The 57,671-nt window shown below is 45.3% G+C and carries 43 protein-coding genes and 1 riboswitch; of the genes, 17 read left to right on the top strand and 26 right to left on the bottom strand.

From position 1 onward, the window contains the following. The first annotated feature begins 81 nt into the window (after positions 1-81). From ACY2RR_RS21190 to thiC, 5 genes are all read left to right on the top strand, one after another. Entirely contained in the window at positions 82-1,185 is a 1,104-nt protein-coding gene (locus tag ACY2RR_RS21190) for a hypothetical protein (protein WP_490110186.1), read from the top strand. Between the two features lie 167 nt (positions 1,186-1,352). Next, positions 1,353-1,868 (top strand): hypothetical protein, encoded by a 516-nt coding sequence (locus ACY2RR_RS21185; protein ID WP_490110185.1) that lies wholly within the window; start codon positions 1,353-1,355, stop codon positions 1,866-1,868. Further along, positions 1,861-2,928, top strand: coding sequence for a hypothetical protein (locus ACY2RR_RS21180; RefSeq protein ID WP_490110184.1), 1,068 nt, complete (start codon positions 1,861-1,863; stop codon positions 2,926-2,928). Before ACY2RR_RS21185 ends, ACY2RR_RS21180 begins: the two co-directional genes overlap by 8 nt. Before the next feature lie 141 nt (positions 2,929-3,069). Continuing rightward, entirely contained in the window at positions 3,070-4,785 is a 1,716-nt protein-coding gene (locus ACY2RR_RS21175) for a hypothetical protein (protein ID WP_490110183.1), read from the top strand. A gap of 70 nt (positions 4,786-4,855) precedes the next feature. After that, a riboswitch (TPP riboswitch) is annotated at positions 4,856-4,973 on the top strand. A gap of 133 nt (positions 4,974-5,106) precedes the next feature. Then, a complete protein-coding gene (gene thiC, locus ACY2RR_RS21170) occupies positions 5,107-6,828 on the top strand; it encodes a phosphomethylpyrimidine synthase ThiC (protein ID WP_490110182.1) in 1,722 nt (573 codons plus the stop codon). Between the two features lie 36 nt (positions 6,829-6,864). On the opposite strand, the gene ACY2RR_RS21165 is transcribed toward thiC, so the two are convergent. Beyond that, positions 6,865-7,413, bottom strand: coding sequence for a DUF4269 domain-containing protein (locus ACY2RR_RS21165; RefSeq protein WP_490110181.1), 549 nt, complete (start codon positions 7,411-7,413; stop codon positions 6,865-6,867). 21 nt (positions 7,414-7,434) lie between these two features. Next, complete coding sequence (locus ACY2RR_RS21160; RefSeq protein ID WP_490110180.1) at positions 7,435-7,932, bottom strand: GNAT family N-acetyltransferase; 498 nt, start codon at positions 7,930-7,932, stop codon at positions 7,435-7,437. Positions 7,933-8,252: 320 nt separating this feature from the next. Between ACY2RR_RS21160 and fdhF the strand changes: the two genes are divergently transcribed. Then, complete coding sequence (gene fdhF, locus ACY2RR_RS21155; protein WP_490110179.1) at positions 8,253-10,943, top strand: formate dehydrogenase subunit alpha; 2,691 nt, start codon at positions 8,253-8,255, stop codon at positions 10,941-10,943. 12 nt (positions 10,944-10,955) lie between these two features. Further along, entirely contained in the window at positions 10,956-12,911 is a 1,956-nt protein-coding gene (locus ACY2RR_RS21150) for an FAD-dependent oxidoreductase (RefSeq protein WP_490110178.1), read from the top strand. Between the two features lie 489 nt (positions 12,912-13,400). On the opposite strand, the gene ACY2RR_RS21145 is transcribed toward ACY2RR_RS21150, so the two are convergent. The 3 genes from ACY2RR_RS21145 to ACY2RR_RS21135 all read right to left on the bottom strand — a co-directional run bounded on the left by ACY2RR_RS21145 (position 13,401) and on the right by ACY2RR_RS21135 (position 18,604). Then, positions 13,401-15,326, bottom strand: a complete 1,926-nt coding sequence (locus ACY2RR_RS21145) for an acyltransferase family protein (protein WP_490110177.1) — start codon at positions 15,324-15,326, stop codon at positions 13,401-13,403. A gap of 430 nt (positions 15,327-15,756) precedes the next feature. After that, positions 15,757-17,136 carry a hypothetical protein gene (locus tag ACY2RR_RS21140; protein WP_490110176.1) on the bottom strand — a complete coding sequence of 460 codons (1,380 nt, stop codon included), beginning with the start codon at positions 17,134-17,136 and terminating at the stop codon, positions 15,757-15,759. A gap of 403 nt (positions 17,137-17,539) precedes the next feature. Continuing rightward, positions 17,540-18,604, bottom strand: a complete 1,065-nt coding sequence (locus tag ACY2RR_RS21135; RefSeq protein ID WP_490110175.1) for an AraC family transcriptional regulator — start codon at positions 18,602-18,604, stop codon at positions 17,540-17,542. Positions 18,605-18,708: 104 nt separating this feature from the next. Here ACY2RR_RS21135 and ACY2RR_RS21130 point away from each other — a divergent pair, with 104 nt between their 5' ends. Continuing rightward, complete coding sequence (locus tag ACY2RR_RS21130; protein WP_490110174.1) at positions 18,709-19,698, top strand: carbon-nitrogen hydrolase family protein; 990 nt, start codon at positions 18,709-18,711, stop codon at positions 19,696-19,698. Here the strand turns inward: ACY2RR_RS21130 and ACY2RR_RS21125 are convergent. From ACY2RR_RS21125 to fdhD, 3 genes are all read right to left on the bottom strand, one after another. Further along, positions 19,695-20,417, bottom strand: coding sequence for a class II aldolase/adducin family protein (locus ACY2RR_RS21125; protein WP_490110173.1), 723 nt, complete (start codon positions 20,415-20,417; stop codon positions 19,695-19,697). The two genes, ACY2RR_RS21130 and ACY2RR_RS21125, sit on opposite strands and share 4 nt — an antisense overlap. Before the next feature lie 56 nt (positions 20,418-20,473). Continuing rightward, complete coding sequence (locus ACY2RR_RS21120) at positions 20,474-21,970, bottom strand: hypothetical protein (RefSeq protein ID WP_490110172.1); 1,497 nt, start codon at positions 21,968-21,970, stop codon at positions 20,474-20,476. 172 nt (positions 21,971-22,142) lie between these two features. After that, positions 22,143-22,955 carry a formate dehydrogenase accessory sulfurtransferase FdhD gene (fdhD, locus tag ACY2RR_RS21115; protein ID WP_490110171.1) on the bottom strand — a complete coding sequence of 271 codons (813 nt, stop codon included), beginning with the start codon at positions 22,953-22,955 and terminating at the stop codon, positions 22,143-22,145. Between the two features lie 216 nt (positions 22,956-23,171). Between fdhD and ACY2RR_RS21110 the strand changes: the two genes are divergently transcribed. After that, positions 23,172-23,720, top strand: coding sequence for a hypothetical protein (locus ACY2RR_RS21110; RefSeq protein ID WP_490110170.1), 549 nt, complete (start codon positions 23,172-23,174; stop codon positions 23,718-23,720). A 52-nt stretch (positions 23,721-23,772) separates the two neighbouring features. Here the strand turns inward: ACY2RR_RS21110 and ACY2RR_RS21105 are convergent, their stop codons facing one another. Further along, positions 23,773-25,089, bottom strand: coding sequence for a hypothetical protein (locus ACY2RR_RS21105; RefSeq protein WP_490110169.1), 1,317 nt, complete (start codon positions 25,087-25,089; stop codon positions 23,773-23,775). 235 nt (positions 25,090-25,324) lie between these two features. On the opposite strand from ACY2RR_RS21105, the gene ACY2RR_RS21100 reads away from it, so the two are divergent. Next, positions 25,325-26,221, top strand: a complete 897-nt coding sequence (locus tag ACY2RR_RS21100) for a LysO family transporter (RefSeq protein ID WP_490110168.1) — start codon at positions 25,325-25,327, stop codon at positions 26,219-26,221. 22 nt (positions 26,222-26,243) lie between these two features. Here the strand turns inward: ACY2RR_RS21100 and ACY2RR_RS21095 are convergent, their stop codons facing one another. From ACY2RR_RS21095 to ACY2RR_RS21085, 3 genes are all read right to left on the bottom strand, one after another. Next, positions 26,244-27,497, bottom strand: a complete 1,254-nt coding sequence (locus ACY2RR_RS21095) for a multidrug effflux MFS transporter (RefSeq protein ID WP_490110167.1) — start codon at positions 27,495-27,497, stop codon at positions 26,244-26,246. 125 nt (positions 27,498-27,622) lie between these two features. Then, on the bottom strand, positions 27,623-28,132 hold the full coding sequence (locus ACY2RR_RS21090) for a M48 metallopeptidase family protein (protein ID WP_490110166.1): 510 nt from the start codon (positions 28,130-28,132) through the stop codon (positions 27,623-27,625). A 59-nt stretch (positions 28,133-28,191) separates the two neighbouring features. Next, positions 28,192-28,752, bottom strand: a complete 561-nt coding sequence (locus ACY2RR_RS21085; protein ID WP_490110165.1) for a hypothetical protein — start codon at positions 28,750-28,752, stop codon at positions 28,192-28,194. A 153-nt stretch (positions 28,753-28,905) separates the two neighbouring features. Between ACY2RR_RS21085 and sbcD the strand changes: the two genes are divergently transcribed. The 3 genes from sbcD to ACY2RR_RS21070 all read left to right on the top strand — a co-directional run bounded on the left by sbcD (position 28,906) and on the right by ACY2RR_RS21070 (position 35,462). Beyond that, entirely contained in the window at positions 28,906-30,171 is a 1,266-nt protein-coding gene (gene sbcD / locus ACY2RR_RS21080; protein ID WP_490110164.1) for an exonuclease subunit SbcD, read from the top strand. Further along, positions 30,168-33,848 carry an SbcC/MukB-like Walker B domain-containing protein gene (locus ACY2RR_RS21075; protein WP_490110163.1) on the top strand — a complete coding sequence of 1,227 codons (3,681 nt, stop codon included), beginning with the start codon at positions 30,168-30,170 and terminating at the stop codon, positions 33,846-33,848. Before sbcD ends, ACY2RR_RS21075 begins: the two co-directional genes overlap by 4 nt. A gap of 132 nt (positions 33,849-33,980) precedes the next feature. Continuing rightward, positions 33,981-35,462, top strand: coding sequence for a hypothetical protein (locus ACY2RR_RS21070; RefSeq protein WP_490110162.1), 1,482 nt, complete (start codon positions 33,981-33,983; stop codon positions 35,460-35,462). Positions 35,463-35,501: 39 nt separating this feature from the next. On the opposite strand, the gene ACY2RR_RS21065 is transcribed toward ACY2RR_RS21070, so the two are convergent. Beyond that, positions 35,502-38,918: a hypothetical protein gene (locus tag ACY2RR_RS21065; RefSeq protein ID WP_490110161.1), complete on the bottom strand. Its 3,417-nt coding sequence runs from the start codon at positions 38,916-38,918 to the stop codon at positions 35,502-35,504. Between the two features lie 109 nt (positions 38,919-39,027). Then, positions 39,028-40,518 (bottom strand): MocR-like pyridoxine biosynthesis transcription factor PdxR, encoded by a 1,491-nt coding sequence (gene pdxR / locus ACY2RR_RS21060; RefSeq protein WP_490110160.1) that lies wholly within the window; start codon positions 40,516-40,518, stop codon positions 39,028-39,030. Positions 40,519-40,622: 104 nt separating this feature from the next. On the opposite strand from pdxR, the gene ACY2RR_RS21055 reads away from it, so the two are divergent. From ACY2RR_RS21055 to ACY2RR_RS21040, 4 genes are all read left to right on the top strand, one after another. Then, positions 40,623-41,285, top strand: a complete 663-nt coding sequence (locus ACY2RR_RS21055) for a pyridoxamine 5'-phosphate oxidase family protein (protein ID WP_490110159.1) — start codon at positions 40,623-40,625, stop codon at positions 41,283-41,285. Between the two features lie 41 nt (positions 41,286-41,326). Continuing rightward, positions 41,327-43,054: a phytoene desaturase family protein gene (locus ACY2RR_RS21050; protein ID WP_490110158.1), complete on the top strand. Its 1,728-nt coding sequence runs from the start codon at positions 41,327-41,329 to the stop codon at positions 43,052-43,054. 97 nt (positions 43,055-43,151) lie between these two features. Further along, positions 43,152-44,915: a hypothetical protein gene (locus tag ACY2RR_RS21045; RefSeq protein WP_490110157.1), complete on the top strand. Its 1,764-nt coding sequence runs from the start codon at positions 43,152-43,154 to the stop codon at positions 44,913-44,915. A 119-nt stretch (positions 44,916-45,034) separates the two neighbouring features. Then, complete coding sequence (locus ACY2RR_RS21040; protein WP_490110156.1) at positions 45,035-46,456, top strand: sulfurtransferase; 1,422 nt, start codon at positions 45,035-45,037, stop codon at positions 46,454-46,456. Positions 46,457-46,776: 320 nt separating this feature from the next. Here the strand turns inward: ACY2RR_RS21040 and ACY2RR_RS21035 are convergent, their stop codons facing one another. The 12 genes from ACY2RR_RS21035 to ACY2RR_RS20980 form a co-directional block, all read right to left on the bottom strand. Then, positions 46,777-47,187: a DUF5412 family protein gene (locus tag ACY2RR_RS21035; protein ID WP_490110155.1), complete on the bottom strand. Its 411-nt coding sequence runs from the start codon at positions 47,185-47,187 to the stop codon at positions 46,777-46,779. 119 nt (positions 47,188-47,306) lie between these two features. Continuing rightward, positions 47,307-47,915, bottom strand: coding sequence for a hypothetical protein (locus tag ACY2RR_RS21030; protein WP_490110154.1), 609 nt, complete (start codon positions 47,913-47,915; stop codon positions 47,307-47,309). Between the two features lie 123 nt (positions 47,916-48,038). Continuing rightward, positions 48,039-48,716, bottom strand: a complete 678-nt coding sequence (locus ACY2RR_RS21025) for a hypothetical protein (protein ID WP_490110153.1) — start codon at positions 48,714-48,716, stop codon at positions 48,039-48,041. Between the two features lie 325 nt (positions 48,717-49,041). Continuing rightward, on the bottom strand, positions 49,042-49,500 hold the full coding sequence (locus tag ACY2RR_RS21020) for an RDD family protein (RefSeq protein WP_490110152.1): 459 nt from the start codon (positions 49,498-49,500) through the stop codon (positions 49,042-49,044). Between the two features lie 1,222 nt (positions 49,501-50,722). After that, positions 50,723-51,289 (bottom strand): hypothetical protein, encoded by a 567-nt coding sequence (locus tag ACY2RR_RS21015; protein ID WP_490110151.1) that lies wholly within the window; start codon positions 51,287-51,289, stop codon positions 50,723-50,725. 198 nt (positions 51,290-51,487) lie between these two features. Then, positions 51,488-52,117, bottom strand: coding sequence for a DUF1294 domain-containing protein (locus tag ACY2RR_RS21010; protein WP_490110150.1), 630 nt, complete (start codon positions 52,115-52,117; stop codon positions 51,488-51,490). A 1,046-nt stretch (positions 52,118-53,163) separates the two neighbouring features. Further along, positions 53,164-53,841: a hypothetical protein gene (locus ACY2RR_RS21005; RefSeq protein WP_490110149.1), complete on the bottom strand. Its 678-nt coding sequence runs from the start codon at positions 53,839-53,841 to the stop codon at positions 53,164-53,166. A gap of 110 nt (positions 53,842-53,951) precedes the next feature. Then, the gene (locus ACY2RR_RS21000; protein WP_490110148.1) at positions 53,952-54,497 is read right to left on the bottom strand and encodes a hypothetical protein; all 546 of its coding nucleotides are present in this window, start codon (positions 54,495-54,497) and stop codon (positions 53,952-53,954) included. Positions 54,498-54,581: 84 nt separating this feature from the next. Continuing rightward, positions 54,582-55,448, bottom strand: coding sequence for a DUF1444 family protein (locus ACY2RR_RS20995; protein WP_490110147.1), 867 nt, complete (start codon positions 55,446-55,448; stop codon positions 54,582-54,584). Between the two features lie 100 nt (positions 55,449-55,548). Further along, a complete protein-coding gene (locus tag ACY2RR_RS20990; RefSeq protein WP_490110146.1) occupies positions 55,549-56,022 on the bottom strand; it encodes a GNAT family N-acetyltransferase in 474 nt (157 codons plus the stop codon). Between the two features lie 187 nt (positions 56,023-56,209). Then, positions 56,210-56,464, bottom strand: coding sequence for a hypothetical protein (locus tag ACY2RR_RS20985; RefSeq protein ID WP_490110145.1), 255 nt, complete (start codon positions 56,462-56,464; stop codon positions 56,210-56,212). Between the two features lie 82 nt (positions 56,465-56,546). Continuing rightward, on the bottom strand, positions 56,547-57,560 hold the full coding sequence (locus tag ACY2RR_RS20980) for a hypothetical protein (RefSeq protein ID WP_490110144.1): 1,014 nt from the start codon (positions 57,558-57,560) through the stop codon (positions 56,547-56,549). Positions 57,561-57,671 lie beyond the last annotated feature (111 nt).

Genomic DNA, 57,671 nt, shown 5'->3' with positions numbered 1-57,671 from the left:
AGATAGATACGGCTAAATGTCGAAGAGACGCTAAGTTGATGCTCCTGATATTCAAACCTCTGCAAAGGTAACTACTCTATCTTGATTAGAAGTGTCCTGACTCGAGTACCTCTTTTAGCCTTTCTGACAGTTGTAGCCCCAAGCTGGGCTGATACTCAGACTGAGTATCTAAATGCGAAAGCGATTTTTCACTATCTCCATTTTAACGATGATAACTGTGCAAAATTCGCAAGAGTTGAAGAGAGAGGGTATGTGAAACTGTTCAGAACTTGCGAGCCAGAAAAAGTTTGTGAGAGTGATGAATGCTCGCTGTCAGCCGAAGAGCTTGGATCCTTCTATCTAGGAGGGCAATTTTCGGAAGAGAGGGCAAAGGGAAAGGTTCTGATGCTTTATCAGGATCAGGAGCCACTGTGGTTGCTGGAGCCTTCTAGACTGAGTTTTACGCCTGGTGCACAACCTGTTCCCATTTATCCGTATAACAACCTCAATATTCCTGAACTCATTAAATTTCTAGATACAGCTGGTGGGGATCAGTTAGTGCAAATGTCGGTTAACTGGCTCGCAACTGAACCACCTAAAACGTCCTCTGCATTTGTAAATGCTGTGGGGGCGGGATTGATTGCTGGTAGTGTTTACAGTGCATTTGGCTTTTTTGGGCAATTAGCTTTCAGGGATTTCTTTATTAATCAGGAGACTGCGTGGATTGTTAGTAGCACATACATTGACTCACCAAGGCGGCTTTATGGTGGAATATACGGAGCATTGTTTCGTAAAGATATGTTTGCGTATGGCGTTGTATTTCCTTTTGTATTTGAATTTTTAATCAAATATGCGAGCGAAAACATAGCTCTTGCCATGTTTTCTGAAAATGGACAGGCCTTAAGTAAGGTAAGGTTTCCTGTGCTTTATCGCAGAGTCCGCACTGGTATTGATTTATACAATACACTGGTGAGGATATGCCTTCATATCCCCTTACAGTCGCACCGTCATGATGGCAATTACCTCTACAGTATGTTTGAAGGTCTTGGGCAGATTACCACTTACTACGGTATGAGTGCTCCTTTACATAAAAAATACGGCTGGGGAGCCGCTTTTATTGCTAACTCTATTATGGGAATGATGTCAGTTTATGGCTATAAAAACATGCCTAGCCATTATGACTATATCCCTTTTAGGCGGAATTGATTTTTGATAAGAAATTTTTAAGCAGGTGTTGTTGATTTATCAGCCTGATTATTTGGCCCTCATTGTTTAGATTTTCTTTTGGTTAGTGGGCTTTGCAGGCTTGTTACACAGAAAATGCTTTTTCCTTGTCTATGTCCCTTATAGAAGAGGGATTAAGGGATAAGAAAATGCAGATGCAAATTAGCCAACATCAAAGACAACCAGTGCCAGTGAAATCCGATACTTTGGATTCATCCGGGAACTCAGCTCTGTCCAGTTCTGGTGGTGTAACAGCTTTGCCAAAGGCTAAAAAACATATGCCGCGGCCAACATTCAAACAGTGTGAAAAAGAGCTGAAAGATCTATTCGGCATGCACACTTATAATACGGATGAGTTGGTCAGGTTTTTCCCTTCAACAGAAAAGGCTCATGGTGAAGTAATAATAGCTTTTGAGGCCTTTCTTAAGAGTTATGGCTCTAAGCTAAAAAATACCGATCCAGGCTATGATTCCGCTGTTCTCAATGCAATAAATCCTGACCTTTACCACAAACTTCAAGTGTACAGTAAGCACTCCAAAAATTTTGTCATAGGGCCTCATCTGGGCAGTGCTCTTGACTTGATGGCAGCTCATTATCTGTGTGACAAACCAACTGGAATTATGCCTGAAGGGGCTTTGAACTGGAGATCTGGAGGCATTGCCTGAGCTTCAAGAATTGCCCGACCCTGTTCCTCCTTCTCCCTCAGAAGTTGACTCCTCGTCAGTGTCTGTAAGTGAAGCCTCATGCTCTCGAAAGAGGAAGAAGCCACTGGATAAAGAGGCCAAAAAAGCGTTTGGTATCCCCCCTGAAAAGAAGAAGCCAGGGAAAGTATCTACCTTGTTTGCCAAGGGGGATGTCCCCACAGTTAACGAAATTCTGGAAATGGGAAAGAAATTAGATATTCCAGAGTCTTTGCTCGATACGACAGATGAAAATGATGTTTATGCCGCTGGAATAAGTGATGCAGACTGGAAGCTTGCCTCTGCCTTTGCAATGAATTTTGTCAGGGAATACCGCAATATCTTCTTTAGGGAAGGTGGAGCTCTGGTGGCCAGGGATATGTTAAGAAATACGTTTCCTAAATTGGCACGATGGCTTGTTAATATCTGCCAAAGACAGAAAGAAGACCCTTCTGACCGGGTCCTGCAGATTTTATGTCTCTGGCAGCATTGGGAGGTGGCCAATGTGTATGATCAGCTTCCTGCTGGCAAGCATGAACCTTTAAGCAGCTTTTGCTGGCAAACGCTTGCTGAGCAAGCCACTAAGTCACTGGAGAAAAAGGGTAAAAAAAGAAAAGGAGAAACCACTGATTCCATGGGGTGGGGGGACGTTTGTGCTTTACAGGCCAAGGTTCTGCGTCTTGAACGGCAAATGGAAGATCTTAAAAAAGCTAATGCAGGGCTTAAAAAAGCTAATGAAGAACTTAGTGAGAATCTGGAAAGTACAATAGATGAAAGTGTTAGCCGTTTTCATTCAGCGATTGATTATATTGAAGCCGGTGCTAGGAAGGTGGGAACAGTCCAAAATGTGCTGGATCCTGAGACTGCGCCAGGGAGAAATGATTCGTCTGCGATGGAAACTCTACCCCTGACAAATAAAGGTATGGCAGAGGTTCTTGGTGATGCTTTGGAAGAATTTACATCAGCCAGAACTGAGCTTGATGTGGATGTTGATGCAGGTGATGTAGAAGATGATGATTCTGAAGAAGAGTCAGTTCAAGACTGAAATTTTAAAGTCATTCAAACTACGGAAGTTATGTTGACGGACAATGGTGTTATAAACACTGACATCTCTAAGCTGGTTCTGAATTAAGTTTCAGCCAGAAGCTCTAAAAACTGGTCTTCAACAAAATTAAAGGATGTTGTCATGGCCAGTAATGCCCCAGCTCACATGTATTCTTTTCCTGCAAAAAGTGCACGGTCTCGGTGTCTTGCCGGTGATGCGGAAGAACGATATCAGGGCAAACCCACCGGTAGTTTCAGTTATCTAGGCTATGCGGTTGATCCGGTTGACGCCGGTGCTTTCATGACCGCACTTGAAGGCAGGAAGTGCCCACTCTGTTTGGAAATTCTTTATCGACCAGTCACTGTTTGCGGTCAAGATGCCCATCGATTGTGTGAACCGTGCATGGATAATTATCTAAAGGCCAAACCAAAAGTGTGTCTTTCCCGCTGCAAACTGCCAGGAGAGCCTGAAAAGCAATACTTACGGGGAGATAGTGAATTGTTCTCCAGTATAAAAATTCACTGTCCCTTACATGAGAGCTGTACCGAGAATGTGTCTTTGGGTCAGCTTCAGAGTTATGAAGAAAAGCGCCGTGCAGAAGCCAAAAAAGAATACCCCACTGATAACCTAACCGAGAGTGACGTTAAAACTTACGCAGTAGATTTTTACTGGGAAGAAATGGGATTGAATGTATTGGAGGGAGCTTCCAAGGCTGTTCCTAATGCTGATCCAGATAATCATCTTAATGTTTGCCCATATCGCCCTATTGTTTGCCGGGGTTGTAAGAAAGCTGTTCCTGCGAATACCTATAACGACCATAAAAAAGCCGGTAATTGCTCGAAAGGAAGAACGTGTACAAGCTGTAGTAAAGGGCGTCTGGAAGGTGAAAGTGGTTTCCATGATGACCAGTGCATACCCGAAATGCTGAAAGGTGCAACAACATCAAAAGAGATTGACTATATGCACGATGTCATGTCGTTTGCGGCAGAATCCTATGAGCAGCAGAGCAAATGGCAGCGAGAGCTTACATCGGAATTACTGAGAGCCAAGTTAAAAGCTAAAGCAAAAGAGGAAGAGTTAAGAAGCACTATCTCTGAGTTGCAAGAGAAAAACCAAACACATGTGATGCTTCAGCGAGAGTACGAAGCTCAGGCAAGAACTCTGCAGGAACAGAACGAAAAATCTGCTCGTACAGCGCCACCTATGCGAAAGCGAAGTGGAATTCCTGTTTTTAATGCCGCTAGAGAAGCGATTAGTGGTGCAATGAAGCAGGCTGCGAAAGCTACCAAAAACGCGGGTGATAACACTCCAATGAAAGAGCTTTCTCAAAGTTTGAGTAATTCAAATGTTGGAAACTGTTTCAGAACGGTTAGCGGCATGAACTATCTCTCCAGTCAGAGTAAGTCCAATGAGGTTTTCCTCCACATTCACAATGCGGATGTTTTACCAAGAACCGGGGAAGAAGATGTTTCCTGGCGTAGTCTCTGCGGCGTGAGTTGTCATACATCTGTGTACCGGGATGATGACAATATCTATGTAGAATTTGGCTGGCAGGCCAATGATCAGCAGAAAGTCGGGCAGGCCCCGGATGCCGATATTATTGTTGAGGCGTTTCATGATGATCCTGCTCATTGCCGCAGAAGTTCTACTGAATTCAAATCGACCGACTCACAAACCCATATCCGTTCTAATGGTCATGGAAGGCGTTTTCTGGTTGCGACAATTCCTGTTCCCCGTGAAGGTGCAGTTGCTGCAGCTGAAAAAGAGCCAGAAGAGTTTATTGTGCGCTTGAAGGTTAAAAACTTTAAGGCAGTGGGTAGTGCCAGCCCCTCAACATCGAAAAGCAGCAAAAAGTAACAATCTGGTTTTGTTGACTTTTCATGAGGATCAATTGCTGTAAAGCAGCATAGGCACTTATACTGAGATCCGTTACTTGTCGGAGTGCCTGCAACTTTGTGTTTGCAGGCTGAGATTCCATTTTTAATGGGAAATCCGTAGAACCTGATCAGGTTAGAACCTGCGAAGGGAACAAGGATCGGCAGACACGACTCTTCTGCATATGGCTATTTACGTTAGCTGTTTTGCTTTTGAGTTATGTTTTTTAGTTTTGAGTCTGCCGTCTTCTACAATCCGGCAAGCAGTGTCCATTTTTCAAGAATATAAACAGGAACTGCTTCCATGGCTTGCAACCCGGATCACCTTCTTAAAGACGCCTGTCGTCCGTTTCCCTCTTCAAAGAAAGTTCATGTCACTGGCAGTCGGCCAGATATTCGTGTCGGAATGCGGGAAATTTCTCTATCCAATAGCCCGGAACGGTTTGGCGGCCAGCCTAATGAACCGGTCAGGGTTTACGATACGTCGGGGCCTTATACTGAGCCCGATTTTAACCATAACCTGAGAGAAGGTCTGGCACCTTTTCGCAAGCAATGGATTGAGGAGCGGGGTGATACTGAATTACTGGATAATCGCTCATCTTCTTTTGCCCGTTCCCGTGAGAATGACCTTCGTCTTGAGGAAGTACGTTTCACCAACCTGAAAACACCTCGAAAGGCCAAGTCTGGTAAAAATGTTTCGCAGATGTATTACGCCCGTCAGGGAATTATTACTCCTGAAATGGAATATATCGCAATACGGGAGAGTATGGGGCGAACTGATGGTGATGCCATCACCCCTGAGTTCGTTCGCAAAGAAGTGGCGGAAGGGCGAGCCATTATTCCTGCCAACATCAATCACCCGGAATCTGAACCGATGATTATTGGCCGGAATTTTCTGGTGAAGATCAACGCTAATATCGGCAACTCTCCAATCACTTCTTCGATTGAGGAAGAGGTGGAAAAGCTGCTGTGGTCGACCCGTTGGGGAGGCGACACGGTGATGGATCTATCTACCGGTAACAATATCCATGAAACCCGGGAGTGGATTATCCGCAACTCTCCGGTACCAATTGGTACCGTTCCTATCTATCAGGCTCTGGAAAAAGTGAAGGGCAAAATCAAAGACCTGAGCTGGGAAGTGATGCGGGATACCTTGATAGAACAGGCGGAGCAGGGCGTGGATTATTTTACTATTCACGCCGGTGTACTTCGGGAGCATGCTGCCAAAACCGCTAACCGGGTAACCGGTATTGTGTCCCGTGGTGGAGGCATACTGGCTCAGTGGTGTGAGATTCATAATCAAGAGAATTTCCTTTACACCCATTTTCGGGAAATCTGCGAAATTATGCAGGCCTATGATGTCAGTTTCTCTTTAGGTGATGGCTTACGTCCGGGTTGTACAGCGGATGCTAACGACGAAGCTCAGTTTGGTGAGCTGAGAACTTTAGGAGAGCTGACAAAAGTTGCCTGGGAATACGATGTGCAGGTAATGATTGAAGGCCCCGGTCATGTGCCAATGCATATGATTAAAGAAAATATGGAATTGCAGCTTGAATGCTGCCATGAAGCGCCTTTTTATACCTTGGGTCCGCTGATTACGGATATTGCTCCTGGTTATGATCACATCACTTCTGGCGTGGGTGCGGCAATGATTGGCTGGTATGGCTGCGCTTTGCTCTGTTACGTAACCCCCAAAGAGCATTTGGGGCTGCCAAACCGGGATGATGTTAAAGAAGGGTTGATCACCTACAAAATTGCTGCTCATGGTGCAGACCTGGCCAAAGGACACCCAGGTGCAAGAGTTCGTGATGATGCGCTATCAAAAGCGCGTTTTGAATTTCGCTGGGAAGATCAGTTTAACCTTGCTCTTGATCCGGAAACGGCCAAAGCCTACCACGATGAAACCCTGCCGCAGGATGGTGCCAAAGAGTCCGAGTTTTGCTCTATGTGTGGCCCGGATTTCTGCCCGATGCGGATGACCCGGGAGGTAAGGGAGTTGAGTGAAAAGGAAAGTGCTGAAAGCTGATGCTAAGGCGTTTTGTCATTTACAACAGGCGGTGTATTACACCTCCTGTTGTTTGGAAAGGTGATTGAAAACATGGTTTGCTAGTTTTTCCTTGGGCCAGCTTTCTAACTGAAGAATTTCTATATAAGGGTTGCCGCTGATAGATAACAACTCGCAAATTGCTGGCTCAGTTTTCAATCCGCTTCGTTTTAATGCTGTAATGCATTGTTGGAATTGTGTACCACCAACCTCAACTAATCGCTCCATAATTTTGTAATGGCGATATCCTGCCTGAGATTTTATTGCCAGAGACGTGCCGTAGATTTCAAATTCAAAATCTTTGAAGTAGAAGTTAGCAACTGTTCGCTCATTATTTGAACAAATGTAGGGAGCTTCGAATTCTGAAATCAGTTCCTTCAGATGCTTGGAGAACTCCACAGCATTTGTGTAGGAACAAATGATATCAATGTCACTTGTATCGGTGTCCAGACCAACCAGTATGGTGCTTACAACTTCCGGAGTGTAAGTCGAGAGTTTCTCCAGAATGCCACTATCAGTAATGGCCTTTTTGGCGCGCTCACTCTTTGAACTGTTCTCAATCATCATCAAAACTACTAAAGCAGAGCCTCAAACCCGATATTGCGCCATCATAATGATGTCCTGATATTTGCCATCAATATAGCGGGCATACTTCTTTACCCCTTCAATTTCGTAACCATGCTTTTTGTAGAGGTGAATGGCGCGTTCATTATCGGCAAAGACATCAAGTTCCAGCCGAGTCATTCTCTGTGCCCAGGCAGCTTCGATTACTTTATAGAGCAGGGTGTCACCAATCCCCTTGCCTCGGTAACCATCAATAATACCCATACCCAAAGTGCCAACATGGGCGGTAGAGGAATAACCACACCGGGGCAGAATATCGGCCCAGCCAACTATTTTATTGTCAGCCTCAACAACATATTGCGGGTAGTTATTCTCGATGTTCTTTTTAATAAACTCAGTTGCACTTTCCAGTGATGGTGCTTCGGTGGTGCACAGAAACTTCCGTTCATCCGCGACAGAAGAAAGAGCCTGATGAAAGCCCGGGATATCACTGATTTGTATTTTTCTTATGGCGTAATTCATGGCAATGGCAGTAAAAGGTTAATCAATCACTGGATAGTAAATGTTTCCCCAATCCTGATCACTGCTGAACATCATAATCTGAATAATCACTGGCAATTCAATCATGAGTGGGCATGGGGAGTAAGTTTTTCTTGGTTAGCGTGTTCTAAAAGAGTGAACATCCGTTGATTTAACGCATAGTCTTGTGACGTGTTGCAGTTAGTCTCTGAAGTCCTACCAGCGTTCAGCCATCCGATGGCAGAGTCAGTCGAGCAGAGGCAAGACTGATACGGCAGTTGTCCGACCTGCAAGGGCAGAATCAGAAACGAACAGGTCGCCTGATGATCACCATAAATAATCAACACTATACCTTTAGTGAGGGAGACACCGTGCTGGATGTCGCCCGCGCTAATGACATAAATATACCTACCCTTTGTCATTTAAAAGACGCCACCCCTACAGGTGCATGCCGCATTTGTCTGGTGGAGGCCGAGGGGGCCAACATGTTGGTCACTTCATGCAACACCCCAGCCAGTGAAGGCATGGTTATTCAAACCCATTCTGAGCGGGTAGTCGCTGCCCGGAAGGGGATTCTGGAACTTCTGCTCTCCTCCGGAGATCACCACTGCATTTTGTGTAACAGCAACGGCAGCTGTGAACTCCAGGATCTGGCGGTAGAATATAAGGCAGACAGCCGTCTTCTACCGCAAACCGGTAAGCGTTCTGAAGTTGAAGACGACAATGCTTTGATACTGCGGGACTCCTCCAAATGTATTCATTGTGGCCGTTGTGTGAAAGCCTGTAATGAAATTCAGGCAAACGGTGTGCTTCGCTTTGGTCATGAAGATGGTCGCCCGAAAATCTTTGCTGGTGACAACCAGACTTTGCAGGATTCCGACTGTGTATTCTGCGGTGAATGTGTGCAGTCCTGCCCAACGGGTGCTTTGGAAGAACGTAAAGCCCAGTTCATCGGTAAAGTGCGGGATGAAAAGAAAGTGCGTACAACCTGCCCTTACTGTGGTGTAGGTTGCCAACTCTGGCTCCATGTTCGGGATGATAAAATCGTTCGGGTCACCGGTGTCGAAGAAGGTGCTCCCAACAAAGGCAGGACTTGTGTGAAAGGCCGTTTCGGTTACGACTTTATTTATCACAAAGATCGTTTAACCACGCCTTTGATTAAGGAAAACGGTGAATTCCGGGAAGCAGGCTGGGATGAAGCTCTGGATTTGATTGCCGAAAAATTTGGGCAGTTTATTACCGAATCTGGTTCCGATTCCGTTGCAGGTATCAGCTGCGCACGCAGTGTGAACGAAGATAACTACCAGATGCAGAAGTTGTTCCGCAGTGTGTTCCGAACGAACAACATAGACCACTGCGCACGAACATGACACGCCCCCACCGTTGCCGGTCTGGCAACTTCATTTGGTTCTGGCGCCATGACCAACTCCTTCGAGGAGTTTGAAAAAGCCAGCATGTTCCTGGTTATCGGTTCAAACATGACCGAGGCTCACCCTGTAGCCGCCACTTTCCTGAAAAATGCGGTAATGAAAGGTGCCAAGCTGGTGGTGATTGATCCCCGCCGCCATAAGCTGGTGGAATTCGCCGATATGCATTTGCAGCTTAAGCCGGGTACGGATGTTGTCTTGCTCAACGCACTGATGAATGTATTGATTCGGGAAAATCTTTACGACCGCAAGTTTGTTGAACAGCATTGCGAAAACTTTGATGCCCTGTGGGACAAGGCTCGTGAATACTCACCTGAGTGGGCTGCTGAAATCTGTGGCATCAACAGTACAGATATAGAAAAGCTGGCTCATATGCTGGTTGAGCATGGCCCGGCCATGCTTTGCTACACCCTTGGTTTGACCGAGCACGTGAGTGGTACCGACAACGTTATGTCGGTTGCGAACCTGCAGATGCTGCTGGGCAATATGGGTAAATCCTCTGGTGGTGTGAATCCACTGAGAGGCCAGAACAATGTGCAGGGTGCCTGTGATATGGCGGCATCCCCTAATGTCCTGCCCGGTTATGCCAAAGTTACTAACCCGGATGTCCGTCGCCGGTTCGCCGAGTTCTGGAATGTTGAAAGTCTGCCAGAACATGAAGGCCTGAAAATGCCGGAAATGTTCCATGGCCTGCCAGAAAAGAAAGTGCGTGGTTTGTGGGTATTTGGTGAGAACGTCGCCAATACCGAGCCTGATATCAACAAGATTGAGCATGAACTGTCGTCTGCGGAATTCCTGGTAGTTCAAGATATTTTCCCCAACGAAACCACCCGCTTTGCCGATGTGATTCTTCCTGCTACGGCCTGGAGTGAGAAAGAGGGCACTTACACCAGCAGTGAGCGCCGGGTAAACCGGGTACGTGCGGTATCTCCTGCACCGGGTGTAGCCAGAGATGACTGGTGGATTTTCAAAGAAGTAGCCTGTCGTTTTGGTCATGAGTGGGCTTCCAGCAGCCCTCGGGAAATCTGGGACAATGAAATCTCCTATCTCAGCCCGAATCTGGCCGGCATTAAGTACGCACGCATTGAAAATGATGGCCTGCAATGGCCTTGCTTGACTGAAGATCACCCCGGTACAGGCTATCTGCACAAAGATGGCAACTTTGCCCGTGGCAAAGGCCTGTTCAAGGCAATTGACTGGCGGCCACCGGCAGAGGTGACTGATGAAGAGTATCCGTTGGTATTAAGCACTGGCCGTCGTCTGTATCACTACCACACCCGTACCCAGACCGGGAACAGTGAAGGTATTAACTCTCTGATGAACGAAGAGACTGCGGATATTTCCCTGCACGATGCCCGCAGTATGGGTATTGCAGATGGGGAATATATTGAAGTGGCCTCCCGCCGGGGCAGGGTGAAGGTTAAGGCTCGGGTGACCCATGAAGTGCCAGCGGGCATGGTGTGGATGTCGTTCCACTTCCGTGAGTCTAATGCGAACTGGCTGACTAACGGTGTATTTGATCCGGTTACCATGACGGCGGAATACAAGGTTTGTGCCGTACGTGTTGATCGAATGGCTGCCCAGTAACAGGAGACGATGATGACGAATATAATTTTCAGCTCCTGGGGTGAAGAGGTTTTTGATAACCGCTCAGGTAAAGCTACAGCGGCAGATATGCCGCAACTGCGCGATCATTTCCACAGCGATGCGCCTCTTAAGGCAATGATCGGCTGGGATGGTTTGGTTGTTCTCGATCGAAAAGCGAATGTTGTTGGCCTGTGCCACAGCTATATGGCCGCACTGGCGGAACAGTCTTGTGGTAAGTGTTCGCCCTGTCCAGGTGGAACCCGGGCTATGACCGAACTGCTGGATAAAATCTGCCGGGGCAAAGGTGAGCAGGCTGATATTGAACACCTGAAGACCATTGCTGAAACAGTGATTGAAACGTCTCGCTGCGGCATTGGTAAAAAAGGTCCAGTCGCACTGCTTCATGCGCTGGAACACTACCATGACGCCTTCCGTGATGCGGTGAAGTATGGGGTGAGTGATCGCCTTGAGTATCAATCCAAAACCACGGCGCCCTGCATGGATGCCTGCCCTCTGCATCTGGATGTGCCTCAGTATATTGACCACATTCGGGAAGGGGCGTTTGATAAATCCCTGGAGCTGATTCGCTCCCGTCTGCCTCTTCCAGGAGTGCTTGGGCGCACCTGTTTCCGCCCTTGTGAGAAGAGTTGTCGCCGGGCCAATATGGATGAAGCAGTTTCCATTAAATCCCTAAAGCGCTTTGTGGCCGACGAAGCTTTGAAAAAAGGTGTTGAACCAGCCTGTTCCTGCCTGAGCAGCTCCGTTCCTGCGGTAGAGAAAACCGGTCGTGTTGCCATTATCGGTGCAGGCCCAGCGGGTTTGAGCTGTGCCTATCATCTGCGGCAATTAGGCCACGAGGTTTGTATCTATGAAATGATGTCTGAGCCTGGTGGTATGGCGGCTGTGGGTATTCCCGACTATCGCTTGCCACGTGATGTTCTGCGTCATGAAGCCGAGCTGATTCAGGAGCTAGGGGTTGAGATTCGTTATGGTGTGCGCATTGGACGTGATGTTCTGCTCACTGACCTGATGAATAATAACGACGCTGTCTTTGTATCGGTTGGTGCCCGGCACAGCAGCCCGGTGCGTGTGGAAGGCGAAGACCAGGACTACCAGGGCTATATCCCCGGTGTTCAGTACCTGCGGGCGATTAATGAAAACTACGATCCTTACCCGGAAGGCAAACGTGTCGCGGTGATTGGTGGTGGAAACGTCGCTATCGATTGTGTGCGTACAGCACTGCGTATGGGTAAAGATGAAGTGAGTATTCTTTACCGCCGTACCCGCAAGGAAATGCCTGCGGATATTGTCGAGATTGAGGAAGCCGAGGAAGAAAGCGTGAACTTCCACTTCCTGATCAGTCCGCTGCGCATGGTTGCCGAAGAGGGCAGGGTTGTTGGTCTGGAATGTCAGCGCATGAAACTTGGTAAGCCGGATAACAGCGGCCGCCGTCGTCCGGAAGCGATTCCTGGTTCAGAGTTTATCTTTGAGTGCGACACTATTGTTTCCGCTATTGGGCAGCGGGTTGATCTCTCATTCCTGATGGGCGTAGACGATGTGAAGACCACGGACTGGAACACTCTGGCAGTAGACCCTGTTACCCGACAAAGCAGTATTGCCAAGATTTTCTCTGCAGGTGACTGTGAAACTGGCCCGGATGCACTGGTAACAGCTGCCGCTGGTGGTTTACGTGCCGCGCAAAGCATCAACGACTTTATCCATGGCGAGAAACCAAAGCTCACCCTTGATGATTATTTCGATGGGTTTATGAAAAACCTGAAGCTTTATGATCAGAGTGAAACTATGGATAAGGTGGTTCAACTGTCTCGTGAAACTCTTGATACCTTGCCTGTTGATGTACGTACTCAGTCGTACGAAGAGGTAGAGAAAGGATTTACCCGAGCTGAAGCAATGGCGGAAGCTTCTCGCTGTTTGCATTGTTATCGAGTATTGACTGTTGCTTTGTAGTTGTTAATGCAGCATTACAGTCGGAGGAATTCACTAGTGTAGTGATTGTACTTAGAGAGTAACTGATATATAGGTCGTGCTATCATATGCAGTGCAGTTACTGTATGTGGTAGCTATGTCTTATTTTTAAGCTATGAGCGTACTTTTCTTCAGCTTACTCTATGGAAACTTATATGCTCGGTCAAAAGATTCTACTTCTGAATTTAGGGGGCACGTTATCACATGAAGCTAACCACGAGTTATGGGGGGATTTAGTTCTCTAAGTTTTATTAAATGTGACGAGAAACGACTATTTGACTATTTACTCTCCTAAGTGGTAGATGGGGTTTTCTTATATAGGTTGAGAGTGCTTGAATGAATTAACACTTTATTTCTGCTAGGAAAAGCAGAAATAAAGTGTGTGTTGTATTTCTCTTGTTTCATGATACTGAGTCGAAAAATCAACCCGGGTGATAACCAGTTACATGCTTTTAAGATAGTAAAACTGGATCAGTCTTTAATACTCGGTATACCTGTTGTTTTGGAGAAAAGTTCATAGCTTGGGTATGCATTCTTAATATAATCACCGAGAGCATGCGCTGCCGGTACTGATAGGTGGTGGTGGTCATAAGTCATTAAGTGGCTTTTATAGATGACCTTGCATTGATCAAGGTTGCAAAATGCTTTTCTTTTACTTAGGAATATAATGTTTTTATTCAAATTGGTTTTGTGTGTGTCATCGTAATCACCTTCTACTACAAGTTTAAAACGATCATCGATTTTATTTTTTTGTGATGAAATGATTTCAGTTAGGGGCTTTGGCCAAAAAACTAGGCTGTCTCCAAATAATATAGTAGGCAAGCCCGTCTCTTCATGTATTTTGTTTGCTGTTTCTACAACCTTAGGTGCGCCGTCTTTACCTGAGTAGTTAGATATGAAAACTGAGTGGATGTTTTTTTTGTTATTTTTAATGAAATCAAAAGCATTTTTGTTGTGCTCAACACAACGGCTCTTTTTCATGTAGCCTGTTTCTTCTATATGTTTCGGGTTGTAAAATGCATGGCATCCCCCCAGGCCCAGCTGAATGATATTTGCGTTTTTATAGGTGTAGCTAAGAGCATTGAATGCATCTAAGGCATGACTATTACCAATAACAACAATGTTTGCCTTTGTTGTACTTAATTTTGCACACCTAATTGGATAGTTTACATCTTCGCATTTTGAACGAATTAGATCGAATCTTTCTTTTTGTGCGTCTTTTGAAATGTTTAATAGGTTTGATATTTCTTTTTCAAATCTCCAGTCCCATCCGTTATTTTGGGCAACATTGAGGGATGCAAATAGTAGGGTTAAAAAAACAGCTGCAAAGATTACGCGGAACTTGTTGAGTTTGAATAGGCCGTTTTTGTGTCTAAATTTAGATTCGATAAAAGAATGGAGAAAGGTTGACAACAGTAAACACACAATGATGATATATGCTGCTGAATAGAGGTTGATATCGGAACTTACTATGTGTTTATAAAATACAATGACTGGCCAATGTACTAAATATAAAGAGTAAGACATTAAGCCAAGGCGGACCATTATGCGGTTGCTGTAAAGATAAGAAACAGCATTTCCTTTATCTCCACTGAAAATTAACAAAGCTGTGCCTATAGTTGGCAGTAAAGAAGATATGCCTGGAAACAGTGTTTCTGAAGAAAAGTAGATGGCTGATGCAATAATCATAGTAAGTCCGAGAAGACTCATGATTAACGATGGGTTTTTTTTGAGACTGTATTGATAAGTGGTAATTAATGCACCTATCGCGAATTCCCCTACACGGAAAGGAGTTAATAAATATGAACCACTTTGATCAATTCTGACATAAATCTCAGATAGTATGGTGAAAAATATTACTACAAATAAAAAAATGGTTCTCTTTGATGTACCAGTCTTATATATGAGTAAAAGGAAGAATGGCCATATGATATAGAATTGCTCCTCTACAGAGAGAGACCAAGTATGTAACAAAGGCTTTAGGGTTGATGAAGTGTCAAAGTACCCTGATTCAAACCAAAAGAAAAAATTTGAGACTGAAAATAAGGATGATAAGCTGGAGTAGCCCACTCTTTCAAAAAGTTCTGGAGAAAAATAAAAATAAGATAAAATAAAAACAGTTGCTGTAACATACAAAAAGGCTGGATATAATCTTCGAAAACGCCCTATATAAAAGCTTTTTATTGAAAAAGTATTGCTCTTTAGTTGTTCATTTATTTTTGATGTTATTAAATATCCAGAAATAACAAAGAAAACATCGACTCCAATAAAACCACCCGAAAATATACCTATGTCCAAGTGGAATATTATTACTAGCAACACTGCAATAGCTCGCAGCCCATCTATGTCTGAACGATATTTTGTTTCTAAATTTTTTGGAAAGTATGCGGATGTCATTAAATTTACTGATTATTTTCAATGTAAAAAATTTCCAATTGTACAGTGTTTAATGAAATAAAGAAGGTGTCAGAGTCTATTCCTTATCGGACTTGCAGCTTATTACGGCAGAAACCTTGCAAATATGAGTGACTATGAATTTCGACTGTTTGGCATAGCAGTCCAAATGACAAAGTTATGGCTGTATATAACTTTATTGGGATGTTTACGTTAAAGGCGCAGGGGACGGGTTCAGTTGAATCTGCCTTTTTTATTTGGAGGGCGGCAAGTCCGGCTCTGGACTCAGCTCTCTTTGTGGTGATGTGCTACCAATACTACTGGAAGCTTTGCTGTGTGTTGGCGATGGCGAAATAACCCTCAGGCCTGAAATAAAGACACCTTCCGGTACAGACAGTTCTGGACATGAGCTTGTCCGACTGGTCTGTTTAGACTAAACCATCGGTAGAGGTTTCACAGTCTGTATTTCACTTTGTCTTCGTGTCAGCCATCGGTGATGGTTGAGGAGAAGCACCATTTTTTGCCTTTTGTCTCTCAACAGAGCTGTCAGCTTTTCATTGGCTGCAGAGAGGCTCTTCTGTGGTTCCTTCAGAATTTTTATAAGAACTTTCCCACCCTCCAATAATGAAGGTGGAGTGTAGTAAACCTGATCCATGATCTCCAGCAGGGATGGGACAAACCTTGTCCAGCGCTGCATGTTTGTAGCCAGCGATGAAATGCAGGAAGAGATTTCATTTACATGTTCAGGTGTCAGGTCTCTGCCATTCATTGATGACAACTTTATTCTGTGTACTTGTCTGGTAAGGTTGCTGAGTTCGTTAAGTGCCCCAGTACAATTGGAGCTGTAGGCATTTGTCACCACAGGTTGAAAGGAAAAGTGCCGGGTGGACCTTGGTTCTACAACGCCCATTCGAAGAACCGGGATTGTTAAATCAGCACCACAACTGTGATCAAACTCTGCCTGCTCTCTTATTTCCAGCTGTCGAGCACGCATCTGTGCTCGTTTCTCTGTTTCAAAGTATTCACTTTCGGAGCTCTCTTCAGCCTTATGTGGAGACTTGGGTATCCAGGCACTCTCCTTTCTGGCTGGAAGGGATTCATCACCCTGAAGCAGAAAACTTGTTAAGTCGTGAGTGGAAAGAAGTGGTTTTGTCTCATGGGGAAGGTAGACCGAATGTTGCACATAAGGGGCCGTTGGCCAGAATGCCGGTATGGCTTTTTGGGGGAGGAGTTCTTTTATAGCAAGCCACACCTCTTTTATCTTTTTTTTGTCGCTTGAAAGCTGTTCCAGTTTCTGAGTTGGCTCCATTGCAGGTTTAGCGCTGTATCGGCTAAGGTCCGGTTGTTCGAGCTTTTTTACTTGCTCAAAACTTTCGAGCAGCACTGCCATTGACGGCACAACAATTCTCCACTCTTCCATGGATCTGAGCAGTTTGTTCCAGTGTTCAATTAATGTAATCCGTTTATCCCGAGTTGTGACTCTCAATTCAAAAGGCAGAGCTTCCTCGCCAATTCTTTTACTGACAGTTCGAGTGATGTGGAGATGTTTGCCTTGTTGAAAATATCCCAGGCAATCCTTAAAAGGTTCTTCAAACCATCGGTAGGCTTTGAGTTGGCCCTGTAACTTTTCATCTTCAATGCTCCAGTATTCTTCGCCAATTTTGCCTAGCTTTTTCAAAGCTTTTAATGCCCGAACCCTCATATAATTCAGGTCAAAAAGAGCTTGTTGTGTGAACCGGTAAAAGGTCTCTATCGGTATATCTTCGAATTTTTCGTCAGAAAACCGATCGTACAGAAGATGACAAAGAATCATATATTCATTCTCCTCCAGAAGAGTTGGAGGTTGAATTCTTGCCTGTCCTGGCGATGCCTCTTTTACTTTTCTTCGGGAGATTCGAAAACTGCCTCTTCAGCCAAGTGATGGGGGTTGAGAGGGTTCCTGGAGCGCTTCAGCCGAAAGGTAATTAAATGAGCTTGAGCGGGACATAGAATCAGTTGTTGAGGTTGTGCTGACATCTCTTGCCTCCATTCTGTGGGAGCCAACAGAGGTTCTTTCCTGAGATGGTTTCCAGGAAAGACTCAAGTGTGACTGAGATCTACTGTCAGCGGCTTCAGTCATCTACATATACCATTGGCCCTAAAAATGTTAAGACTGAAAAAAGGGCGTGAAGTTTTTATGCTGGATTGATTCGCTAACTGAATGGTTAGATGGGGAGCTAGATAAAGGAAAGTTTTTTCTTATGATGAATGTTCTTTCGAAAGCTCGACGGGCTTTCACCGGTCCAGCGTTTGAAAGCCCGGCTGAAACTGGCCGAATCAGAAAAGCCCAGGTCATGAGCGATTTCCGTCGCAGAAGTGGCTGTTTGGCTGAGAATGTTTATCGCCTGTTCTTTTTTTATATCATCAAGAATTCGTCTGTATGATGAGTTCACAGAAACCAGTTTTCGTTGAAGACTTCTGGTGCTGACACCAAGTGCTAGCGCCAGGGATTCCTGAGACTCCTTGCCGCTCAAACACAACTCATGCAACTTATTCTTAACTTTACCAACAAAGCATTGATTCAATTGCTTGAGGTATTTGTCTAATAGCTCTCTGTTGGTATTCGCAATAACCTGGTTTGCCGTTGCTATCGGCTTATTTATAGCGTTAGCTTTAAGGCCGAGTTCAAGGTTCTTTGATTCGAAGTAAAGCGGGCAGGGAAATGCCTGATGCCAGATTTCAGGATCTTTGGGTGTTGGGCGCGGTAACCGGATTTGTAGAATATCTGTGTAAGCAAGACCAAGGTTATTGGTTATGACCTGGAATGTAATGGCTGCGACAGCATCCATAGATTCTGCACAAGGGACGGGATAGTGGTCTCGCACCTTAAAGATCATATCCATCTGAGTTGCACCCTCATACAGCGCAATCTCCAAACCTGTACCAATCACTGCTGAGAATCGAGCCATAAGTTCAAGGGACTCTTTCACACTGTTACAGGCTTGCACTGTAAAAGTGTATGTGTGGAAATGGTTAAGGTGAAAATTCCCAGCTGCCAGCAGGCCTATCTCTTGAGAGTCGGTTACCCGCACTGCAGCTTCCCATAATGTATTTACTTTCTTTACCGGAATGCGATGTTCCATCTGGTGAAAGAATTCAGGGTTTATTTTAGCTTCAACAAGAAGCGGTTCAACCGGAATATTAAGATGCTGAAGGGTTTTAATAAGAGGTAAAATAGCAGAGCTTAGAATCGTAGATTCGTCATCAACTGTAATCGCTTGCGCTATATTTCTTTTTGTCATTTCAGATCAAAGTTCTGTCTGTTTTTATCAAGCTTTCCCTGCGTTTGCGGTTATACCATGACCATATTCCAACAACAAAAATATTATAAGAAAATAGGGATCATATGAGTTCTATTAAAGCGGCGGCTATTCAGCTGGATGTTAAGGCTGGCAATGTATCTGCCAACCTTGAACATGTGGAATCACTTTGCCTTGACGCTATTGCCAAAGGTGCTCGCTTGTTGGCGCTGCCGGAATTTTTTACAACGCGCATTGTGTTTGATCCAAAGGTTTTTGATGCTGTTTTACCGGTAAACAATGAAGCGGTTGACCTTCTGGTAAGTCTCGCAAAAAAACATGAATGCCAGATTGGTGGCTCTATGCTGATTGCTGATGGTGATGACGTTTATAACCGTTATCACTTTGTAGAATCCGATGGAACCATTCATACCCATGACAAAGATCTGCCCACTATGTGGGAAAATGGCTTTTATACAGCCGGCCATGATGATGGGCATTTTGAAACAGCAGCTGGCCGTGTTGGCGCTGCAGTATGTTGGGAGCTTATTCGAACCCAGACAGTTAACAGATTGCTTGGAAACATTGATCTGTTAATGGCAGGTTCTCACTGGTGGACAATGCCGGATAACTGGGGAAGTATTTGGACAAAAGTCACGGCACCGAACAAACTCTACAACAGGTATCTGGCTGAAAATGCTCCGGTTGAAATAGCTCGTCGCCTTGGGGTACCCGTTATTCACGCATCTCACTGTGGCCATTTTGAAACTCTGAGCAGTTGTCTTCCGGGTACAACACTGGGGATGCCATTCCATTCAGAGTTTGTTGGCAGCACGCAGATTATTGATGCTCACGGAAAGGTTTTGGCCAGCAGGCAGGCTTGTGAAGGGCCTGGGGTTGTTCTTGCTGATATCCAACCGGGAGCAGTTACTCCTGTGAAAGAGTTAGAAGAATCATTCTGGATTCCCGCATTACCGGCAATGCTAAAGCTCAGCTGGCATCTCGATAGGTTATGGTCGAAATCCTACTATTACCGAAAAGGGCGCCAGCTGGGGTTGGATGCCGCCCGAAGAGCTATGAATAACAATAACTCTTAATCTTTATAGCCGGGATTAACTCTATCCAGTAAGCGCAATAATCCCGGCCAAATCAGTTTGCCTGGATTTCCCTGCATTACAACGGACGTTTGTTTGCGAACAGCTTCCAGAGTTTCACCTGAAATATTCAACAACTCAGGTGCACTCTGAGCTTTGATTTGAATTTCACAGGCTTTTGCCAGGTTATACATGTGGTAGAAAGCATGAGATACCGTTTCACCACAGGTCAGTAAACCATGATTACGCAGAATCATACTGTTGGTATCGCCAAGGTCTTTCTGTAACCGGGGCTGTTCTCCGGAAGTCAGCGCCAGACCTTCATAGTCGTGGTAACTCAGGGAGGAGAGCACCAGCATTGAATGCTGGGAGATCGGCAAAAGGCCATTTTTCTGAGCAGCTATAGCCACGCCTGCACTAGGGTGCAGATGGATAACACAGTGAGCGTCACTACGAGCCTGATGAATGGCACTGTGAATACAAAAACCTGCCGGGTTCACGGGATAAGGGCTGTTATCGAGTTTATTTCCCTGCTGATCAATCCTGATCAGGCTTGAGGCGGTGATCTCACCAAACATCATTCCAAAAGGATTAATCAGGAATTCATTGTCAGTTCCCGGAACACGGGCGGAAATATGGGTAAATACCAGGTCATCCCAGCCATAATGAGCAACCAAACGGTAACAGGCGGCAAGATCCTGCCGAAGTTGTTGCTCTGTCATAGTGTATCTTCCCGTGTGATGCTGGTTGGGACGGCAGTGTAGTCAGTATTTATGATTTATGGAGTTACACGCACGGGGCGACTGTGCTGACGGTAGGCCCGGCAAAACTTGACCCAGTAATCAATAGAAAGCAGGGTTGCTGCTCTTGGGTTCTTTTGCAGATATTGTTGCCATTGCTGCGGGTTGGAAGATTGATAAACCTGCAGAACTTCTGGATATTCCTGCAGGCGGCAGGTTAACCACTGCTCTGCCAGCTCTTCTTCACTTGCCCATACCAGCTGAAACACAAACCAGTTTTGTAGGAACTGCGCTGTTGTGTCACCAGTGCTTGGTTCGAATGATGTTTGTTTGGCCAGCAGGTTCTGGTATTGCCTTGCAGAGGTCAACTCTTGATCGATCAGTGAACGTTTATCGATGACTTCTTGCAGTTTTTTGATATCAAGGTTGGCAAACAGAGTACTGGTTTCCAGACAATCAAGTAATTGCTCCACTCCCTGCAAAAAACAGTGATGGCTAGATGATTTAGCCAAGGCGCTTGATTGTTGATAGCGCGGAGTTTCTCTCAGAAACCTTTCCAAGGTGGATATCAGGCAACTGTCCAGCTTGAGTAACGACTGTCTTTGTCTGGAGGTGAGATGATTTGCCTTATGGGTATGAATAAGATCGTGCAGGTGTGTCAGTGATGCGTACCATAAGCCGTCAGCCTGAGTCATGCTGCCTTGCAAACCACCATGCCAGAGAGCATAAGGATGTTCGCCGATTTCTCTGAAAGCTTTCAGCTGTTCCCAACTTCCACCACTGAAGGTCGCTTTGAGCTGAAGTTTTTCATCGGTATTACCTGCACATTCTGCAATGGCTGTAAGCAGACCTGATGACGCAATAATCAGTTGGTTCTGACTTCTGATAAAACGGATGCCAGGCATCAGGCTCATATAGTACTTTAAGAGGAAAGCTTGATGATTCTGCAGTGAAGTTGCAGGTGATTCGTCATCATCCACGAGCATAGAGTCTGGGCGACCCAATAGTTCTGCAAACTCCGGGGTGAGATTAATGACTATGCAGGGTTCGTCTTTCGCGGGTATTTCTGTTCTGCGTTCAAAGTAATCAATAACCTGTTCAGAAATATTGAGCTTGTCTGCAACATCGGAGTAGGGGGCGCACTCAACAGACAAAGCCGGAGCTTTAAGATGGCAGAAGGGCTCGGGCATGCGCTCAGGATATGCAAACAGTGTCACCATCAGCTGATGGTAGAGATTCAGAAACTCATGATCATTCAGATGACCATTTCTCAATCCCCAGTAAAGGGTGTCACAAGTGGCTGGATCTTTATAAAGCTCGCAATGTACTCCTGATTTCAGCAACGTTTGTAGCTTTTCCCGGTGACAGGTATCGGCGCAGGCTTGATTAAGGTGTTCACTCTCTTCCAGAGATACCAGAGAGGTCAGCCGTTTGAGAGGGCTATACTCAACAGTGGCGGGCTGATGTATTACCGGGCGGTTGTGAATTCTTACACGGTGCTGGGCAGATAATCCGGATTCTGCGGGTACAGGCATCTGCCGCCGCAACGTGACAGGGGAGAGTTTGTTGGATGCATAATTCCGAACGGCTCCCCAGAACCTGTGTACACCTCCAACAAATGTTTGCCTTGCCGCCTGCATAATAACGCTCACTGGTTAATGAGAGTTGTTAGATACAGGCAGGGCTTATTTGTTAATAACTGTTGTGTTAGAGGTTGAGGAACCGCTGCTCGCCGCAATACACCGTAGCCCGGCCCGGGCGGCAAAAACCAGCAAGGGACAATCCATATTGTTCGGCGAGTTCAACGGCCATGGTTGTGGCGGCAGAAACGGCCATTAGAATCTCAACACCTGCTGTGGCTGTTTTCTGCACCATTTCAAAGCTGGCGCGGCTGGTGATCATAATAGCTCCATCTTCCCAGCCGTTTTTGGCTCGCAGGCCGATAAGTTTGTCCAGGGCTACATGGCGGCCAATATCTTCCCGGATACCTAGCATTTCTCCATCCCGGTTCAGCCAGAGTGCAGCATGAGTAGCACCGGTGCGACTGCCCAGATACTGGCTGCTGCGCAGGAAGCCTTTCAACAGTGGATCAAGGTGGTTGAGGTCAAAGCTCTGATTGGAGGGGAGTGGGGATACGGGCCTGACAACACTGTTAAGCTGTTCGGTTCCACAGATACCACAGCCAGTCCGGCCTGCCAGTGACCGTTTGTGCTGTTGAAGTTCACTGGCCCGGCGGCTGGAGAGTTCTAAGTGGATTTCTATCCCTCTTTCAACAGGAACAATATCCAGTCCGTAAATCTCTACAGCATTATTAATAATGCCTTCACCCAGAGAAAAGCCCAGAGCAAAATCTTCAAGATCAACCGGGCTGCACATCATTACCGTGTGAGAAATACCGTTATATACCAGGGCAACGGGGACTTCGCAGGCCAGTGTATCCTTTCCCGGTGAGAGTACGTGATCAGTCACTGAACGCCAGACGGAACGGGAGTGAGTTGGTTGAGCCGAAACAAAATCCATACGACAGTGCAATCCTGAAGGTTTAGGTCTTTTCCTATGATATGTAAGCGACGATGTTTTTATATATGACGAGCGTCACAAGAAAGTTCCTCCCATAGTAAGAAACAGTTAGTAGAGCTAACAATCCCGCTAACACGCTGGTCAGCACTGGGCGGGATTCCTCAGGGCAAGTGCTGGTCAAAGATTGGCAGTAGAATATCTGATGAGGAAAAAGCCGTGCTGGTCAAAGAGCTTGAATCACTAAAAGCAGCTGGAGAGCTGATCACCTTGAATCTGGAAGGGGATGAAGAGGCTCTTACTGGTATTGTTCATACGGTAAACACCCGTGTTACCGCGATGATCCTGTTTAGTGATAATGGCGATTATGAGGGCTGGACCTTGTTTGATACAGCCAGCGTAACAGGCCTGTTCTGGGGGAATCGCGAACACCGCGCTATCGCCCGTTTAATTGATACTAGCTTTGAACGGGTGTTACCGATAAAGAGCAAAATGTCTTTTGACCACAGCGTGGTAGAACTGGGCTGTCGCTTAGAATGCATTGGCATTTTCACTTGTGGTAATGAGGGCGATGAAAACTTCGATATGGGACGGGTGATTGAATATGACAGCCGTTGGCTAAAGATTCAGTCCTTTGGCTCTAAGGATACTCTTTCTCGAGGTTGGAAAATGATTCCCCGTGAAGATGTCGTTCGTATTGAGGTGGATAGCCCTTATATGAACCGTTTACTTTCTCTCTATAAAGCAGCATTAAAAGAGAACATTTGAAGCTGAATGAGTCTTCAACAGAAGTCCAAGAATTTGCTGCACTACTCGAGACTCACCCACGTCTTAAGTTTCTCAGCCTTTCCTTTAGATCAATAGTTGATGCTTGTCTCTCATAGATTTCTATCCCGATCTTTTTGCGAGCACCTTCCCCTTTTACAAAGGTATCAATATGCTTTTGTGTGATTAGTTCAGCCTGCTCCGGGTCTCTGGCAATGGTGCGAAGCCGATTAGAGAAGCCATCTTTTAGTAATGATAATTCCAGGTCGGAAATACTGCCGTCGAGAGCTTTTAACGGCAAAGCCGCCCAAGTGTCCACTAATTCTTGCAGGTCGGTAATTCCCCGAATGTAAGAATTAAGTTCACTATAAGAGTTCGGCAATATAAGAGCCTGAGTTGATGGGTCTGTCCCCCCCGAACTTGAGCTCTTGAATGGCCCTTTGGGTATTGTCGTTGGTGGTTCAGGTAGGTTTTCAAGGTCCTTTTTGAGTTTTTCCGCTCTCGCTTTATTTTCTGCTTCCAATCTTTTCATTTGGTCAGGCCTGGGATCTACAGGGCGATCACTGGGGCGTGATTTTTTAATATTGTCTGATTGTGTTGAGTACCCTGGTTTGGTGTTGGGAGGAGCTGGGGCAGACTTTCTAGCCTGAGGTGGAGATTGCCTATAACGTCTTGAATACTCCTGAACGTCTGGGTCATTAGCCAGAGCAGCAATTCCCTCATCAAACGCGTCATCAAGTTCAGGATCATTGAACAAGTCAGCTACTTCCTTATCGCTCATTGGCTTTGGACTGTGATGAGTTTTTAATTGAGAGGAAACAGCTTTGTGCTGCTTTGAATAGGCCTGTACATCAGGGTCATCCTCGAGCATGGCAACTAGATCATCAAATTCAGAGTCATCCATCAGATCGAGAGGATCAGTATCATTAGAATCTTTTAGAACGGGGGCGCTGGTTTTAGGTGCCTCTTTAGGTAGCGAATTCTGAACTGTTTGAGGTTTTGCTTCAGTATTTCCCTTACCGGCAATATTCTCCTGACGCTGTGGCTGTTTCTGGACAGGTTGCTCCTGTTTAAGCTGCTGTAATGCCGCCTGCTTGTTGCTTGCAACGATAGCCCCGGAGCGTGGAATCATGGGCTTAACATCTATAGCAGGAAGAGCAACAACCTTGCTTCGATTCTGCAGCAAAACAGCGGAAGGCTTGGAAGTGGTGAAAGCCTTCACCAGCTGAATCAATTGTTTGCCATTGGTTGGAAACAGACTGCGCCCAAGACGAAATACAGTCTTGACCTTGGTTTTGGCTTTGACCTTGGCTGGCTGTAGTTGCTGATTGTTAACAGAACTGCTTGAGTTAACATTTCCTGAAACTGGCATAGGCAATCCCTTCCATAATCAAGTTCAGTATAGAAAGTTGACGGCTATCCGCATTTCATTGTGGAAACAGGGAAATATGGATATCTCAGGGGTTGGACGGGATAGTTAGCCCGAAAAGGCTATTTGGCGTTGTTAAGGCATGCTTTTATTCGTATCCTTTTTCGACTTATAACTTAATAAATATTGCTGTTCTCCCTGCTGGCAGTAGATAGCCCCTTGTTTTTCCGGAGGTTACTTGGATTCGCTGATTATTCTCTCGCCCCTGTTTCTGGGGTATTTCATTAAAGTATCCAGCCCTCAATGGTTGAAAGCCATTGATAAAGCCCTGCTGGTTATTATTTTTTCCATCCTCTTTATTATGGGAATGGAAGTAGCTGGACTGGACAATCTGGCTCAGGAATTAAAAGGGATTGCCAGTGTTGTAGGTGTATTGATTGGCCTGACCCTTTTGGCCAACCTCATAGCTTTGCCTGTGGTTGACTGGTTTTTGCCTTTACATCTGAGTCATGGGCGCGGAGAAACCAAGCTTCTGAAGATGTTGCAGGAGTCTTTGCAGTTAATTTGTGCCGTATTGCTGGGCTTTGGCGCAGGCCTGTATGTGCATATTCCCGTGCATTATCTGGAAACTCTGACCATGGGCATCCTGATGTTGCTGCTACTGCTTATTGGCGTGCAGATGCGTGCCAGCGGTATGAATATGCGTCAGATATTGCTCAACCCCCGTGGGCTGGTGATTGCTTCAATTGTTTTAATCAGCTCTCTGGTGGCTGGGGCGGGCACCGCTTTATTCTTTGAGATGCCTGTACCTCATGGATTAGCTCTGGCATCTGGAGTTGGCTGGTATTCTCTATCTGGTGTGCTGGTGGGTTCTGAACTTGGCCCGGTGATGGGCTCGATAGCCTTTTTGTCAGATCTTGCCCGAGAGTTGATTGCCCTGATCATTATTCCAATTCTGATGCCCCGCAGCCCGGCCAGCGCCATCGGTTACGGTGGGGCAACGTCTATGGATTTCACTCTGCCGGTGATTCAGCGCAGTGGCGGGCCGGAAACCGCGCCAGTGGCGATAGTTTCCGGATTCCTGCTATCTTTCCCAGCACCAATTCTTATACCGTTGTTTACAGCAATGGCCTGACATCTCTTTAGTCAGGTTTGAATCAAGCCGCTTTATCCAATGGTATAGGCGGCTCTTCTTCGGCCTGTGCTCCAGTATCCGCCCAGCGCATAGTCAGCAACGTTGCCAGACTGCAAATCACGGCACCTATGGCAAAAGGAATAACCGTGCTGTTAAAGGCACGGCCAATGCCGATCCCAATAATTAACGAAATTACACCACTTACCAGACTGATAACGGATGATGCGGTACCAGCCAGGTGACCAAGGGGTTGCATGGCAATCGCATTCATATTGCCAAACAGAAAACTCAGGCAGAAGAAATATCCCGCCATCAGACATATAAACAGGGGCAGTGATAACTCTGAGCCAAACCAGAGGGCGCAGCCCAGTAACAGAGTGCTGAATACTATAAAGCCACTGATCGCTGTGTAACTCAGTCTGTGCATACCAAGACGGATGACCAATTTGGAGTTCAACAGACTTGCTGCCCCATAAACCAGCGCCAGCATGGCAAAGTAGTAGGCAAATTTGTCGGCGCTGTTAAACACATTCTGAAAAATCTGCTGGGAGGAGAGTAGGTAGCTGGTAAAAGTACCGGCAACTATTCCCGAAGCCAGCGTATAACCAAGGGTGACACGGTGAGAGAATGTCTCACGCACCCCCTGGTTAAAACTGGAAAAGTTAAACGGTCGGCGTTTGGAAGGCGAAAGAGTTTCCCGTTGCCGCAGCCAGTACCAGGCTGTTACTACACTTCCGGCCAGAGCCAGAATGATAAAAATTGTCCGCCAGTGACTCAGGGAGATTGTTATCTGACCAGCCATTGGTGCAATACAGGGCACCAAAATAAACAGCGACATAACCATGGACATAATTCGCGCCATAGCACGGCCTTCATAAAGGTCCCGAACAATGGTGATCGACAGAATCCGCATCGCCGCTATGCCACATCCCTGAAGGAAGCGGCCAGACAGAATGGTAAAAAAGTCCTGCGCAAACAGGCAGGTAATACTGCCGGCAAGAAATATAAATGAACCGGTAAGAACTGCAGGCTTTCTGCCAACTTTATCGGACCAAGGGCCGTAAATAATTTGGCAGATAGTCATACCTGCCATAAAGGCAGAAATAACCATTTGTCGGTCATTGTCGTTGGTAATGCTGAGATCAGTACCAATCATGGGAAGAGCTGGCAGCATCATATCGATAGATAGAGCCACCAGTGACATCATAAAAGCGGTAAGGGCAATAAACTCCCAATCAGACAAATGCTTTTTAGTGTTAGAAGAATTATTAGACAACGTGTGGAAATCTCCTGAGAACCTGCATTCACACAACCTTGTGAATGCCGATACTCAGGGTAAAGGAAATGATTCTCACGAAACAGAGCCAACGGTTTAATATTTTTTATGGACAAGATAGAAGTTCAATATACGCTGCCTTCAATATCCAGGCAGGTCAGGTAAAGGCGTAAATCCAGTTCAAGAAAATGATAATCCGGTTCCATATACGTGCAGAGTTTATAGAACGCTTTGTTGTGATCTTTCTCTTTCAGGTGAGCCAGTTCGTGGACAACGATCATGCGTAAGAAATCCTCAGGCACTGTTTTGAAAACAGATGCAATACGAATTTCATTTTTGGATTTCAGCTTGCTGCCCTGCACCCGTGAAATCGTTGTGTGCAGTCCAAGGGCGTGCTTCATTACATTGATCTTGTCGTCGTAGACTACCTTGCTCAAGGGCTGAGACTTTTTCAGGTACTGGTTCTTTAACTCCAGAGTGAAGTCATACAACGCCCGATTATTTACCAGCGTGTGTGGCTGGGGATACTTCTTGAGCAGATAGGTTTTCAGGCGTTGCTGGGAGATCAGTGCATTAGCCTGTTGCAGAATATGGGGTGGGTAACCTTGAAGGTATTTCAGCTGTTGCTCTGTCAAAGTTGTCCTATTGGGTGTGCCCGTTACAAACGGGCATTGTGAACAAGTTTTCTCAATGCTTAAAGGCTATTCAGGGTTTCCTGTTGTTGCTGAAGCCTTTGGTTCATCTGGTCTCGGGCAACCTTGGCCTGTTCTATAAGTTCAGGATACTGACTTAACAGCTCAAATGGGTGGTTTATCTGGGTAGGGTCTGGTAGTTGACTTTTTACCTCCACTTTTTCCTGTTTCTCTACAGGTTTTTCCGGCAAAGGAGGCAGTGATGGAATGCCGCGGGAATCTACAGTAATTACGGCGACAGGCTGGTTTCCCAGAGAAGGTGCTTTATCAGAAAAATGCCAGTTACCTTCATCATCCTGCCAGCGAAAAACAGAGATAGGTTGTTTTCCCTCAGCGTCGTTTGTGCTTTGAGTGATTTGATCTTCGGCAGATTTTAAGAACTGGTCGAACTTGGATGTCAGAGTATAGGTATAGCCCTTGAAATCTGGCATTTCAGGAACAAAGTCATCAGCAGTCAATATTGGCTTGCCATTGGGTCCCGGAAGAATAAAAGGAACGGATAGCATTGATCCAATAAAAGCGGTAAATACTATGCGGTTAACCCAGCGCTTTCCTTGCGACATGATTGTTCTACTTCTTAACGGTTGCTGTGATTATTAATGGCAAGCTTGCTCGAGCTGTTGGGTGAACGCAACACTTTTCGTGGTAGTTCCGGTGTATGATAAAACCAAATTATTTTCGGTCGGCGAGGAATGCCGGTCTGACCAGGATCCTACATGCGAATTCTGCACACATCCGACTGGCACCTTGGCCAGCACTTTATGGGCAAAACCCGGGAACAGGAACACCGGCTGTTTATTGACTGGCTGCTGCAAACAGTCAAACAGCAAAAGGTTGATGCGCTGGTGATTGCCGGGGATATTTTTGATACCGGTGTGCCTCCAAGCTATGCCCGTTCCCTTTACAACCAGTTTATTGTGGAGTTGCAGAAAGCCGGGAATTGTAAGCTGGTGGTGTTGGGCGGCAACCATGATTCTGTGGCTACGCTGAATGAATCCCGCACGCTTCTGGCTTGTTTGAACACCACTGTAATTAGCGCTGCCAGCACTGATCCTGAAAGTCAGGTTGTGGTGTTAAATCGTACCAATGGAAAACCTGGCACTGTGTTGTGTGGTATTCCTTATATTCGCCCAAGGGATGTTTTGGTCAGTCATGCCGGTGATTCTGGTGAAAGCAAACAGCAGGCATTGCTGGCGGCAATGACCGAACATTATCAAGCGGTTTATCAGCAGGCAGAAAAGCAGGCCAAAAAACTTGGTTTGCCAATAATCGCTACCGGGCACCTGACCACAGTTGGCGGAAAACTCTCCGAATCGGTACGGGAAATTTATATCGGCACGCTGTCAGCATTTCCTGCGTCAGCCTTTCCGCCAGCGGATTATATTGCTCTTGGGCATTTGCACCGAGGGCAGACTGTTTCCAATCATGATCATATCCGTTACTCCGGTTCTCCTATTCCACTGAGCTTTGATGAAAGCTCTGGGCAGAAACAGGTTCTGCTGGTGGATTTTGAAGGAGAAAGCCTTAGCAAAGTTACGTCTGTTGATGTTCCCTTATTTCGGAAACTTGCCAGTCTGAAAGGAGATATTGACTCACTAACCAGACAGTTTGAAAAACTGGCGAGCCAGAAGGCTGATGACCAACTCACACCTTGGGTTGAAGTTGTTGTAGATGGTGATGCCTGGGTCAGTGATCTGCAAAGCCGTATTCAGGAAGTGACTGATGATTTACCGGTAGACGTGTTGCGAGTGCGGCGCAAACGGCAGGAGTCTTCATCAAACCTGTCCAGAGATGATCGGGAAACCCTGGCCGAACTGAAAGTGGCCGATGTCTTCGCCCGTCGCCTTGAATGTGAAGAGTTGGGTGAGAAAAGTGGTAAAGCTTTGTCGCAAGCTTTTCAGGAAATTGTTGCAGAGATTGAAGAAGAGAAACTGTTGGGTTCAGTTATCCAGAAAAGCACTCAGGAGGAGAACGCAGAATGAAAATCCTGAGTCTGCGGTTGCAGAATATTAATTCCCTGAAAGGCGAGTGGAAGATTGATTTCACTGCTTCGGACTTTGTTGATAACGGCCTGTTCGCTATTACCGGGCCTACCGGCGCTGGTAAAACAACTTTGCTGGATGCGATTTGTCTGGCCCTTTATCACCAGACGCCTCGGTTGCATGTATCTGCTTCTGATAATGAACTGATGACTCGTCATACCTCAGAGTCTCTGGCAGAGGTGGAGTTTGAAGTTAAAGACAAAGTGTACCGGGCATTCTGGTGCCAGCGTCGTGCACGGGGCAAAAGTGATGGTCGCCTGCAGGCGCCACAGGTTGAGCTGGCCCATGGGAATGGCGAAATCATTACTACCCGCATTAATGACAAACTCAACCTGATAAGTGAAATCACTGGACTGGACTTTGCCCGCTTTACCAAATCCATGTTGCTGGCTCAGGGAGGCTTTGCCGCTTTTCTGGAAGCTTCCGCCAATGAGCGTGCGGAACTGCTGGAAGAACTGACCGGTACAGAAATTTACGGTGAAATTTCCCGGCGGGTATTTGTCCGTATGCGGGAAGAAGAAGCGGAACTCAAGCTGCAACAGGCTCGCTCAGAAGGGATGGAACTGTTGAATCAGGATGCCATTGTAGAGCTGGAAACCGAGCAGACCACCCTGAAAAATCAACAGGGCGATGTGAAAAGCAAACACAAAGTTCTGGTTGAACAGAAACAATGGTTGGAAGCTGTCAGCGCGAAACGAAAAACCGTTGAACAGTGCGAAAGTAACTTCCAGAATGTTTTACAGGAGCAAAAAGAACGCGCGGGTGATCTGAAAAAGCTGGAAGATGCTTTACCCGCTCTGGAAATTCGCCCTGCCTATGATGCCAAACTGAGTGTTCATAAGCTTCTTGAAGAACGGCAGGAAACGTTTAACAAGATGGCCGGTGAACAGTACCAGACCAACGAAGCTCTGAAAGCCAGTCAGGGGCAAGTGGATGATGCTGAGAAAACATTAAAGCTCAGCCGTGAACAACAGCGAGAAACCGAAAACCTGATTGTCAGCAAAGTGATTCCTCTGGATAGCCAGATCACTCAGCTGCGCAAACAGTTAGCAGAAGTGACTGAAGAAGAGTTGCAACAGCAGGCAGGTGTTAATCAAAAGCGTGAGTTGCACAAAAAACTTCTGGCAACACAGGCGGAAACTCAGCAGCAGCTTGATAAGGCGAATGTGTATTTAACCACCCATGCTGCTCATCAAAACCTAGGTGAGCAGTTGCCGGTCTGGAAGCACCAGCTCCAGAACCGCCAGCAACTCCATTCAACTCGCCAGCAGTTCCAGCAGCAAATCACTGATTTAGATAAACAGCGTCTGGCATTCAGTAAAGATGTTGCCAAACAGGCTCAGATATTAGCGACCAGCCAGAAATCTCTTCAGACAGTTGAACAGCAAACTCTGGAGATGGATAAGCAATACCAGGCAACGCTGGGCGGCAAAGACGAAACTGTATGGCGGGAGCGGTTGGAGAAGTACCAGAACCAGCGCCTGCCTATGCAAACGCTGGGGCAGCTATTAGAGAAAAACCGTGAAGATGGTTTGGCACTTCATCAGCAAAAACTGACTCTGGGTGAGCACCAGACAGCGTTAAAAACAAAACAACAGGAGCTGGAGCAGTTTCGTATCCAGTACCGCAGTGAACGACAGCAGTTTAAAGATTTGGAGTTACTGGTTCAGCAGGAGCAAACCATTGCCAGTCTGAGCGAGCACCGCCAGAAGTTGCAGGAAGGCGAAGCCTGTCCGCTTTGTGGTTCTCTTGAGCATCCTGCTATAACGCAGTATCAGCAGATAGCTCCTTCCAATACCGAGTGGCGTAAACATGAAAAAGCTCAGTTATTGGAAGGCATGGAAAAACAGGGCAAAGATATGGGGGCGGAAGCTACTCGTTTGGAAACCCTGATATCTGCCACAGAAAAAACCATGACTGAAATCCATAGGCAGATAGATAAAGGTCTGGCTCAGTGGAAAGACATTTGTGCCAGCCTGAATGTTGAGCTCGATATTAATGATGCGGATGGCGTGCATCGCTGGCTGGAAAAGTGTCAGGATCGCGGCGAAGATTTGGCCGCATTAGTTCAGCGCCTTGATGTGATGAACCGTGATCGTCAGCAGAATCAACAACAGCTCCATGATCTGCGTGCCAAAGCTGATGCTGCTCATCATCAGCATGAACTATCCCAGCAGAAAATGGCGGAGTTTGATCGACAGCTTGAGGATATCAATATCCAACAGCAGAAGGTGACTCAGGATATTGAACTGCTGGAACAAAAGTTTGTGGAGGTATTGGCCGCGGCGTCTCTGTCTCTTCCAGAATTAGCAGAACAAGACGTATGGCTCCAGCAACTGGATCAGAATTGGGAAGCATGGCAACAGAACTTCAAGCTTCAGGCAGAAGGTCAGAAACAGGTTGATCGTTTGAATGCTGATGTTGCGCTGATCAACAGCGAACTTGAGCAGTTGCAGGAACAGTTAAAGAAAATCAGCGAACGTAAAACTGAGAGCCAATCCAGCTTGCAGGTTCAGGAATCTGAACGGAAAGCCCTGTTTGGTGAACGCAATGTCAGCGAAGAACGACAGCGATTGCATGATTTGGTGACAACCGCTGATGCGGCTTTTGTTGAAATGCAAAAACAGCAGGAGGTGCTCGCTGCTCAGGCGAGCACGCTGGCCGGTTCTATTAAGCAGCTGCAGGGTAATATCGCAGAGCTTGTAGAGCGTCACCAGCATGCCATTACAGACTGGAATCAGGCACTGGAGAAAAGCCCATTTGCCACTCTGGAAGATTATGAGCAGGCTTTGTTGTCTACCGAGCAGCGTATAGAGTTGGAAAAGTTGAAGCGTCAACTCCAGCAACAGCAAGATAGTGCCGCAGCGTTGCTGGAACAGGCTCAGACTGAACTGAAAACTTTGCAGGAAGAACCGAAAACTGAGCAAACACTGGAACAAACCTCAGAAGCTCTGACTTTGGCAGAAGCGGAGGTGGAACGTGTGGCTGACCGATTGAAAGAGATATTTATTATTCTCAAACGTGATCGGGACAGCCGCATGAGCCAATCTCAGATGTTGGCGGATATCGATAAACAGAAAGAGAAACTCTCTCTGTGGGAACATCTGAACAGCCTGATTGGTTCAGCCAAAGGCGACAAATTCCGTAAGTATGCTCAGGGGCTGACACTGGATCATTTGATCTGGCTGGCAAACCGACAGCTGCAACGTTTGCATGGTCGTTATCAACTGCAGCGCAAAGGCGGTGAAGAGTTGAGTCTGGAAGTGCTTGATACCTGGCAGGGAGATACCGCCAGAGATACCAAAACATTGTCTGGTGGTGAAAGTTTCCTGGTAAGTCTGGCTCTGGCTTTGGCACTGTCTGATCTGGTCAGCCACAAAACCCGCATTGATTCGTTGTTCCTTGATGAAGGTTTCGGAACCCTTGACCCGGAAACTCTAGAAACCGCGCTGGATGCTTTGGATAACCTCAATGCTAGTGGCAAGATGGTGGGAGTGATTTCTCATGTGGAAGCATTGAAGGAACGGGTGCCGGTGCAGATTGCTGTTTATAAGGAGCAGGGGCTGGGGTATAGCCGTCTGGATAATCAATACCGATATGCGGCAGAAAGCGTTTAATCCAGTTGGAGCATAAGGCGTTTTGAATTTTGCGCCCTGTTCTCGTTTTGGGAAGCAGGGCTTTCTTATAACAACTTTCTTGCACAGCAAAACGTCTAAACTGAAAGGCTTTCTTTCTGTGAACTGATTGTTGTGCTTTCCAAACTGAACGTCAGACTGCCAGCCCAGTTATTGCGCTGGTATCTCGTGCTGGTGCCTCTGGCCTGGCTTTTTGTTTTACTCAGTATTTCAGCGATTGCCGGTGATTCTTATGAAGAACGTCTCTGGGTAACTCTGCTCTGGTCTCTGCAGGGGGGCATGGTCGCCTATATCGTTGTTATGAGCGGTTTGTTTATGAGGCGCCTCTACAAACAACATCGTCGTATTGGTTTTGGCCTATTTCCTGAACACCTCCACATCGTCATTATCCCGATTTACAAAGAACCGTTTGATGTGGTCTCCAGAACATTGGAAAGCCTTGAGCAACAACGTTTGGGCGCGAGAGAACATGTCGCCGTGTTTATCGGTTTTGAGGAGCGGAGCCCTCATATTGAAATATTCCAGCAACAATTGCAGGAGCGGTTTGGGGAGAGTTTCTGTTTACTGGGCAGTACGATTCATCCATACGGTTTGCCTGGAGAAGTTGTTGGCAAATGCAGCAATGCCCGCTGGCTAACCCGCTATGCCGAGCAGGAAGTCTGCAAAGCTTTTCCTGATAAAAACCCAGAGACGATGATTCTCAGTTCACTGGATGCTGATACACAGTACCACCCCAATATGCTGGCACTGCTTAGCGAAGATTTTTTCAGTTTGCCTGAAAGTGAGCGACATACAGTGATCTGGCAGGCCGGGCAGTTTTTTAACTGGGGCCTGAGTGACTCGAATTTTCTCACCCGCATAACATCTATCTACCGAACTCTGTGGATGATCGGTTTCAACATTCCGATAGGTGCCCACTGTATGAGCACATTTTCATCATCTATGAAATTGTGTGTGAGTAATGATTACTTTAACCCTGAATTTCAGATGGATGATATGCATTATTATGTGAGCTGTATGGCAACAACCAAAGGGCAGCTTACGCTTCGGCCTGTTTATCTGCCGGTTATCTGTGGGCCAACCTCCGGAGATAATAACTACATGGAGTGCAAAGAGTGGGCATTACAGGGGCATCGCTGGAGCGTCGGGGCTTTTGAAATTTTTCATGTCGTGCTGATGCGGTCAAAAGAGCTGGGGCGCAAACAAACCTTTCTTCTGGGGTTGAAGATATTCTTTATGTTCCTGTTCTTTCAGAGTGTGATGGCGCTTTGCACGGCGCTTTCGTTTACTGTGTGGGAACACGGTCTGCTTCATCAGAAATATCATTGGCTTTGGATGTTTCTGACTTTGATGCCTGTCGTTTTCACTTTATGGGCGCTGGTGGTGGATGGGATGTTGGTTTCCCTTATGGAGTTGAAAGAGGAACGAGTGTCTCTAACGCGAAATATTAAAGACTTCGTGCTCTCACCGTTGGTGTTGCTGAGTTATAACCTTCTATCAATATTCGCTTTGCACCACCTGATGTTGAGGGGGAAAACTATCTGTATCCATGAACCCTGCAACAAGGAGTTTCTGGAGTCAGATGAAAAGAACTGAATCCAGACATCCTTGTGTTCAGGGGAAAGCCTGGTAGGGCTAGCGAAGCCCTTTCTCTGCCCTGAGTGCTTTGATTGAATCCATAAGCACCTGTAGGCGATCAGCCCCCCGAGTGCTTGGATAAAGTGTGCACAGATCAACCCCATGCTTTTCAAAATGTTCGGCAGCCTCTCGATATTGACTCTTCTTTTTGGCACCAGAACCTTTAGCTCTGCCAATATATCCTTCCTGATTTTCCATAGGATGAGGGCGGCCATAGAGCCCAAGCTGACGCATGATTTCCGTTCGCAGCTGCATAGCATTGCTCAGACTTTCATTGGTTGAAAATATCTGTTCCTTTAATCGATAAAGCTCGCGGAGGTCGCTTTCCATCAGCCGGAGCATAAAGTCACCCTGAGTGCGAATTTCTTCTGGAGTGCACCGAGCCATTGCCTCAACAGCATCCTGGTAAGCCGAAATGGCAGCTTCAAGAGCGGTAGTCGCTGCGCTCAACTCTACCAAGGTTGGGAAGCTAGCGGTCAGAGATTCCAGTTTCTCTGTACTTGGAAATGACCGTTTATTCAACCAGTGTTTGGCCTCAAGGCGTGATGGTACTTCATCACCGAACTCTTCTTCTGCCTGTCCCTGTATCGTTCTCAGGTTATTGATCGTGTGATCACAGCTTTTGGCCAGAGTAGAAACCAGATTGATAGTGTCACGGAATCTTTCCAGCATCGCATAACCACAATCAGTCATGATCCGTGCTTCATTAATTTCCCCGTTGGCTTTGCTGAGAGCTCTGGTCTGATATTTTCGAGCTTGAGCGGTGTTACCGGTTTCGAAATGTTTAACTGCCTTATCCAGTTCTTTCTCCCAGGGCTCTTTTTCCGCGGTTATCGCAACCGTTGCGGTCGCTGAGAGTGGTGTTGTTTCCAGCGTGAACATAGGTTCAGGTTTATCGTCATCATCTTTTGTTTCGGAGCCTTCACTGCCAGCAGTAGGCTTTTTAGGATGATGTTTCGCGGCATAGGCGGCGGCTTTGGCATCAGCCTGCTCCCGACGAATTCTTAGTCGCTCCGCTTTCGCTGTGCTGTTTCTTTCCTGAATTTCCCTTTCCAAAGCCCGCAGCTCGTCAAGCTCTTTTGCCAGGAGTAACTCTGCAGTTTCCTTGGCTTTCAGAATGCGGTCAGGCTGTCCATGAGCTGGCAATACCCAAGTGAGAGGAAGCTTCTTGGTATGAGCGTAGAGATCCATGATGATCTTGGCAGCGTACTTTTGCTCCTTGTTGCTGTCCACACTGTCATCAATGAATGTTTGCAGGGTTAGAAACAGCTGTTGTGTCTGGTTTGATAAATGACTGTGAACAGGCGAACCGTCGGGCAGAGTCCAAATGCTGTCGAAATGAGGCAACAGACTGATAATGGCTGCCGAAAGCGCATAAGTGCCGCATTTATGTGCAGCTTCCATGGCTGTAGCCAGAGTATCGAGCATAAGTTCCTGCGTGCCCGGCGATAGTGTGCATTTCTTGATTTCGGGTGAACAAAGAGCATAGAGCAGAGCCATAGGCAAAATGCCGGGCACCGCTGGTTGTGGGTTTGCCGATGGTTTCACCATCTCAGTACACAGGTGGTGAGTCAGCTTTGCGACCATACCAATGAGACCGCTAAAGGCATTGTTATGGTCTGGCATATACAAAAGATATTTCAGCAACAGCATGGCAATCATGGCCTGAATCTTCAGGCTGGTTTCCTCAGAAGTTTCTGGTGTGATGGTGTTTATAAACTGAGGAATCAGCGCGTCGATTTCTTCCGAAAGAGTTTCATAGCTAAACCCAACGCCTTCTTCCGGGCGGGCTGAGTAATAACATTCAGATTTGCCAAGATAAGGACATTGCTGGAAGGGGTGGCTGATTAACTTGTAGCAGGTTTCTGTTTCCAGCATCCCGCTGAGTGTGTCGATCACATTCTTGGGTAATATACCTTTTAATGCTTCTGCACGGCTTTTTCCCTTTGTAACTCCGCCAATGGCCCGACGTAAGGCCATCATGCCGTCGTCCATCTCGACTTCTATGCGTGTTTTGGGAACAGGCTTCGAGGCTCCTGGGCCACGTTCTTTGCCTTTTACTTTTCCTTTCTTCCCTTTTGTGCCTGCCTTTAGACTTGGAGTCGCGGACTGTTTTACCCCAGTCACTCCTTTCAAAACTGGCCCACCAGTTGCCGCTGTTTCGGTGGCGGGTTTTGGAAATACATCTGCAATCAGCGAAAACCCTAAATCCTGTTTCTCTTCTGTATCCCGTTTTAACGTCGACACTCTTTCGCAGAACCGGGTGCTGGCACTGAGCCTTGGCGCGAAATCAATATTTGGAGGTTTGGGAGTGGCTGTAGGGCTTTGTTCATCGGTTACCGGATCAACGTCCAGTGGCAGATCTTCTGTAGAAACTTCTTCTGTGAGTTCTTGCTGGTCAGGAGCTGTTTGTACCTGCACAGGAAACATCTGGTTGTACCGATAATAATAAAAATTAATCAGGTTTGCGTATTCGTAAATATGAACATCTTCAGGTGCCAGCATAGTGATTTCATTGGCTATGCAAGCCAGTTGCATGGGAGTCAGTTCTGGATTGTTCAGCGCGTGCCACAAGTAAATGAGAATGGCCCGGGATGATGTTTTTAGGGGGGCTGATTTGCCTCCTGCAATAAATTTCTGTTCCTGAACAGCGAGGCTCTCGGCTGTTTCCCTGACTATCAGAAGACGTATGGTGAAAAAGTTTGTGCCTTGGCAGAAGTAGGGAAAAATGGCTTCGTTTAACGGATCTTTTCCCGCTGTGCACACGATTCTGTCATCCTTTGACATAAATCGCTCAAGCATGCTGCTAAGTTGAGAGTGCATGGCATCCGTAGGGACGACCACAGTCAAAACCGGGCACCCCTGAACATGTTCTGCGTAAATCACTCCCTGACCTGTTAATGGCTCAAGGTATTTGCACTGGTTGCAATACTCTGCAAAAGAACCTGTGACTGCAGGAAAGCCGGGTTGTGTTCTATGTATAGACAGATACCTGATGACATCACTCACAAGCTGCATGCGAAGCTGATTCATCTCTTGTGGAGACGCTTTTGTCACGGCAGTTGGTTGCTGGGCACCATCTGTTCCAGTATCTGAAAGAGCTGGATGCTTTTCTTTTGTATTTGTATTTGTATTTGTATTTGTATCGGGAGGAGCTGTATCCGCCTCATCTGTTCCTGTATCGGAATCAGTTTGTCTCGCCACTTCTGGATCTGTTCCTGTATCCAGCAGGATTGTTTTCGCATCTGTTTGAGTAATTGTGTGCGTATCCAGTGATGGAGCGCTATCGATAGAAGCGTAGGGATCAGCTTTAGGGATTTCAGGCGTAACTGTTGGTTTTTTCAAACCAGTAGCCGTCAATGGCTCTGGTGATGTTTCACGAGAATGAATTAAACCTGTTTGTCTAACGTCCATTGGAGTGTCCCTCCTCCACCTGTGGAACTCTGTTTGATAAGTAATGGAGGAGGAAGTTCGGAGAAATGCCTGATTCAATGTTCCTTGGTTAGTTCAGCGAACAGCACTGTTAGAGGCTGTTGAGTATTTGCCGGATTTTGGCCACTCCCTCGATAATCTCTGCTTCGGAGCTGTTGGCAAAGCCCAGAACCAGGCCGGTTTTCTGGGGTTCACCCAGAAAATAGGAGCTGAGAGTCGAGCTGTAGATTCCCTGTTCCTCTAAGCGTTTATGGAGCGATGATTCTAGATGATGAAACTCCGGCTTCAGATAAAGCACCTGATGCATACCCGAACCGCTGCAGGGGGCCGTGCACCAGGGAGCCAGAGTACGGCAGGCAGTTTGCAATGTTTGTTGCTTTTTTTCATACAACAAACGCATACGCCGGATATGGCGGCTGAAATGGCCTTCCCGAATAAAAGAGCTGGCGGTGGCCTGAGTCTGCAAAGGAATCTCCCCAGCCATTGCCTGGCGGGCTGTGATAAAAGGTTTGACCAGAGATTTTGGCAGTACCAGATAGCCTAAGCGCAATGCCGGAAACAATACCTTACTGAATGAGCCAATATAGATGACCTGCTGGCGAGAGGATAATCCTTGCAGGCTAGCCAGTGGCCGGTTGCGGTAGTGATATTCACTGTCGTAGTCATCTTCAATAATCCAGCAGTTATTTCTTGCTGCCCAGTTCAGAAGTTCGAGTCGCCGATCCAGAGGCAGGATTGCCCCAGTTGGGTACTGATGGGCTGGTGTTGTGTAAATCACTCTTGGGCAGACAGGCAGGCTGGAAAGTTTGTCAGTGATTAAACCTTGATCATCTAAAGCACAGGGTTGAAGTCTGGCTCCGGCGGCAAGGAAAGAACGATGTGCTCCACGATAGCCGGGTTCCTCGATAGCGGCATATTCCCCCTCATTAATCAGAAGTCGGGCACAAAGGGCAAGGGCTTGCTGGGCACCGTTGGTGATAACGATTTGGTCTGGTGAACATTTTACGGAACGGGACGTGCGCAGGTAATCGGCAATGGCTTCTTTCAGTGCGGGCAAACCTGCCGGATTACCAAATCCCATAGTGCTGCGACGGGTAAGTTGGCTCTGCTGGTTCTGGACTTTATTCCACAAGGAGAAAGGAAAAGCCTTTAGGTCGGGTACACCAACGGTAAAACTTCCATTTTTCACGGGAGTATTGTTGGCCTGTGGCGAGGGGGCTTTGTCGCAGAGCTGGCCATAGTTGGAAAGTGTGCCGTGAAAACTTTCTTCAGAGCTTTGCTTTTGTGTTTTGCGCGAATGGAGCCATTGCTCAGGCAGTGAATCTGCGACATAAGTTCCTGAGCCGGTTTTTGCTTGTAGATAACCTTCTGCCAACAGTTGATTAAACGCTGCGGTAACAGTATTTCTGCCAATATTGAGCTGCGCTGCCAGTATGCGGCTTGGTGGCAGGCGGGTGCCCGGAGGCAGATCTCCCTCAAGAACCCTGAGCTTTAGTTTCTGATAAAGCTCCTGAAATAAGGGACCATTTTCACCTGTTAGCGTTAACCCTCGTATCTCTGTAGTTGTGCAGACGACCTCCATAAACTGGCTCCATTAATAAATAAGAATCGGCTCCTAATGGTGGGGCCATTGTTTTTTAACATAAGCAGCAAGAGGACTCAAAACTAACCAGAGAGGAGTGGGTTGTGGAGACTTTAAAAGAGACGGAAAAGACAAGATTGGGGCGGGCTCGCAATCTGGCGGTTTTTGATCGAGAAACACTGTATCAGGTTTTTGATGAGGCTCTGTTGATTAACATTGGCTTCAATATGGATGGGCAGCCTTTTGTGATTCCTACTCTGGGATGGCGTGTGGGTAATAAGTTGTATACCCACGGTAGTGTGAAAGGGCGGATGATGGAATGTCTAACCAATGGCGCGCCTTGCTGTATTACCGCCACAATTGTTGATGGCATGGTTCTGGGGCGTTCAGCATTTAACCACAGTACTAATTATCGTTCCGCCATGGTGTTTGGATCCATGAAACTTGTGGATGACCCTGCAGAAAAAGAAGAAGTTCTCAGGTTGTTTGTTGAACATATTGCTCCTGGTCGCAGCGAAGAGGCTCGCCCACCATCGGTTGGGGAATTAAAAGCTACAACGGTTTTGAGCATCGATATTGAAGAAGCGTCTGTGAAAGTGCGCAAAGGTCCGCCTAATACCAAGGAGGGTGACAAGGGTCGTGATGTTTGGGCTGGTGAGATGGTGATGCGTCAAGTTGTAGGGCCTATGGTTGCTGATGAACTGGTTCCTGAGGGGATGGCTGTGCCAGATTACAGTGCAGCCTGGGGAGAGCGTTGGGAAGGGTAACATCATAGAAAGAGCTGGTGATAAGGAAAGAACTCTCTAGAATGAGAGTTCTATTAATCACAATAAAAACAAAATTGATTATGACCATCACTGCCGTAGCGCCAGCTCAATCCAAAGCAAAAGCAGCCAAAACAAAATCTGCCCGCAAAGTGTCTGTACGCACAGGAAAGCGCTATCGCCCGGGGCGGGCGGATGATCACTATGATGTGATTGTTATTGGCTCCGGCATTGGTGGTTTAACTACAGCCGCGCTGTTGTCTCTCTTGGGGCAAAAGGTCTGTGTGCTGGAACAGCATTATACCGCTGGTGGTTACACTCACTCCTATGAACGAAACGGTTACGAGTGGGATGTGGGCGTTCACTACATTGGTGAGGTGCATAAACCTTATACAACTTTGCGCCGGGTGTTTGATGTTATCAGCCAGAACCGTTTGAAGTGGGCGGAGATGGATCCGGTTTATGATCGCATTCTTTTGGGGGATGAAACCTTCGACTTTGTAGCTGGTCGGGAAAATTTTATCCAAAGCCTGGAGAAGGCGTTTCCGGAAGAGTCAGAAGCGATTCATAAATATGTGGACCTGATTCGCGCTATGAGTTCGGCCACACCAAAGTTTTTTGCCGGGCAGGCTATGCCTCCTGTTATGGGCAAGCTTTATAACCGGTTCCGTTCACGACTTGTTCCAAAAGAGTTTTATCAAACTACCCGTGAAGTGTTGGAAGGTTTGACCAGTAACCAGAAACTGATTTCAGTATTGACAGGGCAGTGGGGAGATTACGGTCAAGTTCCCAGTGACAGTGCGTTCTTTATGCATGCGTTGATTGCTAAACATTATCTGGCGGGTGGCGCTTACCCGATTGGCGGTTCTTCTGATATTGCCCGTGCCATTATTCCCACCATTCAGGCTAATGGTGGGGAAGTGTTTACTTACGCTGATGTTGAGCAGGTTGTTGTGCAAAGCAACAGAGCAGTTGGCGTGCGTATGGTTGATGGCAGTGAAATTAAAGCTGCACAGGTAGTGAGTAACGCGGGCTTTATGCCAACGGTTAATAGCCTTTTACCGGAAGATATTCGGAAAAAAATGGGTGCTGACCAATGGGTTGAAAAAGTTCAGCATTCCAGTGCTCATTTATGCTTGTATGCGGGCTTTAAAGGAACAACAGAAGAGTTGGAGCTCGATACTACCAACCTTTGGATTTACCCCAATGGTGACCATGAAGGAAATGTAGAGGCTTTTCTTAATAACCCGGAAGCGCCTTTCCCGCTAGTGTATGTGTCGTTTCCTTCCGCGAAAGATCCAGATTGGGAGAATCGTTACCCAGGGAAATCCACGGTTGAGGTGGTGACGATTGTGAATCGTGATTGGTTCGAGCAGTGGCAGAATACAACCTGGGGGCAACGGGGTGAGGATTATGAAACGTTCAAAGAGCGCTTTGCCCAACGGATGTTGGATGAATTGTTTAAGCAGCGCCCACAGTTGAAAGAGCATCTCGATTTTTATGAGCTCTCTACACCTTTGTCTACACGTTGGTTCCAGAAAAATGAGAAAGGAGAAATTTACGGATTGGATCATTTTCTTGATCGCTTTGACCAATCTTTCCTGCATCCAGCAACACCTTTGAAAGGCTTTTACCAAACGGGAGCTGATGTGATGACTGCTGGTGTTGGTGGCGCAATGATGGCAGGGGTTATGACTGCGTGCAGTATGCAGGGATTCAAATCTGGCCGGGTTATGAAACTTCTGAAACAGGGAGTAGAGGTAGCATCTTAAATTCTTAAGCTGTGCAGGTGGGGCACAAAGCTAGCAAAGCCGGGAGAACTGCTACACTCATGTGCCCTCAATAACTATAGTTGGTGACACAACGCGGATGCTGGCTCGATGGAAAAGAATCTGGTTGCGCTATTCTCTTCTGGCCGCGCTGGCGATGATCCTGACAGGAGTGGGCATTAGCAATGAGTGTTATGGGGGGAAGAAAGCACACGAAACGAACGGAGAAGGCTCAGGCAGTGAAAGTGAACAAGAAGATGAGCCGCCTCCATCCTCTGAACAGTTAATGCGGGATCTTCTTCAACAAGTAGAAAATGAGGCGAGATATGAGCGTCTCAGAGAACGGATACACGGTAGAGGTTTTTCTATTGAGCAGGTTGGGTACCCTGGGGGTACTCCACATTTGGTTGATTTTTCACAGATTCTTCATAGCCAATTAAATCGCTATATCAATGCGCTATTTAACTGGATGGCTTTCTGTCGAGCCGAGGAGCAACTGACTCTTGATGGAGAATGGACTAAGGCTATAGATGTACAAAAGAGCCTTACGGATTTTTTAACTGCGCAGGATCCTCTTTTATATCCAGGTCTGGTTCATCTGATTCAACTCGCTCGTAAGAAATACGACGATTCAAAGATAAATCATAAGAATTATCTGCAATCAAGAATTGAGTGGATCAATGAGGTTATTTTCCCAGAAAAACTTGAACCTATTGACTGGGACAAGGCCTATGCCGACCTTGTTGAAAATATGAAAACATGGAATGGGAATGTGGAGGACTTTAAAAAGACAACAACGCTTGCCCTAGAGAGAGAAATTGCAACACGTTTTGAAGAAATGAAAAGTGAAGGGGCTACTTTCGGGGAAATTGAAGGACTAAGAATAAAAACAGAGTGGGTAACTGAGCATCTTTGTGAGCGGGATCTTAATACCGCGGCCTGTTCAAACCTAGAGACAATATGGGAAACATGGCTGGCATTGGGCACTCAGATAGTAGATGGAGATTATGAAGGAGAAATTGATCCTTTGCTTCAAAAACAGTCCGCGTTTCTTTTAAAGTCTTTACGGGAGGGAAAGTATTATGAGTTCCCTCAGCAGGTGTTAGGATTAGCCTGGTTACAGCAAACAGCTATTGAATATGGTCGTGCGACTAAAGCCAAAAGAAGGGAATGGTTTGCTACTCTAAGCGATTATGAAGTACCAGCGGTGACTTATGTTGTGCCTGTTGATTACGCAAGTGCCCCTCCCGCGAAAAAAATGAAAATGTCTTGTGAGGAAACATCTCAATCTACAGAGGAGGTGTATGTACCCGATCTACAACCTGTAAAGGATTCTGCTGATAGTATTCCTATTCCTCGATCGCCCTCGATTAAAAAGGTGCCGGGAGGTGTAACACTTGGTCCGCCTCCGAGCGGTCCGGCAAGCCCTGTTCCTGCGATTTTGAATATATCTGTTCCTTCTCCCTCAACCCCCAATACCGTTAGATTTACTCCTAGCCCTGGGCCAGATAGAAGACGAGACTCTACTCCCGCACCACCAACAACAGCATCGGTATTTCAGATGCCGAGCGAACAAGTTTTCAGCTCGTATCAGAACTCTCCGGCAGCAGGTACCAGTCAGATTTTTTTTACGGCGGGTCCTGGTGGAAGTATGACACCACTTTCTATTCTTATCCCAAGTCAAAGCATGGCATCCCGTGGAAACCCTTCGCCTCCAAAGCCTATTCGAGGATCTTCTCTTAGCCCGATCGTGAATAGTTACTCTGCACAAGATTCTGTGACTACATATGGTGCACCTGTGCCACTGCCTACGGAGTGGATGATGATGGGAGGAGGTGTTCCACAGTTCAAACCAGATAGTTAAAAGCTGAGCGACGAAAACTATAAAATTTGTTGACTTAAAACAGGGAAAATCATTTCGTTGCCCCTACAATTTCTGGTTGTAACCGTGACTATTGAACTCACGGGTCTGGAGAAAAATTAATGGTGTTTTCCCTTCCTTATAAGGCGGTGGGCTATGGCCTGGCCACAGCTGCTGTTGCCTTTACTCTCTCTGCGTGTACATCTGAAAAACCTGTTGAAACTGATTCCTTTAAGCAAGCTTCGCTAACTGATTTACAGAAGTTTTTTGATAAGTCGAATGCTGCAGTTGTTGATGCCCGCAGCCCTGATACTTTTAATGGCTGGCAGACTATTAATGGCGAAACTCAAACTGAACCGGGTGGACATGTGCCGGGTGCACAGTTGTTTTCAGCTCAGTGGATTGAGCAAAGTGCTGATAACGTAGATCGTGCGTGGCAGCGTACAGGTATAGAACCTGATCAGCCGATTATTGTTTATGGGGATACTGTTCAGCAGGCAGAAACTGTTGCTCGTTGGCTGGTGGATGAACAAGCAATCTCTCAAGGTCATATTCGGGTTCTTGCTGCCGGTGCTGAAGCTTTAGCAAGCGCTCTTGATAAGCCACTTGATTATCTGCCAGGCTTTCGATCATTAGTGCCACCGGCCTATGTTGCTGAAACAATCAAGAAAGATCCGAATGTAAAAGTTGTTCAGATTGGCTGGGATGGTGGCAAAGGTGAAGATTACCGAGCAGCCCATATTCCTGGTGCTCTCTATTGGGATGACCTGGAATTTGAATACCCACCCATTTATGAAGCGTTGCCTGCCGATGATATAAGGGCGTCACTGGCTCGTCTTGGTATTACTAAAGATTCTTCTGTGATTGTTTACAGTACAGAATCTATTGGTGGTGGCCGAGGGGCTGCCATTATGAAGTATGCCGGCGTAGATGATGTGGTGATGCTGAATGGCGGTATCCAAGCCTGGCAAGCGGCAGGCTATAAAACTGATGCTGGTTGGGAAGCTCCAATTGCTGCAGATGAGTTTGGTATAACTGGTTTGGGCAATAATCAGGTGATTATTGATGTAGAAGACGCCGAGCGTTTACGCAAAACACCAAACAGTGCTTTGGTGAGTATTCGAGCCTGGGATGAGTATACCGGTGCAGTAAGTGGGTATAACTATTTCAGTAAACGTGGGCGTATTCAGGGGGCTTTGTGGGGGCATGCCGGAGATTCTTCATGGGATATGAATCATTATCATAACCCTGACCACACAATGCGAAACTTCCACCAAATTGCTGAGTTTTGGCAAGAGTGGGGTATTCAGCAAGATATGAGTCTGTCGTTTTATTGTGGCAATGGCTGGCGGGCTTCAGAAGCCTGGTGGTATGCGCAGGCTATGGGATATAAGAACTCAACAGTGTATAGCAGCGGCTGGATGCGCTGGCGTGAGGATGAGCGGCCAGCGGCAAAAGGCGAGGTGACGGCTGAGCAATCGATTGCTCAGTGGTTGGAGGCTTCTCAGGGGGGAGAGGGTGTTATGGTTGTGGATTCTTTGTAGTTTGGTGGATGAGTCTGGGGCGTTGTGGGCGTCCCAGGCAGCTTGCTGCCGTACACGACGCACTTGTTAACTGCGATTACGCTCTGGGCATTTGCCAGAAATTAATGACTTATATATTTTTACTTGTCCGTAAATTGGGTTGCTGCATCGACAACAACTCACTGAGGTAAGAAGGATATTGATAGGTACGGCGATAAGAAATAGAAAAAGAGGGGCAGTTTGAAAATATGGCAATATTAAAATCATTACCAATAAAGATATTGTTAGTGTCGCTACAGCTATGACAAATGCTTTTCTTACATTCATTTATGGGCGGTTTTCTATTCGATGTATTTTATTGATAAGCCATCAATCGTCTGCTTTGAAAAGTACTCATGTCCTGTTAGCGAGTGATTTATTCTTAGCGTGCGATTGTTATCCCAAGATACTTGTAGCTTTCGTTCTTCAGGGTGACCATCCAATCTTAAAATATTGCTTGGCTCATTCTCTAGATTTTTTACAGACGCAGTGATTGATATATGAGTGCTGAATCCTGTTGTAGCTCCACAGTCTCTTTGGAAAATCATTGCTGTATTTTTTCCATTTGGTGATGTGTTACTTGAGAATATTTCATTCCCACACATATCGTCAGTTAGAAAATATATACCACCACCAAGAGCAATAAGAATAAGAGCGATTAATGCTAACGATTTAAGCAGGAATATAATTGAATTTTTGATGATCTTCTTCAAGTTAGCTTACGATTTGCACAGTTTCAGGGGAAGTAGTTAGCGCGAAGTTGTGGGGCGCCGAAGGCGTCCCTGGCAGCTTGCTGCCGAACACCAACGCCTTGCTAGCTGCATATAAATATTTACATAGTGATATCAAGGGTCTCTAGAAATGAATGAATAACATCCTCATCTTCTCCTGCTAACTCATAGTCTATTTGAGTCATTACTAGGAGTCCTGAGTCTCTTGTGCCATAAGTGAGAATATACCTTTTAATATCAGTACCTTTGTACTTTGATGTGACAATTTTTCCGGTTAAAACTGTTCCATCCGCGAGCGTTACTGATGTAGGGTCAGAGTTAACTTTATAGCCATATTCTCTCTCTTCCTTGGTAACTTCTCTGGTGAACATATCAACGAGCCCGACAGGACTAAAAGTTGAGTATTCCTGAACAAGAATGGCATTGCCTAAAGGTGTCATCATAACTGTTTGAGTAATACCTTCCCCGAGATCGGTCGTGGACGGGATATATTTACTCGAATGATCAAAGGTGAAACTATCAGATTTGAAAGATATTATTTCCTTTAAATTTAGCTCTAGAGATACACTGTCTTTTCCAATTAAGACGGTTTTCTTATCACCTAAGGATAAGTCGTATTCTGTGCCATTGATGTTTAGTGTGTAATTGCTTGCAAAAGCAAAAGAAGTAGTAAGCAAAGACAAAAGTGCACAGATTTTTATTTTTTTCATATAAGGTTCCTAAGTTAATTTAGTTTACTGGTGCAAAGATCAGAATTTGTTTTTTGATAAGATTGCAGGTGTTGAAGTTTGGGGGGGCAGCTTGCTGCCGTACACGACGCTCTTGTTAGCTACTTATTTATTTGTCATCTCTTTATAAGTTTTTTTGATCAAAGAGTATTTGATTGCATCCTTTCCAAAAATGGGACTGACATTGCTAAATCCATACAGTCCGAGCCCACCTATGATTGTACCGACAGGGACTCCCGGAAGCATAAATATGCAAATGATTATCCCTAGAAACTTACCCCAAGTTTGCTTTGTCAAAGTACCATAAATAGCAGCGCCAAGAACGAGTGCAGATGTTGAAAAGATGATTGGCAATAGTGGGGGGGCAGGTTTACCAGCTGTAACTAGTATGATTATCATAAATGCACTTAGAATGAAGCCTGCACCCCATACAACGCAAACTAGTAAAATCCGGTGCCAGTTGTTTATTATCGATTTAAGTTCATCTTTACTCAGATTAAGATCGTTTTGACCTTCAATATTGCTTTCAGGTGGAGAATATATTGTTGTTCCCATACTTCTTATTGTAACTCCAATGGTTATGTGTGAGGAAGCAGCTAACGTCCGCATGATGGGCTCCGCTTGCGGCGTCAAAATCATACGCTTGTTACACGCTTGTGCCGACAACGCCAGACAGACCAAGCTTTTTCTGGCATTGCACGTTGAATGTTTGTGATTGAACTGGCCTGCCAGCTGCTTTGAATTTTTAGAGCTTGCCTGACTTAAATGAGGAGTTTTAGGCAACCCAAAACCAAAATGCCAGCCGGAAAACTCTGGGCTGGAAAACGATACGAAACTTGGGGAGCACAATGCTGATGCTGGCGTGCACTAAGGAAAGAGGTACGCTACCGCCTGCCAGCCGCACTGACATTAAATCAATGCACAATATTTAAGCTGGCATTGCATGTGGAGTAAACGACAATGCTATCACGCCAGCTTTCCAGAATTAATTTTCTTTAATGCAACTTATGAAGGGCAGGGGAGCAAACGATTGAACTCCCCAAGCGTGTGGGGCGCCGTAGGCGTCCCAGGCAGCTTGTCTGCCGAATACCAACGCCTTGTTAGGCGATTACTTGCTCTTTAAAGAGACGACCTTTGTACTAGCCCATTTGTCGTGCCACCCTTGTGGGTGACCATTACCACCAAAAAAGGAGAATGCTTCAAATGGGATAATACGTATCAATGTTCTTCCAGCTACTTGCCCAAATGTTGGTTTTTTTCCTGCGTAGTCAACGACTTTAGTTTTGGTAATCATTTTTCCTAATGTTCTTCCCCATAAGACTTCTTGTGGAAGGTAATACAAGAGAAGAATAGTAATACCAAAAACTATATCGTGAGCATTATCGATGATATGTCCCATATCAGTGCTGTATAGAGCAATTGATAGGATTATCGCGAGCAGGTAATACCCGATGGTATCAAGAATCATGTTTGCAAAACGCTGACCTGTAGTAGCGATTGGTAAATCTTGAACAGTGACCATCTCTGATAACTCAGAATCAGGAGCGCTATAGATACTTTCGTTCATTTTTTCTTTTCTATTGCAGTGGAGTTAATTACGAAGAGCGCCTAACGCGAAGTTGTGGGGCGCCGAAGGCGTCCCAGGCAGCTTGCTGCCGAACACCAACGCCTTGTTACGCGAATAGAGGTTGAAGATATTTCTTAACTATAGGCTTTTAGTAGTTTAGACAATTAAAAAACAATTTTTCTATTGAGTATTAGTACAACTCTTTTAGAGATAGAGGTATCTCATCAATTGTGTGTATTTTTTAATGCTTAGTAGAAGTATCAGATTATTATTAATCAGAGCTCGAATTACTTATGAGAATTGTATTTCCAAATAGTAGGTGACAGGTAGGCATAAAGAATTCCTATTATGTAAAGAGGAACTACGGGACCTTTATATAGAACCAAGTCGAAAATGTTAGTGTACCCTTCAATTGACATCCGAACTTCATCTGCTATGGCGATCACTATCCATATTTTCCAGAAGGTATGCGGTAGTAATCGAACTTTAAATACATAAAATATTGCTGATATGTAAACAGGTATATTCAAACTTAGCTCTGCTAAGCCTATTAATGTTGAATTGTCCATAGTCCAAATATATAAATCAATGTAGTGAATAATCTTGAACCAAAGATAAAAATTAACTGGTATTAGTAACCAAAGACTACGATCAAACAAAGATGTATTTTCTCTTGTGAGTTTGCTCTCTGGAGCTTTGTATATGTTCATAATTTATTAATGTGGTCGATCATTCATTGGTATCATCAAAAAGGTTGGGGGGATATTACTTTAAGATTTTTATCTTTCGGAGGTATTCACCATTAAAAACCTATTTCTCTGGAATTATGCGCGTAACGCCTGCATGTGGGGCGCCGAAGGTGTCCCTGGAGCGAAGCGACGAATACCATGCGCTTGTTAGCTGCTGCCAGCCTAAAGCGAATCAATACCGCTCTTTATGATATAGCCGTAGATTAAGACTGTGTATGCAAATATAGACAGCATAAAATTAGTAACTATTAGAAATGTTTTTCTGAAAATTGAAGGAGTATCTTGGTAATGCTTAATTAAAAAAAAAGCAAATGCAAGAAAAGCAAAAATCTGAATTAAAAACCAAAGGCTTTCGTTGATCCCTAAAGAATATGGGGTGTTTTCATTGGCTCTGATTAAATAGTCAACAGCAACTTCACTAAATAAGATTGATGTGAACAGTAACCAAGCCCGAAGTAAATTATTAATGATCATCATTGGTTTAACCTTGGTCTTGGCTTGTTTGGACAAACAGGTGTGAAATATGTTTTTGGTATCACCTTATCATGCCCAATATCTATTCCGTCAAAGTTATTAAGACCAATGCCACCTGAGTGTTTTATAATGCTTTGAGCCCAGCTATTACTGTTGTATCCAAAGCCACCAGTTGGATACTTGACTCGATCCATGTTTTGGTTGATCGAATAATAATCGATTAAATTTAGGAGCTGTTTAATACCGCCAGTGTTAGAAGTGTTCTTAAACGTGACTTTTGAGACCTGAGTGTCAAAATCAGATTTGAAAATTGACACTCTTCTAGGCTCAAAATATTCTAGCGTCGCTTGGTAATCACTTTTTTCAAAAAACTCAACTACCAGATTTCCTCTGTTCTGTGCCCCAATGACATAGCCTATTTTATTATTTCCAATGTTTTTAGGATGTACCTTTTTTCCTAATAGTGTGGCTTCCGGGTGCGAGTTTCCAGAGAGTTCAATTATTATGAACTGATGCGTACCAATTCCGAAACCAGCTAAATCCCTAGCTGCCAAATACACTTCCATGTTGTTTCTCTTCTTTCGTGTTTTAAGTGAACTTAAGTTTAGGTAATACTATTTGATTCTTGAGAGTCAGTACAGCATGTGAAATTGTGCATGCGTACTCTTTGCAGCTAACGCGAAGTTGTGGGGCGCCGCAGGCGTCCCAGGCAGCTTGCTGCCGTACACCAACGCCTTGTTAGCCGCACTTTACTCATGGCTTTGTTAGCGGATATTACCTGCGATTTCTCTTAGAGCTTGCTTAAAATCTAAGAGGTGGGTGTATAGGAAATACTCACCATTGTGGGTAAAGGTCCAGCCAATGAAGCCAGCATTGATGAAGACTGTCAGCCAGAATATTGTACGGAAAGGCTGCTTGGACGTTTTATGGTTGAATAGCGTTTGGGCAAGGGCTGCTCCAGGCCAGCCACCAAGCAAGGAGAATGTGTGAAGTGTATTCTCACTAACACGCCACCTACCTTTTAGAGCTGCCGATTTATCTCTTCCGTAGGCGAGAACTGAGATAACAGATAACCCTGCAATCAGATATATCATCTCTATGGGATATCTGTTGATAGATACGGCATAACAGTGGAACCCGGTAAAGCAGAGTGCAAATATAGTGTTAATAATTGCAGGCAGCTTACTCTTCTTTTGATTTAAGAGTTTTACATTTACCGCGCAAAATCGACCTTTTGAATCTTTCGAGGTTTTATACTCAACCTCTTCACCTACTAACGATGCTGAAAGCCTGAATTTACAGTCGGTGGTATGGACAAAGATATCTTTGCCATTACTCCCCCCAATGAATCCGAATCCCTTGGTTTCATTGCACTTTATGATTTTTCCCTTCATTCAAATTTTACTCATTACTGCTATGTGCGGCTAACGCGAAGTTGTGGGGCGCCAAAGGCGTCCCAGGCAGCTTGTCTGCCGAACACCAACGCCTTGTTGTGCGTGGCCTTGCCGGTTGAGATTTACCGGCGCTGGCATTGCACAAACTTTGCGAATTGTTGGGGTGAGCTTTGCCAGCAGGCAAATCCTAATTTCTGTTTAGCAATGAAACCTGTAGCCACTGGAAACCTTTGTTGCGGCGAAACTCAGAGGTTTGGCTGGCATTGCACGTTTAAATATTACTTGGATGTATATTGCCAGCTCCACAGGGCGAGAAGAGCAGGCTTGGAACTGAAAACCATAATGTTTGTGCTGGCAAACTCAAAGGCAGCCCGAACAAATTAACAGGAATACTCGTTGAATAACGGTGTTTCAGGATTCCCCAAACTGACGAAAATAGTGATTGCCAGCTTTACCAAACTCTTGGTGATTTCACAGGGTAAACACTGGCAGAGAAATTAATATTTTCACCCTGCGCACAACGCCCGCATGATGGGCGCCGCTTGCGGCGTCCAACCCATGCGCTTGTTACAAGTTTGTGCCGACAACGTGAGACAGACCAAGCGTTTGCTGGCATTCCACGTTGAATGTTTGTGACTGAACTGGCTTGCCAGCTGCTTTGAATTTGTAGAGCTTGCCTGACTTAAATGTGAGGTTTTAGGCAACCCAAAACCAAAATGCCAGCCGGAAAACTCAGGGCTGGCAAACAATACGAAACTTGGGGAGCACAATGCTGACGCTGGCGTGCACGAAGGAAAGAAGCACGCTACCGCCTGCCAGCTGCACTGACCTTAAATCAATGCACGATAATCAAGCTGGCATTGCATGTGGAATAAACGACAATGCTACCACGCCAGCTTTACAGAATTAATTTTCTTTAATGCGACTGGTGAATGGCAGGGGGGCAAACAATTAAACTCCCCCAACGTGTAACGCGAAGTTGTGGGGCGCCGTAGGCGTCCCAAGCAGCTTGTCTGCCGCACACCAACGCCTTGTTATGCTTTTACTTAGGGATATCGATAATATGATAAAATAATACTGATGTGTTTACGCAGGTCAAAAGTATCAACATCATGCACTTCTAATAAACCTAATCTTATACTTGATGAGTCTTTTAAAGTATTAAGAAAATCGACTAGCGAATTCTTATCTCTTGGTACTTCATATGAGAAGTGGGATACGTTTTTATCAAACTTTATTTTGTTCAGTGTGTATTTTTTATCATCTATTTGAAGATAAATATCGTTCTCTTCACTGTTTCCATGTACTAAGTAGGTGACTGTTAGCTTCTTGTATTCCTTTTTTATAAAAAGTGATCCAGGATGAACTCTAACACTTGCATTATAAACTCTAGGAGAGTACTCAGGATCTTCAAAGTTGAGAGACCAAACATTCTTTCCTGTTTTGTTAAAGATACAGACCTCGTACTCAAAGTTTCGGAGTGCGAGTGGCGACATATGTTTTATTGATACTGCAATACTAGCTGAATACTTTGCAACTTCAGGATTAACTGAATGTTTAAACATTTCTATTTCTACTTCTTTTTCAGTTCTCCCTTTTCGATAAATCTCTGCAGCAGCCCAAACCATAGAGGATCTTTCTTCGCACTCTTTTTCAGCAACATCCTGTGCTTCAATATTTACAGTCATAAAAATTAATGTGAATAATACTATTTCTTTAATCATTATTGTGGATGTTATGTATGAGAGGTGTTAGATCTGTATAAAGGTATAACGCCCGCGTGTGGGGCGCCGAAGGCGTCCCAGGCAGCTTGCTGTCGAACACGGCGCGCTTGTTACGTGTGATTTAAACTCGTTACAGAATTGCAAGAAGGACAAGTAGAAATCTTTAGATGTTCAGGTACTTCCCAGGTATTGTTGCATTCGCTACAAAGTCTCCATTTACCATCAATTTTTTCTGATACGATCATGCTTTCCGATGGTATCTGAGAACCTAAGTGTTCATTGTTTCCGTGTAGGTCAGGTTCTAATTTATAAAATAGCCTTGCGCACTCAATCTTGAATTCACCATCGATTGTAATGTGTATCTCTTGCTCTGGTGCATCTTTAAATTTCCCAGCACTACTGGAGAATTCTTCCGGTCCGGTTGTTGTTAGGCTGGTGATGCTAAAACAGAGTAACTCAAAAGCTACTGGGTTCCATTGCGTTTGAAATAGAAGCCTAGCATCAAACTTATGGCTCATCACCATGGCTTTATCTTCCATAACGTAGCCACGATTTATCATCTGCATCTCTTTCAGCATGCTATCGTGAAAAGTCACAATCTCATGTAGAAACTTATCTAAATCTTTTGCAGATTTAATTTCGATATATTCGTTCATACTCTTTCTACACGTAACGCCAGCATGTGGGGCGCCGTAGGCGTCCCACGAGCGAAGCGAGGAACACCATGCTCTTGTTAGGGCCTAATATTTGACCCACGTGGTTCCTTGCTTTTTATACGCAAGTGGAGAAATTGTATAACCAAGTTCACGGTATGCTCTGTGCGCCGCAGAGCTAGCAATACTAACAGCTAGGGGTTCATCAGAGCCTGTTACGAGAAGAATATTTCTTGCTGGCATAAATACAATTAAATCACCATTAACAGGAAAGTTGTCTTTACTCCATAGGTTTTTATTTAGAATTGCTGACGATTCATACATGTCATCGATATATAGGCTAAATAAATTACCTGATTCTCCTATGTCAAGCCTGTCGATAATATAGCTGTTCTCTTTATAGTATTTTCTCAGGTTATCAAAGGATGACTTTTTGAAAGATTCATAGTCAGACGAAAACTTTGATAACTCATCGTCCATTATAAAACGTACACTTGTTTCAGTGTCATATGCATAGATAAGATAAAGATCGTCATTAACTTTTTCGTGTAAAAGGAATGGGTCTCCTTCTGCAACGTTCATCTGCTCGTGAACTGCTGAGATGTATTCTCTCGGCTTTATAACCGGGATTATGTTTTCTAGACTATTTCCCATTGGAATTCGTGTATTTTCAGAAAATGGTCTAATTCGATTTTTTAGTGATTCTTCCAAGCTTTCTCGACCCGAGATGTAATTCTTATACGAGTTCCCCAAGAAAACTTGGAGTGTATTTCCATCTTCATCCTTTACATCAACTGATAGGGCTTCAACTTTATCAGTCTGATAATCAGGAAATGCACTATTCATCTTTTCTATATATAAGTCAGTGTAATCGTTCTCAGATATAAAATTAGAATTAGCAAACGCAATAATAGGAGCTATTGCGAAAAGAAATATCATTATTTTTCTTGTCATTTAGGTAATACTCGGATGTTAATGTGTGTATGGCCCTAACGCCTGCGTGTGGGGCGCCGAAGGCGTCCCAGGCAGCTTGCTGCCGTACACCAACGCCTTGTTATGTTCGTTTGTTTAGGCGCATGTGGATGAGAGCTACATGCTCACCTTTTGGCGACTTAAGTGGTTTGACCCCATAAGGCTTAAAACCAAGCTTTGTGTACATTAAAATGGCTTGAGAGTTGAAATTAAAAACAGAAAGATGTGGTCTAGCATCATAGCGATTTAGGCAAACATCCATCATATGCGCTATCAATTTCTTGCCAATGCCCTGACCTTGGTATTCACTGCCAACAATAACATTACCTATAAAAGCCTGCTGTCCCTGTACGATGTCATAAAGATTGCTGAATGCTGCTACCTGCCCATCTATGTCACAAATCGTTAAATCGTTTCTAACTCGGGCTATCTCTTCGATCTGTCTCTCATCCCAAGGGAATTTTCCATCCGCGCAGAATGAAAACAGTTCTTCAGGAGATTTAGCTAAGCGAGATATTGCTTTGAAATGTTCTTTTTGTGCACTCGTAAATATCATTATTACTCCACGAACATAACGCCTGCGTGTGGGGCGCCGAAGGCGTCCCAGGAGCGAAGCGACGAATATATGATGCGCTTGTTAGGCGATTGTCAGGTTGGCACTTAGTTTGACGAGAATACAAATCGTCTTGGAATTGATCTTGTCTATTTTAGATAGTCATGAATCAAAAAATATCGGTAGCCGATTATCGTTGGAGAAGGGTATTAGGGGATGTAGCTGAGGCTTTTCTGGGAGATTTATATGAAATATCTCGAGCTTTTCTGTCTAGATAACTCTTTCCTATAACCCGATAATTCTCGATATCGCTTTGAGTTAAAACAACAATAACTTCATATACTCCCACTCCACCACACAAGACCCCAAGGCACTTTTCGTTTTTACCGTTCTCGAAAAATCTATACATTCTCTCTCTATCAATAAATATATCTTCTTGTTCCATTTTAAATGCTCGTGAATAGAGGTGAGGTTGCTATAGATGTGCGAAGCACCGCCTAACGCCAAAATCAGGTGCGCCGTAGGCGTCACCTGGATTTTTTTGTTAGGCGTCTGGAGTTGAAGTAGTCATCACAAACTTCCTTTGATGTACCAATCATCCAGTATTCAGTTTTAGGAATTTTTTCGTGATTGGAAACTTGTTCGTAAAATTCATGATCACCATAAATACAGGCATAACTTGATGAAACTGCAAAATACTCAGGCGTAGGGTACTGTTTATATAAGCTATCCAAAGACGCTTTTAGCTTATCCCAGTCAACTAATGTGATTCTAGGATCAACTCTATTATGCTTGTGCACATTGTAGTAAAGCCTTGCATAGATCGAATTTCCTTCAACTGACACTAAATTTGTTGACCAATAGTTTATGAAACCATCGACACTTTCCCAGCTTCCACCCCACTTTGGCACGAGCCTTGTTAAAAGAACTTCGTAAAAATCATAATAATCAGGCCATTTCTTAACACTACTATTAAAGACATCTATGGCAGATGACTGAGTACTATTTGTATCAAGACTAACTGCTAACAATAGGTTGTATAAAATTGGAGTGTCTTTCAGATTACTGTTACTTGCCAAAATAGCAGTTTCTGTCTCTAAAAGCTTATTATTGAAGCGTCTAAACTGATCTGCACTTGTTTCATTTGCATACTTAGCTCCTCTAGCATTCCAAGCTTGAGAGTAGCTGTATCTAAGCTCGGCAAACTCTACGAAGATTGATTCAGGTATAATTGATTTCCACTCTTGAATTTTAAATGCATCATTTTCATCTGCTCCAGGAGCATGCATTTCGTTTCGGTAAAACCAGTAGACAGCGACTGATCCTGGCTTTCCAGAAGAGAATTTCCTATCACTTTTCAATAGGCATGAAAGCGTTTTATCTACTAGCTCGTATTCATCATTATGATAAGCGATTTTAGTTAAGCTTAATGTCTTTTCATAATTCTCCCAATCTATAAGCCTTGTTGAACACTCATCAGCATAAGATGAAACTGGCAATAATAAAATAATTCCGATGAGTATTTTTCTTAATCTAAACACTGTGTACTCCATTTTGTGTTGATGTGTTGACGCCTAACGCCTGCGTGTGGGGCGCCGTAGGCGTCCCAGGCAGCTTGCTGCCGTACACGACGCTCTTGTTAAATGCGAGTT

This window comes from Parendozoicomonas sp. 2304DJ65-17 (genome assembly GCF_058148445.1).
The sequence above is the reverse complement of the archived record's forward strand: the minus strand, read 5'-3'. Positions and strand labels throughout refer to the sequence as shown.

Bases quoted from the DNA above. Each gene is read 5' to 3' on its own strand.
- ACY2RR_RS21140 (WP_490110176.1), bottom strand. From the start codon at position 17,136: ATGATTCTTTGTCATCTTCTGTACGATCGGTTTTCTGACGAAAAATTC.
- ACY2RR_RS21125 (WP_490110173.1), bottom strand. From the start codon at position 20,417: ATGACAGAGCAACAACTTCGGCAGGATCTTGCCGCCTGTTACCGTTTG.
- ACY2RR_RS21000 (WP_490110148.1), bottom strand. From the start codon at position 54,497: ATGAACGAATATATCGAAATTAAATCTGCAAAAGATTTAGATAAGTTT.
- ACY2RR_RS21160 (WP_490110180.1), bottom strand. From the start codon at position 7,932: ATGAATTACGCCATAAGAAAAATACAAATCAGTGATATCCCGGGCTTT.
- ACY2RR_RS21075 (WP_490110163.1), top strand. From the start codon at position 30,168: ATGAAAATCCTGAGTCTGCGGTTGCAGAATATTAATTCCCTGAAAGGC.
- ACY2RR_RS21015 (WP_490110151.1), bottom strand. From the start codon at position 51,289: ATGGAAGTGTATTTGGCAGCTAGGGATTTAGCTGGTTTCGGAATTGGT.
- ACY2RR_RS21175 (WP_490110183.1), top strand. From the start codon at position 3,070: ATGGCCAGTAATGCCCCAGCTCACATGTATTCTTTTCCTGCAAAAAGT.
- ACY2RR_RS21150 (WP_490110178.1), top strand. From the start codon at position 10,956: ATGACGAATATAATTTTCAGCTCCTGGGGTGAAGAGGTTTTTGATAAC.
- ACY2RR_RS21130 (WP_490110174.1), top strand. From the start codon at position 18,709: ATGAGTTCTATTAAAGCGGCGGCTATTCAGCTGGATGTTAAGGCTGGC.
- ACY2RR_RS21065 (WP_490110161.1), bottom strand. From the start codon at position 38,918: ATGGACGTTAGACAAACAGGTTTAATTCATTCTCGTGAAACATCACCA.
- ACY2RR_RS21185 (WP_490110185.1), top strand. From the start codon at position 1,353: ATGCAGATGCAAATTAGCCAACATCAAAGACAACCAGTGCCAGTGAAA.
- ACY2RR_RS21020 (WP_490110152.1), bottom strand. From the start codon at position 49,500: ATGAACGAAAGTATCTATAGCGCTCCTGATTCTGAGTTATCAGAGATG.
- thiC (WP_490110182.1), top strand. From the start codon at position 5,107: ATGGCTTGCAACCCGGATCACCTTCTTAAAGACGCCTGTCGTCCGTTT.
- pdxR (WP_490110160.1), bottom strand. From the start codon at position 40,518: ATGGAGGTCGTCTGCACAACTACAGAGATACGAGGGTTAACGCTAACA.
- ACY2RR_RS20990 (WP_490110146.1), bottom strand. From the start codon at position 56,022: ATGATATTTACGAGTGCACAAAAAGAACATTTCAAAGCAATATCTCGC.
- ACY2RR_RS21120 (WP_490110172.1), bottom strand. From the start codon at position 21,970: ATGCCTGTACCCGCAGAATCCGGATTATCTGCCCAGCACCGTGTAAGA.
- ACY2RR_RS21085 (WP_490110165.1), bottom strand. From the start codon at position 28,752: ATGTCGCAAGGAAAGCGCTGGGTTAACCGCATAGTATTTACCGCTTTT.
- ACY2RR_RS21165 (WP_490110181.1), bottom strand. From the start codon at position 7,413: ATGATGATTGAGAACAGTTCAAAGAGTGAGCGCGCCAAAAAGGCCATT.
- ACY2RR_RS21105 (WP_490110169.1), bottom strand. From the start codon at position 25,089: ATGCCAGTTTCAGGAAATGTTAACTCAAGCAGTTCTGTTAACAATCAG.
- sbcD (WP_490110164.1), top strand. From the start codon at position 28,906: ATGCGAATTCTGCACACATCCGACTGGCACCTTGGCCAGCACTTTATG.
- ACY2RR_RS20985 (WP_490110145.1), bottom strand. From the start codon at position 56,464: ATGGAACAAGAAGATATATTTATTGATAGAGAGAGAATGTATAGATTT.
- ACY2RR_RS21045 (WP_490110157.1), top strand. From the start codon at position 43,152: ATGCTGGCTCGATGGAAAAGAATCTGGTTGCGCTATTCTCTTCTGGCC.
- ACY2RR_RS21135 (WP_490110175.1), bottom strand. From the start codon at position 18,604: ATGACAAAAAGAAATATAGCGCAAGCGATTACAGTTGATGACGAATCT.
- ACY2RR_RS20995 (WP_490110147.1), bottom strand. From the start codon at position 55,448: ATGACAAGAAAAATAATGATATTTCTTTTCGCAATAGCTCCTATTATT.
- ACY2RR_RS21050 (WP_490110158.1), top strand. From the start codon at position 41,327: ATGAGAGTTCTATTAATCACAATAAAAACAAAATTGATTATGACCATC.
- ACY2RR_RS21030 (WP_490110154.1), bottom strand. From the start codon at position 47,915: ATGAAAAAAATAAAAATCTGTGCACTTTTGTCTTTGCTTACTACTTCT.
- fdhD (WP_490110171.1), bottom strand. From the start codon at position 22,955: ATGGATTTTGTTTCGGCTCAACCAACTCACTCCCGTTCCGTCTGGCGT.
- ACY2RR_RS21005 (WP_490110149.1), bottom strand. From the start codon at position 53,841: ATGATTAAAGAAATAGTATTATTCACATTAATTTTTATGACTGTAAAT.
- ACY2RR_RS21145 (WP_490110177.1), bottom strand. From the start codon at position 15,326: ATGACATCCGCATACTTTCCAAAAAATTTAGAAACAAAATATCGTTCA.
- ACY2RR_RS21010 (WP_490110150.1), bottom strand. From the start codon at position 52,117: ATGAAGGGAAAAATCATAAAGTGCAATGAAACCAAGGGATTCGGATTC.
- ACY2RR_RS21040 (WP_490110156.1), top strand. From the start codon at position 45,035: ATGGTGTTTTCCCTTCCTTATAAGGCGGTGGGCTATGGCCTGGCCACA.